Source organism: Embleya sp. AB8, from assembly GCF_049739465.1.
Classification (GTDB): Bacteria; Actinomycetota; Actinomycetes; order Streptomycetales; family Streptomycetaceae; genus Embleya.
Map to the genome: position 1 here is coordinate 226,508 of NZ_JBMHHY010000004.1, position 57,671 is coordinate 284,178.

General features: G+C 72.4%; 48 protein-coding genes and 1 pseudogene (1 of these 49 cut by a window edge). 31 read left to right on the plus strand and 18 right to left on the minus strand.

What is annotated here, in order from left to right; all coding sequences use genetic code 11:
- Window positions 1-81: 81 nt before the first annotated feature.
- The 3 genes from ABIA38_RS07710 (at window position 82) to lanL (ending at window position 3,225) form a co-directional block, all read left to right on the plus strand.
- Entirely contained in the window at window positions 82-246 is a 165-nt protein-coding gene (locus tag ABIA38_RS07710; RefSeq protein WP_424637694.1) for an SflA family class IV lanthipeptide, read from the plus strand.
- A 43-nt stretch (window positions 247-289) separates the two neighbouring features.
- Window positions 290-460 (plus strand): SflA family class IV lanthipeptide, encoded by a 171-nt coding sequence (locus tag ABIA38_RS07715; RefSeq protein WP_424637695.1) that lies wholly within the window; start codon window positions 290-292, stop codon window positions 458-460.
- 122 nt (window positions 461-582) lie between these two features.
- The gene (gene lanL / locus ABIA38_RS07720) at window positions 583-3,225 is read left to right on the plus strand and encodes a class IV lanthionine synthetase LanL (protein ID WP_424637696.1); all 2,643 of its coding nucleotides are present in this window, start codon (window positions 583-585) and stop codon (window positions 3,223-3,225) included.
- A gap of 4 nt (window positions 3,226-3,229) precedes the next feature.
- On the opposite strand, the gene ABIA38_RS07725 is transcribed toward lanL, so the two are convergent.
- Entirely contained in the window at window positions 3,230-4,384 is a 1,155-nt protein-coding gene (locus ABIA38_RS07725) for a carboxylate-amine ligase (protein WP_424637697.1), read from the minus strand.
- Window positions 4,385-4,632: 248 nt separating this feature from the next.
- Between ABIA38_RS07725 and argF the strand changes: the two genes are divergently transcribed.
- Window positions 4,633-5,634, plus strand: a complete 1,002-nt coding sequence (argF, locus tag ABIA38_RS07730; protein ID WP_424637698.1) for an ornithine carbamoyltransferase — start codon at window positions 4,633-4,635, stop codon at window positions 5,632-5,634.
- On the opposite strand, the gene ABIA38_RS07735 is transcribed toward argF, so the two are convergent.
- A complete protein-coding gene (locus ABIA38_RS07735; RefSeq protein WP_424637699.1) occupies window positions 5,615-6,100 on the minus strand; it encodes a hypothetical protein in 486 nt (161 codons plus the stop codon). The genes argF and ABIA38_RS07735 overlap by 20 nt on opposite strands.
- Window positions 6,101-6,352: 252 nt before the next feature.
- Here ABIA38_RS07735 and ABIA38_RS07740 point away from each other — a divergent pair, with 252 nt between their 5' ends.
- On the plus strand, window positions 6,353-7,969 hold the full coding sequence (locus tag ABIA38_RS07740; RefSeq protein ID WP_424637700.1) for a translation initiation factor 2: 1,617 nt from the start codon (window positions 6,353-6,355) through the stop codon (window positions 7,967-7,969).
- Here the strand turns inward: ABIA38_RS07740 and zapE are convergent.
- Window positions 7,966-9,018 (minus strand): cell division protein ZapE, encoded by a 1,053-nt coding sequence (gene zapE / locus ABIA38_RS07745; protein ID WP_424637701.1) that lies wholly within the window; start codon window positions 9,016-9,018, stop codon window positions 7,966-7,968. The two genes, ABIA38_RS07740 and zapE, sit on opposite strands and share 4 nt — an antisense overlap.
- A 118-nt stretch (window positions 9,019-9,136) precedes the next feature.
- Window positions 9,137-11,095 carry a tetratricopeptide repeat protein gene (locus tag ABIA38_RS07750; RefSeq protein ID WP_424637702.1) on the minus strand — a complete coding sequence of 653 codons (1,959 nt, stop codon included), beginning with the start codon at window positions 11,093-11,095 and terminating at the stop codon, window positions 9,137-9,139.
- 337 nt (window positions 11,096-11,432) lie between these two features.
- On the opposite strand from ABIA38_RS07750, the gene ABIA38_RS07755 reads away from it, so the two are divergent.
- The 6 genes from ABIA38_RS07755 to ABIA38_RS07780 all read left to right on the plus strand — a co-directional run bounded on the left by ABIA38_RS07755 (window position 11,433) and on the right by ABIA38_RS07780 (window position 18,597).
- Window positions 11,433-11,540, plus strand: coding sequence for a putative leader peptide (locus tag ABIA38_RS07755; RefSeq protein WP_424637703.1), 108 nt, complete (start codon window positions 11,433-11,435; stop codon window positions 11,538-11,540).
- 394 nt (window positions 11,541-11,934) lie between these two features.
- Window positions 11,935-13,191 (plus strand): LLM class flavin-dependent oxidoreductase, encoded by a 1,257-nt coding sequence (locus tag ABIA38_RS07760; protein ID WP_424637704.1) that lies wholly within the window; start codon window positions 11,935-11,937, stop codon window positions 13,189-13,191.
- Between the two features lie 61 nt (window positions 13,192-13,252).
- Window positions 13,253-14,836 (plus strand): ABC transporter substrate-binding protein, encoded by a 1,584-nt coding sequence (locus ABIA38_RS07765; protein ID WP_424637705.1) that lies wholly within the window; start codon window positions 13,253-13,255, stop codon window positions 14,834-14,836.
- Window positions 14,833-15,882 (plus strand): ABC transporter permease, encoded by a 1,050-nt coding sequence (locus ABIA38_RS07770; RefSeq protein ID WP_424637706.1) that lies wholly within the window; start codon window positions 14,833-14,835, stop codon window positions 15,880-15,882. Before ABIA38_RS07765 ends, ABIA38_RS07770 begins: the two co-directional genes overlap by 4 nt.
- Complete coding sequence (locus tag ABIA38_RS07775) at window positions 15,879-16,742, plus strand: ABC transporter permease (RefSeq protein WP_424637707.1); 864 nt, start codon at window positions 15,879-15,881, stop codon at window positions 16,740-16,742. The genes ABIA38_RS07770 and ABIA38_RS07775 overlap by 4 nt, the downstream gene beginning before the upstream one ends.
- Window positions 16,743-16,782: 40 nt before the next feature.
- Window positions 16,783-18,597, plus strand: coding sequence for a dipeptide ABC transporter ATP-binding protein (locus ABIA38_RS07780; protein ID WP_424637708.1), 1,815 nt, complete (start codon window positions 16,783-16,785; stop codon window positions 18,595-18,597).
- A gap of 45 nt (window positions 18,598-18,642) precedes the next feature.
- Here the strand turns inward: ABIA38_RS07780 and ABIA38_RS07785 are convergent, their stop codons facing one another.
- Together ABIA38_RS07785 and ABIA38_RS07790 are read right to left on the minus strand one after the other, a co-directional pair.
- Entirely contained in the window at window positions 18,643-19,860 is a 1,218-nt protein-coding gene (locus ABIA38_RS07785; protein WP_424637709.1) for an MFS transporter, read from the minus strand.
- Window positions 19,861-19,945: 85 nt separating this feature from the next.
- Window positions 19,946-20,425, minus strand: a complete 480-nt coding sequence (locus ABIA38_RS07790) for an RrF2 family transcriptional regulator (RefSeq protein ID WP_424637710.1) — start codon at window positions 20,423-20,425, stop codon at window positions 19,946-19,948.
- A 128-nt stretch (window positions 20,426-20,553) separates the two neighbouring features.
- On the opposite strand from ABIA38_RS07790, the gene ABIA38_RS07795 reads away from it, so the two are divergent.
- Window positions 20,554-21,876 carry an FUSC family protein gene (locus ABIA38_RS07795; protein ID WP_424637711.1) on the plus strand — a complete coding sequence of 441 codons (1,323 nt, stop codon included), beginning with the start codon at window positions 20,554-20,556 and terminating at the stop codon, window positions 21,874-21,876.
- A 33-nt stretch (window positions 21,877-21,909) separates the two neighbouring features.
- Here the strand turns inward: ABIA38_RS07795 and ABIA38_RS07800 are convergent, their stop codons facing one another.
- Window positions 21,910-22,593: a response regulator gene (locus tag ABIA38_RS07800; protein WP_424637712.1), complete on the minus strand. Its 684-nt coding sequence runs from the start codon at window positions 22,591-22,593 to the stop codon at window positions 21,910-21,912.
- Window positions 22,590-23,843, minus strand: a complete 1,254-nt coding sequence (locus ABIA38_RS07805; RefSeq protein ID WP_424637713.1) for a histidine kinase — start codon at window positions 23,841-23,843, stop codon at window positions 22,590-22,592. Before ABIA38_RS07805 ends, ABIA38_RS07800 begins: the two co-directional genes overlap by 4 nt.
- A 205-nt stretch (window positions 23,844-24,048) precedes the next feature.
- Here ABIA38_RS07805 and ABIA38_RS07810 point away from each other — a divergent pair, with 205 nt between their 5' ends.
- Complete coding sequence (locus ABIA38_RS07810; protein WP_424637714.1) at window positions 24,049-24,756, plus strand: rhomboid-like protein; 708 nt, start codon at window positions 24,049-24,051, stop codon at window positions 24,754-24,756.
- Here ABIA38_RS07810 and ABIA38_RS07815 read toward each other — a convergent pair.
- Together ABIA38_RS07815 and ABIA38_RS07820 are read right to left on the minus strand one after the other, a co-directional pair.
- Complete coding sequence (locus tag ABIA38_RS07815) at window positions 24,717-25,388, minus strand: response regulator (RefSeq protein ID WP_424637715.1); 672 nt, start codon at window positions 25,386-25,388, stop codon at window positions 24,717-24,719. The two genes, ABIA38_RS07810 and ABIA38_RS07815, sit on opposite strands and share 40 nt — an antisense overlap.
- A 53-nt stretch (window positions 25,389-25,441) precedes the next feature.
- The gene (locus ABIA38_RS07820) at window positions 25,442-26,710 is read right to left on the minus strand and encodes a sensor histidine kinase (RefSeq protein ID WP_424637716.1); all 1,269 of its coding nucleotides are present in this window, start codon (window positions 26,708-26,710) and stop codon (window positions 25,442-25,444) included.
- A 285-nt stretch (window positions 26,711-26,995) separates the two neighbouring features.
- Here ABIA38_RS07820 and ABIA38_RS07825 point away from each other — a divergent pair, with 285 nt between their 5' ends.
- The 3 genes from ABIA38_RS07825 (at window position 26,996) to ABIA38_RS07835 (ending at window position 30,636) form a co-directional block, all read left to right on the plus strand.
- Window positions 26,996-27,898 carry an AAA family ATPase gene (locus tag ABIA38_RS07825; RefSeq protein WP_424637717.1) on the plus strand — a complete coding sequence of 301 codons (903 nt, stop codon included), beginning with the start codon at window positions 26,996-26,998 and terminating at the stop codon, window positions 27,896-27,898.
- A gap of 488 nt (window positions 27,899-28,386) precedes the next feature.
- Complete coding sequence (locus ABIA38_RS07830; protein ID WP_424637718.1) at window positions 28,387-29,520, plus strand: vWA domain-containing protein; 1,134 nt, start codon at window positions 28,387-28,389, stop codon at window positions 29,518-29,520.
- A gap of 6 nt (window positions 29,521-29,526) precedes the next feature.
- Window positions 29,527-30,636, plus strand: a complete 1,110-nt coding sequence (locus tag ABIA38_RS07835) for an XdhC family protein (protein ID WP_424637719.1) — start codon at window positions 29,527-29,529, stop codon at window positions 30,634-30,636.
- A 96-nt stretch (window positions 30,637-30,732) separates the two neighbouring features.
- Here the strand turns inward: ABIA38_RS07835 and ABIA38_RS07840 are convergent, their stop codons facing one another.
- Genes ABIA38_RS07840 through ABIA38_RS07850 form a run of 3 tightly spaced genes read right to left on the minus strand, consistent with a single transcriptional unit; the run spans window position 30,733 to window position 34,623 of the window.
- Window positions 30,733-32,142: a DUF1116 domain-containing protein gene (locus ABIA38_RS07840; protein WP_424637720.1), complete on the minus strand. Its 1,410-nt coding sequence runs from the start codon at window positions 32,140-32,142 to the stop codon at window positions 30,733-30,735.
- Window positions 32,139-33,620, minus strand: coding sequence for an FdrA family protein (locus ABIA38_RS07845; protein ID WP_424637721.1), 1,482 nt, complete (start codon window positions 33,618-33,620; stop codon window positions 32,139-32,141). Before ABIA38_RS07845 ends, ABIA38_RS07840 begins: the two co-directional genes overlap by 4 nt.
- Complete coding sequence (locus ABIA38_RS07850) at window positions 33,604-34,623, minus strand: DUF2877 domain-containing protein (protein WP_424637722.1); 1,020 nt, start codon at window positions 34,621-34,623, stop codon at window positions 33,604-33,606. The genes ABIA38_RS07845 and ABIA38_RS07850 overlap by 17 nt, the downstream gene beginning before the upstream one ends.
- Before the next feature lie 257 nt (window positions 34,624-34,880).
- On the opposite strand from ABIA38_RS07850, the gene ABIA38_RS07855 reads away from it, so the two are divergent.
- From ABIA38_RS07855 to ABIA38_RS07890, 8 genes are all read left to right on the plus strand, one after another.
- The gene (locus ABIA38_RS07855) at window positions 34,881-36,539 is read left to right on the plus strand and encodes a PucR family transcriptional regulator (RefSeq protein WP_424637723.1); all 1,659 of its coding nucleotides are present in this window, start codon (window positions 34,881-34,883) and stop codon (window positions 36,537-36,539) included.
- Window positions 36,540-36,798: 259 nt separating this feature from the next.
- Window positions 36,799-38,265, plus strand: coding sequence for a uracil-xanthine permease family protein (locus ABIA38_RS07860; RefSeq protein WP_424637724.1), 1,467 nt, complete (start codon window positions 36,799-36,801; stop codon window positions 38,263-38,265).
- 54 nt (window positions 38,266-38,319) lie between these two features.
- A complete protein-coding gene (locus tag ABIA38_RS07865; RefSeq protein WP_424637725.1) occupies window positions 38,320-39,246 on the plus strand; it encodes an FAD binding domain-containing protein in 927 nt (308 codons plus the stop codon).
- The gene (locus ABIA38_RS07870) at window positions 39,243-39,833 is read left to right on the plus strand and encodes a (2Fe-2S)-binding protein (RefSeq protein WP_424637726.1); all 591 of its coding nucleotides are present in this window, start codon (window positions 39,243-39,245) and stop codon (window positions 39,831-39,833) included. The genes ABIA38_RS07865 and ABIA38_RS07870 overlap by 4 nt, the downstream gene beginning before the upstream one ends.
- Window positions 39,830-42,268 carry an aerobic carbon-monoxide dehydrogenase large subunit gene (gene cutA / locus ABIA38_RS07875; protein WP_424637727.1) on the plus strand — a complete coding sequence of 813 codons (2,439 nt, stop codon included), beginning with the start codon at window positions 39,830-39,832 and terminating at the stop codon, window positions 42,266-42,268. Before ABIA38_RS07870 ends, cutA begins: the two co-directional genes overlap by 4 nt.
- A 15-nt stretch (window positions 42,269-42,283) precedes the next feature.
- Window positions 42,284-42,967: an SRPBCC family protein gene (locus ABIA38_RS07880; protein ID WP_424637728.1), complete on the plus strand. Its 684-nt coding sequence runs from the start codon at window positions 42,284-42,286 to the stop codon at window positions 42,965-42,967.
- 25 nt (window positions 42,968-42,992) lie between these two features.
- Window positions 42,993-43,892, plus strand: coding sequence for a carbon-nitrogen hydrolase family protein (locus tag ABIA38_RS07885; protein ID WP_424637729.1), 900 nt, complete (start codon window positions 42,993-42,995; stop codon window positions 43,890-43,892).
- 320 nt (window positions 43,893-44,212) lie between these two features.
- A complete protein-coding gene (locus ABIA38_RS07890) occupies window positions 44,213-44,842 on the plus strand; it encodes a CPBP family intramembrane glutamic endopeptidase (protein WP_424637730.1) in 630 nt (209 codons plus the stop codon).
- 838 nt (window positions 44,843-45,680) lie between these two features.
- Here the strand turns inward: ABIA38_RS07890 and ABIA38_RS07895 are convergent.
- Complete coding sequence (locus tag ABIA38_RS07895) at window positions 45,681-46,721, minus strand: sensor histidine kinase (protein WP_424637731.1); 1,041 nt, start codon at window positions 46,719-46,721, stop codon at window positions 45,681-45,683.
- A gap of 132 nt (window positions 46,722-46,853) precedes the next feature.
- On the opposite strand from ABIA38_RS07895, the gene ABIA38_RS07900 reads away from it, so the two are divergent.
- The 4 genes and pseudogenes from ABIA38_RS07900 to ABIA38_RS07915 all read left to right on the plus strand — a co-directional run bounded on the left by ABIA38_RS07900 (window position 46,854) and on the right by ABIA38_RS07915 (window position 50,622).
- Complete coding sequence (locus ABIA38_RS07900) at window positions 46,854-48,026, plus strand: epoxide hydrolase family protein (RefSeq protein ID WP_424637732.1); 1,173 nt, start codon at window positions 46,854-46,856, stop codon at window positions 48,024-48,026.
- 214 nt (window positions 48,027-48,240) lie between these two features.
- Window positions 48,241-49,190, plus strand: a pseudogene (locus ABIA38_RS07905) (transposase domain-containing protein).
- A 506-nt stretch (window positions 49,191-49,696) separates the two neighbouring features.
- Entirely contained in the window at window positions 49,697-49,873 is a 177-nt protein-coding gene (locus ABIA38_RS07910) for a hypothetical protein (protein WP_424637733.1), read from the plus strand.
- A 389-nt stretch (window positions 49,874-50,262) separates the two neighbouring features.
- On the plus strand, window positions 50,263-50,622 hold the full coding sequence (locus ABIA38_RS07915; RefSeq protein ID WP_424637734.1) for a 5-carboxymethyl-2-hydroxymuconate Delta-isomerase: 360 nt from the start codon (window positions 50,263-50,265) through the stop codon (window positions 50,620-50,622).
- A gap of 59 nt (window positions 50,623-50,681) precedes the next feature.
- On the opposite strand, the gene ABIA38_RS07920 is transcribed toward ABIA38_RS07915, so the two are convergent.
- Window positions 50,682-51,305, minus strand: a complete 624-nt coding sequence (locus tag ABIA38_RS07920) for a class I SAM-dependent methyltransferase (RefSeq protein WP_424637735.1) — start codon at window positions 51,303-51,305, stop codon at window positions 50,682-50,684.
- Between the two features lie 123 nt (window positions 51,306-51,428).
- Window positions 51,429-52,862: an amidase gene (locus ABIA38_RS07925; protein WP_424637736.1), complete on the minus strand. Its 1,434-nt coding sequence runs from the start codon at window positions 52,860-52,862 to the stop codon at window positions 51,429-51,431.
- A gap of 231 nt (window positions 52,863-53,093) precedes the next feature.
- Here ABIA38_RS07925 and ABIA38_RS07930 point away from each other — a divergent pair, with 231 nt between their 5' ends.
- Window positions 53,094-53,876, plus strand: coding sequence for an isoprenyl transferase (locus ABIA38_RS07930; RefSeq protein WP_424637737.1), 783 nt, complete (start codon window positions 53,094-53,096; stop codon window positions 53,874-53,876).
- A gap of 189 nt (window positions 53,877-54,065) precedes the next feature.
- Here the strand turns inward: ABIA38_RS07930 and ABIA38_RS07935 are convergent, their stop codons facing one another.
- Together ABIA38_RS07935 and ABIA38_RS07940 are read right to left on the minus strand one after the other, a co-directional pair.
- Entirely contained in the window at window positions 54,066-55,112 is a 1,047-nt protein-coding gene (locus tag ABIA38_RS07935) for a 5-methyltetrahydropteroyltriglutamate--homocysteine methyltransferase (protein ID WP_424637738.1), read from the minus strand.
- A 135-nt stretch (window positions 55,113-55,247) separates the two neighbouring features.
- Complete coding sequence (locus tag ABIA38_RS07940) at window positions 55,248-56,129, minus strand: helix-turn-helix domain-containing protein (RefSeq protein ID WP_424637739.1); 882 nt, start codon at window positions 56,127-56,129, stop codon at window positions 55,248-55,250.
- A gap of 392 nt (window positions 56,130-56,521) precedes the next feature.
- Between ABIA38_RS07940 and ABIA38_RS07945 the strand changes: the two genes are divergently transcribed.
- Together ABIA38_RS07945 and ABIA38_RS07950 are read left to right on the plus strand one after the other, a co-directional pair.
- Window positions 56,522-57,373, plus strand: a complete 852-nt coding sequence (locus ABIA38_RS07945; protein WP_424637740.1) for a helix-turn-helix domain-containing protein — start codon at window positions 56,522-56,524, stop codon at window positions 57,371-57,373.
- Between the two features lie 245 nt (window positions 57,374-57,618).
- A protein-coding gene (locus ABIA38_RS07950; RefSeq protein ID WP_424637741.1) for a DUF397 domain-containing protein crosses the window boundary here: on the plus strand, window positions 57,619-57,671 show its start. Its footprint extends 145 nt past the window's final position; only the first 53 of its 198 coding nucleotides appear in the window; its start codon is at window positions 57,619-57,621; its stop codon lies beyond the right edge, outside the window.

The window sequence follows — 57,671 nt, forward strand, 5'->3', positions numbered from 1 at the left end:
GAACAACCGGCCGGCTCTACGGCTGTGTGACGAGGCAAGGTTCGTGTACTGATCTGCCCGCCCTTTGCAGGAAGGATCGATATGAGCCCCGTACAGGTGGAAATCCGCGACGCCGGTCCGCTGGACGTCGAGGTCGAAGAGGAATTCGTGATCTTCGAGGACGAGACGGACCCGGAACGCCGCATCGAGGCGTGTCTGCCCGAGCCGTGGCCCACCGCCACCACCCGCGTCGGGTGTGACCGGTAGGCGTTTGCCGCTTCGCCCGCCCATTTCACCAGGAAGGATCGATATGAGCCCCGTGACGACCGAGATCCGCGACGCCGGTCCGCTCGACGTCGAGGTCGAAGAGGAAATCGTGATCTTCGAGGACGAGACGGACCCGGAACGCCGCATCGAGGCGTGTCTGCCCCGGCCGTGGCCCACCGCCACCACCCGCGTCGGGTGTCACTGGCAGGTCTGATCCGGATCGTCCCGGCGATCCGGCCGGGCCCGATCCACCGTTCCGCCCCCGAGCAAGACCACCCGCCCGGGGGCGGCGGCGGTGCGCGGCGCCCCCGGATCCAGAACGGCAGGAGAACGCGAGTGGACAAGCTGCGGTCGATCCCGCCGGGATCCGCGCAGGACCTGCGCCGACGACTGGACACACTGGTGGCCGGCCACGACCGCCGGCACAGTGCGGACGCCGTCTGGCTGCACCTGTTCGACCCGCGCATGCCGATGCTCGACCACGGCTGGAAGTTGCACATCTCGGCCCGCCCCGAGGACTTCCCCGAAACCCTCGAACTCGTGGTCCCGGTACTGCTGCGCTACCCGTGTCTGGCCAAGTTCGCGGTCAGCACCGCCGTACTGGAGGAACTCAACGCCGGGATCCACGATCCCGCCCTGGTCGGCAAGGCGGCCACCGTCTATCCGCGCGAGCAGGACGTGGCCGCGCTCGGCCGCGAACTCGCCGAGGTATTGGCCGGGCGCGGCGGACCGCGCGTGCTCAGCGACCGCCGGGTGCGCCCCGACGCGCCGGTCTACTACCGCTACGGCCCGTTCCGGGTCACCGGGCCGAACGACTCCGGGTTCGTGCTGACCGGGCCCGACGGGCAACGCTTCGCCGGCCGGGCGGGCCTGCGCTACCGCCAACCCCCGTGGGCCACCGACCCGTTCGGCGCGCCGGCCCCCGTGGCGGGCCGCACCGCGCGGTTGATCGGCGGCCGCTACCGGCTCACCTCCGGCATCGCCCGCTCGCCGCACGGGGACGTCTACCGCGCACTCGACGCCGCCACCGGGGACCGCGTGGTGGTCAAACAGGCCCGGGCGTACGCCGGCGAGGACGGCCTCGGGGTGGACGCGCGCGGCCGACTGCGACACGAACGCGCGGTGCTGGCCGCGCTGGCCGGCCTCGACGGGGTGCCCCGGGTGGTCGACCATCTGCGGCACGGCGAGGACGAGTTCCTGGTCACCACGGACTGCGGCCCCAGGGATCTGCGCCGCGACGTACTGGCCCACGGCCCCTACCCCGGCGACGCGCGCGCCGGCCGGCGAATCTCCACGCTGGCCCGACAGTTGCTCGCGGTGCTCGACGCGGTACACGCACGCGGCGTCGTGGTGTGCGACCTGAAACCGGGCAACGTGGTCCTGGACGCCGACGGCACCTGCCGGCTGGTCGACTTCGGGATCAGCGCACTCGACACCCACCGCCCGGCGGGCGGGACCCCCGGCTACACCCTCGCCCCCGATCGCAGCGGCGGCCCGGCCCGGCCCGCCGACGACCTGTACGCGCTCGGCGCCACCCTGCACTACGCGCTCACCGGCCTGGACCCGGTGCTGGTCGACTCCGACCCGGCGGTCAACCGGGACCGCACCCTCGCCTGCCTGGCCGCCGCGCTGCCCGGGGTCGCCCACCGCCCGGTCCGCGCCCTGGTCGCCGGGCTGCTCAACCTCGACCCCGCCGAACGCACCGCCTACGCCCGCCGGTTGCGCGCCGGCCTGCCCGCCCCATCGCCCGGTCGCCGGCTGCCCGCACCACCTCGGATCACCAGCACCGTGCTGGACGACGTGATCGCACACACCGTCACCTCCTGCGTCCGCGGCGCCGGCGCACTACCCGCCGAGTCGACCGCCCGCCCCGGGGCCGGCCTCACCCTCTACGCCGGCGCCGCCGGCATCGGCCTGGAACTGCTGCGGCACACCGACCGCCCCGGCGTCGCACCGGCGGTCGCCGAACTGGCCAGGCGCACCGCCGCCCATCCCGAACTCGCCGAACTCTCCGCCGCGTTGTACACCGGTCGGACCGGCGTCGAACTGTTCCTGGGCCCGGCCGCCGCACTGCCCGGCGGCCTCCCGGAGCCGGCCGCCGCACCCGCCCCGATCCCCTACGACGACACCGGCGACCAGATCGGCGGCGCCGCCGGCACCGGCACCGGCCGGCTGCTGCTGGCCCGCCGGGCACACACGGCCGGGCACCCGGAGCAGGCCGCCGCACACCTGGCCGCCGCCGCGGACTGCGCGAAGACCCTCCTGGCCGCCGACCCGGCCGCGGTGCCCGAGGAGAGCGACCTGCCGCCGGTGTCCTCCCGCGCCGCCTACGTACACGGCTACGCGCACGGCCGGGCCGGCATCGTGCACTTCCTGCACGCCTACCACCGGGCCGACCCCGACGCGGATCCGGCCGTCGGCGCCGCCGCCCGCGCCGGACTCGCCGAACTCGCCGCCGTCACCCCGGACCTGCTGGCCTCGGCCGCACTGCCCGGCGCCGCCCGGCACTTCGGGTCCTGGTGTCGCGGGATGGCCGGGATCGGCACCGTGCTGATCGCGGCCGGCGCCGCCGAGCAGGACCGCGAACTGCTCGAACTCGGGCTGCGCTGCGCCCGGTTGTGCCATTCGCTGGCCCCCCGGATGAGCCTGGTCTCGCAGTGTTGCGGGCTGTCCGGCGTCGGCGAACTGCTCGTCGACGCCGCCCTCGCGACCGGCGACGACGAACTGTGGCGGGCCGCCGAGGACGTGGTGGCGCTGATCCTGGCCCGCAGCGGCGGCACCACGCGCCGCCCGTTGTTCCCCGACAACACGCTCACCGGCGCCGACCTGGCGTGGGCGACCGGCGGCGCGGGTGTCCTGTCCTTCCTCCGCCGACTGCGCGACCGAGCCGGCGCCCGCCTGCTCGCCCCACCGCTCGAACCGGCGCCGTCGAGTGGCACACCGGCCGGGGGCGGGCCGGGGCCCGGGCATGCTCGCTGACGGGTCAGCGGCTGCGGGCCGCTGCCGGTGTGGCGTGCGTCGGCGGCTTGCTGCCGGTGGTGTGGTCGGCCAGGTGGTCGACCACGTCACGCAGGTCGGCCCGGCGGGCGAACGCGGCGCGCTGCCGCTCGGCGCCGCCGCCACGGCCGGCACGGTCGCGCAACACCCGGATCACCAGGGATAGTTCGCCGTACTCGACCAGCACCGGCCGGACGTACGCGACCAGTTGCCGAACCAGGTCGGTCATCGGCACGAGTCGATGGTCGCGAACGTCGAGGCCGCGACCGGACCAGCCGTCCCGGGCGGCCCGCCAGTAGGCCGCGCGCAACAGCGCATCGCTCAGCAGCGGCCCCGGATCGCCGCGCCGCACCCGCTCCAGGGCCCGCACCACCAGGGCCCGGACCAGGATCGCGAACACCGCCGTCTCCTCGACATCCGCGCCGACGTCCATCGCCCTGATCTCCACGGTGGGCAGATGCGCGCACGGTCGCACGTCCCAGAACAACGTGCGCGCCCCGAGCGTGGCGCCGGCCTCCCCCAGCACCTCGGCCAGGCGGTCGTAGTGGTCCTCCGACGAGAAATACGGCGGCGGCCCGGCGACCGGCCACCGACTGCCGGCGAGGGTACGCCAACTGGCGTAGCCACTGTCCCGTTCGGCCCAGTACGGCGAGTTCGCGGCCATCGCCACCAAAATCGGCAACCAGGGCCGCAGATGATTGCTGACCAACACCGCCTCGGCCCGCACCGGCACGTGCACGTGGGTGTGCATCGCGCACACCGCGTACGAGTCGTTCAGTGCTCGGAACTCCTCCAGCCCGTCCAGGTAACGCGGATCGTCCCGGATCGGCACCGGCTCGCGCGCGCCCACGATCGGCGTCCCCGAGGCCACGATCCGCAGCCCCTCGGCGCCGGCCGCCGCGGCGGTGACCGCGCGCATCCGGGTCAGCTGCCCGATCAGCTCGGCCGCGGTGGTGCACGGTCGGGTCTTGGCCTCGATCTGATACTCGGTCAGCTCGCCGGAGATCAGTTCCCCCGACACCGCTCGGGCCCGAGCCAGCACTCGGGTGCCGCCCTCGGCGACCGCTCCGGTGTCCGCGTGGACCAGGAAGTACTCCTCTTCCACGCCCAGCGTCGGCATCCGGTCGTCGGTGCTCACCATCGTGTCCCATCCTCGGTGTCCCGCCGACAACGCCGCCGGTCTCGGGTTCCCCCGCGCCACCCCACCCGCCCCGAACCAGCATCGAGGGGCCACGACCGGGTCGCCACAAGGGTTCACCCATCCGCGTTGTCCCACATGCCCCGATCCGCGCCGCCCGGCAGGCTGGGCCCACCGCCCCGACACCGTTCCCGGTGTCGGCACGCGTGGCCGCCGGCAGCCGGCCGCCGCCGGACCACCGAAGGATCCCGATGACGGACACGACCACGACCGCCGACCCGACGCGGGCGACGGCCGGCGCCGCTCCCGCCGCCCACGGCCGAATGCCCGACAACCTGCTGCGGGTCGCCGACCTCGACCCGACCGCACTGGCCCTGATGCTGGAGTTGTCCGCCGCGATGAAGGCCGAGCCACTGGGCTGGCGGGCCGGCCTGGCAGGCGGCGCGATCGGCTGCATCTTCGAAAAGCCGTCCACCCGCACTCGGGTCTCGCTCGCCGTTGCCGCACACCGGCTCGGCATGACCGCCGTATCGCTGACCCGCGAGGACATGCAGCTCGGCCACGGGGAGACCTGGGCCGACACCGCCCGGGTGCTCTCCTCCTACCTGGACGCGATCACGGTGCGCACGTTCGAGCACCGCACGGTCGAGCAACTGGCCGAGGTGGCCGCCGTACCGGTGATCAACGCACTGTCCAACGACCACCACCCGTGCCAGTCGCTGGCCGATCTGCTCACCCTCACCGAGCACTTCGGCGCGCTGCCGGGGCTGACCGCGGCGTTCATCGGCGACGCGCGCGGCAACACCTGCAACTCGTTCCTGGAGGCGTGCGCGGCCACCGGGATGCACCTGGTGGTGGCCAGTCCGGCCAGCTACGACCCGGACCCGGAGTTGCTCGCCTCGGCCCGGCGCACGGTGGCGACCACGGGCGGCTCGGTCACCACTACCACGGAGCCCGCCGACGCGGTGCGCGACGCGCAGGTGGTGTACGCCGAGGTATGGGTCCCCATGGACAAGCCGCACGAGGCCCACGAACGCGCCGAACGTTTCGCCCGCCATCGGGTCGACCACGAACTGCTCGCACACGCGCGCCCGGACACCGTCGTCCTGCACTGCCTGCCGGCGATGCGCGGCCAGGAGATCACCTCGGACGTGCTGGACGGCCCGAACTCGCTGGTCTGGCAACAGGCGGCCAACCGACTGCCCACCGCCCAGGCGGTGTTGCACACGCTGATCACGGAGCGGCGCGGCTAGCCAACGCGATCCGGGCGGCGGCGATCAGGTCCTGGCGGGCCCGTTCCAGATCGTCGGGCGAGGCGCTGCGGCGCACCGTGTCGACGAGTGTGCCCGCCGCCCGGGTCACCTCGGCCGGGCCCTCCAACTGCACTGCGGTGAGCGCCCGTTGCAGGGCGGGGAGGTCCTGTGGGCTGCCCGCGCCGGTGCGCTGCCCGACGCTGACGCTGTCCGCCGCCTCCAGAAGGCGCAGATAGGTCTGCCGACGCAGGTCCAGCAGTCGTTCGACCCGCTGCTCGTCCAGCGCGGTCCGTTGTTCGGCCAGCGTGCTGCGCACGGTGTCCAGGAGCGCGTCCGCCTGTCGGTCGCCCGCGTGTCGTGCCGCGTCCGCCTGGCGAAGTCCGGCGGCGCGCGTGAACCAGCCGGTGATCAGGCCGCCGGCCAGCGCCGAACCGGCGGCGATCAGCGCGATTCCCAGCTCACCCATGGGCCACATTCTGCTCGGCCGTCCCGGTGGGCGCAGCCGGTTGCGAAGAATGATCCCGGGCCGGCAGCCGCGCGGGTACGATCGGCGTTCGACGCCGCCGGCGCCGAACCGGCCGCCCGAACCTTCCGGCGATACCCCACGGAGACCGCCCTGCACTGGTATGAAGAATCCGCCGACGGGCGACGGGCGACGGGCGACGGGCGACGGGCGACGGGCGACGGGCGACGGGCGACGGGCGACGGGCGACGGGCGGTGTTGCTGGCGGCTCGGTCGGCGACCGCGTTGCATCGGCTGCTGGATGTGCTGCCGGTCTTCGAGGGCGACGACCGGATCACTCGGCTGTGCACCCTGGTACCGGGTTCGGAATTCGACCTCGAGGCCCTCGTCGCGATCGAGCGTCGGCAGGCCAGGACCATCCCGTGGGCCCGTGCCGTCGAGCGTTCGTACGACCTGATCCTGGCCGCCAGCCCCAAGGGTGAGCTGGACGAACTGCGCGGCCCCCGCGTTTTGCTGCCGCACGGTGCCGGATTCGGCAAGACCATCCCCGAGGAACGCGGCGCCGCCGACTCGGCGTCCGGCCTCGATCCGACCCATCTGCTGCGCGCCGGACGGCCGTTGGCCACGGTGCACGCCCTGGCCCATCCCAGCCAGGTGGCCCGGCTGGCCGCGCTCAGCCGGGTCGCCGCCGAACGCGCCGCGGTGGTCGGCGATCCCACCCTCGAACGTATTCTCGCCTCGGTCGGCCTCCGCGACCTCTACCGCGCGCACCTGCGCACCGGCGCCCGCACGCTGCTCGTGCTCACCTCCACGTGGGGTCCCGAATCGCTGTTCCACCGCCACCCCCACCTGCCCGCCGAGCTGACCGCCCGACTCCCGCTCGACGCCTACCAGTTGGCCCTGGTCCTGCACCCCAACGAGCGCAGCCAGATCGGCGAATTCGACCTCGCCGAGCAACTCGCGCCCGCGCTCGACGCCGGGCTGATCCTGGCCGCGCCATACGAGGAGTGGGCCGCGCTGCTGGTCGCCGCCGACGTGGTGCTCACCGATCACGGCTCGACCGCGCTGTACGCGGCGGCCCTGGACCGGCCGGTACTCGCCGGCTACGACGGCGGTGCCGAGCTGATCCCGGGCAGCCCGATCGCCGAACTGCTCGCCGACAGCCCGCGCCTGGCCGACCCCGACCGCCTGGCCGAGCTGCTCGACGCGCATCGCCCGGGATCCGGCCGGGCACACGCGGCGGAGGCGTTCGCCGAGCAGGGACACGCACTGGAACGGCTGCGCGAGCAGGTATACGCGGTACTCGGCCTCGATCCCAGGCCCTACCCGGCCGCCGCGCGGGTGCTGCCGCCGCCCACCGCGTCGACCCGCACACCGGCCGCCTTCGCGGTGCGGGTCCGGGTCGACGGCGACGAGGTACGGGTCGAACGGCGACCCACCCGCAGCTCCCTACCCGCACATCACATCGCGGCCGAACACGGCGCGGCGAGCCGATCCCACCTGCAGAGCGCCGCGGTCCACTACGTCCGGACGACCCCGCCCGCACCGGCTCGGCTGGGCTGGACGCCCGCCGGCTGGACCGCCGAGGTACTGGCCGACTACCCGGGTTGCCGCACGGCCGCGGTAATCCTGTCCGACACACTGTGCGTGGCCCGCACGAAGTCCGGCGCGCTGGTCACGGTACGCATCGAGCCGGACCGAACCGGCGGCCGAATCGACCACCCGGACCCAGCTGCGATGCTCAGCGCCGTCCACGTCCGGTTGGCCGAACACCCGGCCCTACCAGCCGACTTCATCTGCGTACTCAACAACCGCCGGTTCCCCGTCCACCTGTCCGCCGCCGAACCGGCGGAACTGGAAAAGGAGTTCTAACCGCCCACCCGCTCCCGCAACAGTCCGAGGCGGCTGGCGGTGCGGACGAAGTCCGGCGGAACCTCCGCCCCCGGCGCCGGTTGGGCGGGACGGCCCGGGCCGATCAGGTACAGCACGATGTCGCGGTCGTAGGCCACGTCCACCACGTTGGCCAACCGTTGCCGTCCGTCGCGCGAGCAGTCGTCCCAGTCCGGGACACCGTCCAGCACCCACGTATCGAACCGGTCGGCCAGTGCCAGGTAGTCGGGTGTGGCCGTGGTCGCCTCGCACAGCCGCCGGTAGTCGAACCAGACCAGCGGCCCACGCACGGCCCGCGCGGTGAGCGTCCGCCGGTTGAGCACCAGCGCCGTCTCCTCGGCCGCCCCGGGCCGAACCAACCCGTGTGCGTGGAGCTGCGCGGCGTCGCCCGGAGACAGCAGCGCACCACCGGTGAAGCCGCCCGCCGAGCCGGTGTCCGGGTCCGCCCCCGTGCGGTAGTCGCGCGGCCCGGCGACGCCGACCACGTCCATCTTCTGCTCGATCAATCGGATCGCCGGCTCGAAGAGGTGGTGATGCAGCGGCGACGGAAGCAGCCCCGCGGGCGCATAGTTGGACGTCGCGACCAGCGTGATCCGTCGCCCGAACAACTCCCGCAACAGCCTGGTGACCAACATCGCGTCACCCGGATCGTGCACATGGAACTCGTCGAAGCACAACACCGCCGCGTCGCCCACCAGTTCGGCCATCGCCGGGTCGATCGTGTGCGCGTCCTCGCGATGCCGGAAGACCGCCTCCTGAAGATCCCGGAAGAACTCGTGGAAGTGCACCCGCCGCTTCGCCTCGGTGGGCAGCGCCGCGTAGAACGTGTCCATCAGCCAGCTCTTCCCACGCCCGACCGGCCCCCACAGGTACACACCGCGTGGGGCGTGACGCAACAGCCGCCGACGCCCGACGCCCACCTCGCCGGCCAGCACGCTCAGCCGATCGGCCGCCGAAGTCTGATCCGCGTCGAGCCGAAACCCGAGACCCTCCGCCACGGCATCGAACCGCCTGCGCACCCCATGATCCATTGCCCCGACGTTAGTACGCCCGACCTCCGCCGGAACACCCAAATCATGTGGAATCGACCACATCGGTCCGCAGCGGCCCGTCTCGGGTCGGGCGCCGGGCCGTAGCGCTCCCTCCCCCCTACTCCACCGCCCCACCCGCCGCGCGGATCGTGTGCGCCGCCTCCCGGTGTGCCCGGGCGCCTGCCTCGTCGCCCTCGGCCGTCGCCACCTCGGCGAGCGCGTCCAGGATGCGGGCCTCGTCGGCGTGGGCGCCGCGCTTTCGGGCGGCGGTCAGGGAGAAGTCGTAGAGCGGGCGGGCCTCGGTGTTGCGGCCCAGGGCGTGCAGGGCCTTGCCGAGGGCGAAGCCGGTGCGGGCGGTCATCCGGGCTCGGTTCTGGTCGATGGCCATGTCGCGGGCCTCTTCCAACAGCTCGGCCGCCTGTGCCGGGTCGCCGAGGGCGGCTACTGCCTCGCCGAGGCGGTAGGTGGTCAGCAGCACGCCGTACCGGTTGTCGATCGCCCGGTGCACCTCGCGCGATGCCTCGAAGTCGGCCGCCGCGCCCGCCCAGTCGCCGCGCGCCGAGTGCAGCATGCCGCGGAACTCGACGGCGGACGCGCCGAGTTTGCGGTCGTCGTCCGTCATGCTGCCGAGCGCCGCATGTGCGGTCAGCGCCTGCCCCAACTCCCGCTCCGCCGCCGCGAAGTCACCCTGCTCCCACAGCGGTCGGGCCAGCTGGCAGCGCATCCGGATCAGTGCACGGGGATGCCCGGCCCGCTGGGCCGCCGCCACTCCCTTACCGAACGCGTCGAGGACGTCCGCGTAGTGCCGGTGGTCGAGGAAGTGTGTCCACAGCGGCTCGCACAGCGCCCATGCCTCGGCGTCCAGGCCGGCCGCGTAGGCGATCCGCACGCAGGCGTAGAGCGCGTGTCGCTCCGCCTCCAGCCAACGTGCCGCTGCCGCCTTGTCCGCGAACTCCAGGTCCGGCGCGCCGGGTACGGGTGGGACCGGCTCGGCCAAGGTCAGTCGCGGGCCCGCCGCGACGGCGTCCGCCGACTGCGCCTGGCGCAGGTACCAGCGCACGATCCGCCGCCGCCCGTCGACACGTTCCGGTCCGCCGCCGTCCTGCCGGGCCCGGCGCCGCGCGTGCGCCCGCAACAGCTCGGACAGGCGCCGGTGTTCGCCTCTGACCTCGACCAGCCCGGCGGCATCCAGTTCCTCCAACGCCGCATAGCCCGCGTCCTCGCCCCGACCGAGCAGCGCGATCGCCGCCTGTGGCGTGAAGTCCCAGCCCGGGTCGTCGCCGAGCAGCCGGTAGAGCAGCGCGCCATCGGGGCCCAGTCCCCGGTAGGCCGCGTCCCACACCGCCTCCACCTCGGGCAGTCCCTTCTCGTGCAGTTCGGTGGTGAGGTCGGCCAACAGCCGGGACAGCGGGCGCAGTCGGTGTCGGCGCAACCAGCGGCCGGTCACGTGCAGCGCGGCGGGCAGGCCCGAGCACAGCCGGACCAGGCCTTCGGCGGCCTCGGGTTCGGCGGCGAGTCGGGGGTCGGCGACGAGCCGCTGCAGCAGGTCCCGCGCATGCCCGTCGTCCAGGGGACTCACCGTCAACTCGACCGCCGCGCCGGGTTCGAGGTCGTGCAGTGGCCCGTGGCTGACCACGATCACCACACTCGCCGCGGAAACCGGGAGCAGCGGCACGATCTCGGCGCCGTAGCGCGCGTTGTCGAGCACGACGACCAGGCGTCTGCCGTCCGTATGCGTCCAATATTGCCGGCAGCGGGCCTTGAACGAGTGTTCCAGGAACTCCGGCCGCACCCCGAGCGAGCGCAACAAGTCGCCGAGTGCGTCGGCGACTTCCACCACACCGTCCCGGCGCAGGTCGTCCAGGTCGAGATGGAGCACGTCGTCGTTCGGGTCCTGGCGCAGGGCGCGGGCGAGCCGAAAGGCCAGTTCCGTACGCCCGATCCCGGCCGGCCCGCTGAGTGCGACACACAGCGGTCGGGACTGCCCGGCCCACTCCGCGGCGGCTCGGAACACCCGGGCCTGCTCGGGTTCGCGATCCACGAAGTGTGCCGTCTCCGGCGGGATTTCGTATGCCATGGGAACCGACTCCGATGCGTCGTACCGGTCCGACCAGCCTGCCGACCCACCGACGGAGCCCTGGCCGCATCGACACCGTCCCCCGCACCCTCGCACACCCGACGACCCCGCGCGGGCAGATCGCGGTTGCTCCGCCGACCCCGCGTCGCGCCCGCGAAGCCGGTCCCTCTTACATTGTGGCAACCCATGATCGGCACACGGTGAGCGGATCGGCCTCGATATACCCACCCCTTCCCACATCGTGAGAATCTTTGAAGACTCGGGGTCCGGCATGCCATGCTCCTCCCCGACGCCTCCGGGAGCCGCCCGGCGCGTCGCCGACCGGAAGGAGAACGCCGTGATCGCCGTCGTGCGCCGCGTCTCCGTCCCGGTTCCCGAATTGGCCGCGCTCACCAGGCGCCGCTACATCGATCTGGCCCGCGTCGCCGGCTGCCGCTGTCGCTGATCGCCGGCCGTCCCGGCCCCGACGGTCCGTAGGACATGTCGTCAAGCCCTACGTCCGCCCGGCCGACCGCGTGAGGTCCCCCCGCGCCTGACCCGCGCGGCGCGCCACGCACCGTTCGACCGCCGCTCGAACGCGCCGCCCACCCCGCCCGCGCACCGATTCGCCGCCACGCGACCGGTGTTCGCGCCCGCCGAGCCGGCCGCCGGCACCCCCACCACCCCCTGCGCACGGCTCGCCCCGACCCGCACCGCGCGCTCCGCCGACAGGTCCGCATCCGCCCGCCACCGCCCGACCCGGGCAACGGGCCGATCCCGCCCGCCCGCGCACCCCACGCGCTCCGCGCATCACCGCGCATCACCACGCCCCACCGCGACGCTCCCGAGAGGTGACCCCCATGTCCGACCCGTCCGAGGCCCGTGAGCGGGTCCGTCTGCTGTGGTACCTGACCGCCCCCGACGGGCCGTATCCGTGGGAGGAAAGCGGTCGGTGGCGCACCGACTTCGACCACCTGCGGCAGTTGGCGGTGACCATCGACCGGCTCGGCTTCTACGGCGCGCTGCTCGGCACCGGGCGCGACGACGGCATGACGGTCGCCGCCGCGATGGCCGCGGAGACCCGGCGGATGCACTTCCTCACCGCCGTCTATCCGGGCCTGGTCTCCCCCGCCAAGCTGGCCCAGATGGCCCAGACCATCGACCGATACACCGCCGGCCGGCTGCTGTTCAATGTGGTCAACGGCAACGACCACACGCTCGCCCAGTACGGACTGCACCTCGAACACGACCGCCGCTACGACTTCAGCGCGGAGTACTGGGACGCCTTCCAGCGGGTCTACCTCGGCGACCCCAGCCCGTACGAGGGCCACGAGATCCGGTTGACCGAGCGCGAACTCGACGGCGAACCGCTGTCCCCCTGGCGGGAATCGCCGCGCGCCGGGGCCACCCCGCTGTGGGGCGCCGGGACGTCCCCGGCCGGGGTCCGCCACTCGGTGCAACTCCTGGACGTCTACCTGTCGTTCGCCGACACCCCGGCGCGTCTGGGGGAGAAGTTCGCCCGGGTCGGCGCCCAGGCCGCCGCCCTCGGCCGCACCCTGCGCTACGGCACCCGGCTCCAGGTGATCGTGCGCGAGACCGAGGAGGAGGCGTGGGCCTACGCGGACGAGCTGCTGCGCCGCACCACGCACCGCACGGCGGTCGCGCTGACCGAACGTCAGTTCCCGCCGGGCACCGACCACACCACGTTCGAGAGCGACGACCCGGCGATCCGCCGTCGGGTCGAGGCACTGCGCGCGGGCCGCCTGCCGCACGTCCGCGACCTGGAGATCCACCCCAATGTCTGGGCCGGGCCCTCGCTGTTCGGGTTCGACGTCGTACAACCGGCGGCCGGGATCCACCTGGTGGGCAGCGCGGCCAATGTCGCGGACCGGATCCGCGAGTACCGGGCGCACGGCGTCGAGTCGTTCATCCTGTCCGGCTATCCGCTGATCGGCGAGGCGCATCGGGTCGCCGACCTGCTGTTCCCGTTGCTCGACCTGGACCACGGGTTCGACGTACCCGACCTGGGCACCGGCCACCCCGCACCCGCATCCCGGCCGGCAGCAGCAGCAAAGGCAGCGTCGGAAACGACCGCGCCCGTCCCGGTGTCCGCGTGAGCGTCACCGCCCCGCCCCCGCCGTCGCCGCCTCGACCGGCCGCCCCAACCCTGGAGACACAGTGAGCCTTCCCACCCTGTCCCGTCGCCGCTTCCTGGGCGGCGCCGCCGTCGGCGCCGGCGTGCTCCTCGGCGGCGGACTGCTCGGCGCCTGCGCCGACGGCGGGACCGACCCGGCGCCCGCCGCCGGCCCGAACGACGGCCGGCCGGTACGCGGTGGGCGGTTGCGCCTGGGCATCATCGACGGCAGCCAGTCCGGCGACCTGGACGCACACAAGCCGGTCGGCATGGGCTCGATCATCCGGGGCTTCGCGCTCTACGCGAAGCCGTGGGAGTGGAACGCCGACATGCAGGCGACGTTGGCCCTGGCCGAGTCGGCCGAGTCCAACGCCGATGCCACCGCGTGGACCGTACGGCTGCGCCAGGGCCTGGAGTTCCACCACGGCAAGACCATCACCGCCGACGACCTGGTGTTCTCCGCCCGGCGGCTGACCGACCCCAAGCTCGCCTCGCCATTCGCCGGGCTGCTGCACGCGATCGACCCGGACCGGATCGAGAAGCTGGACGAGCGCACCGTGCGCTTCCGCTTCCGCGACGGTCAGGGCTTCGTGGCCTTCCCCGACACCTTCACCAACTTCGGCGGCCTGGTGCCCACCGACTACGACCCGCGCAACCCGGTGGGCGCCGGGCCGTACCGGCTCAAGCAGTTCGCCCCCGGGCAGCGCTCCCTGTTCACCCGGTTCGAGAACTACTTCAAGCCCGGTCGGCCGTACACCGACGAGTTGGAGATCATCGACTTCAAGGACGAGACCGCGCGGATCGCCGCGCTGCGGGCCGGGCAGCTCGATCTGGTCAACGACATCGGCGCGGACCAGTTCCGGCTGCTCCAGCACGATCCCAAGCTCAGGGTGCTGGTGTCGCAGACCAACGACTGGCAGTCCTTCGATCTGAACCTGGCCAAGGAGCCGTTTCGCGACGAGCGGGTCCGCCAGGCGTTCCGACTCCTGGTCAACCGACAGGAGTTGGTCGACCGGGCGCTGTCCGGTCAGGGCCGGATCGCCAACGACCTGTACGCGCCGCACGATCCGACCTTCGACACCTCGATCGCGCAGCGCCCGTACGACATCGAGCAGGCCCGCGCACTGCTGCGCCAAGCGGGCGTGGATCGGCTCACCGTGGACCTGGTCGCCGAGCCCGGGGGCAGCGCCGCGTCCGCCGCGCTGGTGTTCGCCAACCAGGCCAAGCAGGTCGGCGTCACGGTCAACGTCAAGAAGGTCGACTCGGCCACCTTCAACGGCCCCCAGCGGCTCGACTGGACGATGAGCACCGGCGGCCTGCTCACCGAGTCCTTCCTCTCCAGCGCGCTGCACCTGGACGCGCCCGCGTCGGCGGGCAACAAGACACACTTCGCCGACGACCGGTTCGCCGCACTGTTCGCCCAGGCCCAGTCCGAGCCCGACGTGGCCAAGCGCAGCCCGCTGGTGCACGAGATGCAGCAGATCCAGCACGCCAGGGGCGGGTTGATCATCTGGGGCTTCAACAACGCCCTGGACGCGGTCGCGCACACCGTGGGCGGTGCGGTCGCGGAGCGCACCCAATTCCCGACCTGGCGCTTCGACAGCCTGTTCGTCAAGGGGCGATCGTGAGCGCGCTCGCCCGGCCGCCGGGCTGGGTCGGCTGGTTGGCCCGACGGCTCGCCGGTGCCGTGGCGGCGATCCTGACGCTGTCCGCGATCGTCTTCGCCGCCACCCAGGCGCTCCCCTCCGACCCGGCCCGCACCGTGCTCGGCCCGGATGCCACCGAGGCGTCGATCGCCGAGCTGCGCCGGCAACTCGGGCTCGACCGGCCGCTGTTCGAGCAATACCTGAGCTGGCTGGGCGATCTGCTCGGCGGCGATCCGGGCACCTCGGTGGACTCCCGACTGCCGGTGGGCAAGCTGCTCGGCGAACGACTGGCCAACTCCCTCGCGCTGTTGACCTGCGTACTGGTCACCGCGTTGGCCGCGACCCTGCTGTTCGGGATCCTCGCGGCCGTACACCGCGATCGCCGACTCGACCGGGTGATCACCTCGGTCGCGGTCACCGTCCAGGCGGTGCCCGCGTTCGTGCTGGCCATCGCACTGGTGATGGTCTTCGCCACGTCCGTCTTCCACGTGCTGCCGGCGGCCTCCCTGATCGAGCCGGGACACTCGCCGTGGGCCCGGCCCGAATACCTGGTGCTGCCCACGATCGCCCTGGCCCTGTCCGTGACGCCGTATCTGCTGCGCCAGTTGCGCGGCGCGCTGATCGAGGCCCTGGACGCGGACCACGTGGTCGCCGCCCGGCTGCGCGGCGTCCCGGAGCACCGGCTGCTGCTGCGCCACGCGCTGCCCGGCGCACTGGTCCCGCTCGTCCAGGGCGTGGCCTTGACGCTGAGCGTGTTGTTCGGCGGCTCGCTGGTGGTCGAGGCGGCCTTCACCTATCCCGGCATCGGCAGCGCGCTGGATGCCGCCGTGGGTGTCCGGGACCTGCCGGTGGTGCAGGCGTGCGTGCTGCTGATCGCCACCGGCGTGGTCACCGTGAATCTGCTCGCGGACCTGCTCACCGTGCTGCTCACCCCCCGATTGCGCACCGCCTCCGGCTTCGGCGGCCGGGTCGCGGCGGCCGAGCCCGAGCCCGCGCCGGTCGTGCACCCCTCGGAGGTGGCGGCATGAGTACGACGCTGACCGAGTCGTCGCGGGCGACCCCGTGGCGGGCCGTGCTGCGCGACACCCAGGTGCGGGTCGGCCTGGTGGTCACGGGTGCGGTACTGCTGCTGGCCGTGGTCGGCCCGTGGACGGCGCCGCACGCCCCGGACGCGCTGACCGGACCCGCCTACGGCGATCCCGGCCCGGGGGCGCCGCTGGGCTACGACTACCTGGGCCACGACGTATGGTCCCGGGTGCTCGCGGGCGGGCGTTCGGTACTGACCATGACCATCGCCGCCGCCGGCCTGGCCCTGCTGTGCGGTACCGCGCTCGGCCTGCTCGCGGGCTACGCCCAGGGGGTGATCGATCGGGCCGTGCAGTGGTGCTGCGATGTGCTGTTGGCGTTCCCCAACGTGGTGTTGGTACTGCTGACCGTGTCGATGCTGGGCCGCGACCGTTGGTTGATCGTGCTCACCGTCGCGCTGACCCTGCTGCCCGGCACGGTCCGACTGGCCCGCGCGGTCACCGTGGGTGTCCTGCACCAGGAGTTCATCGAGGCGGCCCGGATGATGGGCTATCCGCGCCGGGTGGTGCTGGTCCGCGAGATCCTGCCGAACGCGACCGCGCCGCTCCTGGTGCACTTCGGCTCGATGCTCACGTGGGCGGTCGAACTCCTGGCCGGATTGGCCTTCCTGGGCTACGGCGTCACCGCGCCCACCGCCGACTGGGGCCTGATGATCAACGAGAACCGCAGCGGCCTGCAACTCCAGCCCTGGGGCGTACTGGTGCCGGTGCTGCTGATCGCGGTCTTCGCACTCGGGACGAACGCACTGGCCCAGGGCGCCGCTCGGGCCGGCGCGCGGGTGGAACGTGAGCAATCCGGATGAGCGGCCGCGACGACGGGCCGAACCGAGAAAGGCGGACGGCATGACGACCGTCGACACCACCGTGGGAACCGAACGCGAGCCGGAACAGGCGGCCCGGGCCGCGGTGTTGCGGGTCGACGGCCTGCGCGTGGAGCTGGCCGGGACCGGCGCCGATGTGGTCGCCGAGGTGGACTTCGCGGTGGCGCCCGGCGAAATCGTCGCGGTCGTCGGGGAGTCCGGCTCGGGCAAGACCACCGTGGCCACCGCGCTGCTCGGCCACGCCCGCCGGGGCGCGACGATCACCGGCGGCCGGGTCCGCCTGGCCGACACCGATCTGCTCGCCGCCGGACCCGACGAGCTGCGCCGGCTGCGCGGGACGCGGATCTCCTACGTGCCGCAGGACCCGGCCACCGCACTCGACCCGGGCCGGCGGATCCGGTCCCACCTGGCCGAGGTGCTCGCCGTACACCGACCCGAACTCGACCGTCGGGCCCGGCGGTCGGCGGTCGCCGCCGCGCTGGCCGAGGTCGGTCTGCCCGCCGACGATGCGTTCGCCCGGCGTTTCCCGCACCAGTTGTCCGGCGGGCAGCAGCAGCGTGTCCTGCTGGCCCTGGCCTTCGTGCTGCGCCCTCGGGTGATCGTGCTCGACGAGCCGACCACGGCGCTCGATGTCAGCACCCAGGCCCGGGTGTTGGCCACCGTGCGCGAACTGTGCCGGGCACACGACGTGGCGGCGGTGTACGTCTCGCACGACCTGGCGGTGGTACGGCACCTGGCCGATCGGGTCGTGGTGTTGTACGCGGGTCGGGTGGTCGAGGAGGCACCCACCGCCGAGCTGTTCGCAAAGCCTCGACACCCGTACACCCGGGGCCTGTTGGCGGCGGCCCCGGACGCGGGCGAGCGCCGTACGCCGACCGCGATCCCGGGCCGCGCGCCGCAGCCGGGCCGACGCCCGTCGGGCTGCGCGTTCGCCCCCCGCTGCGCCTCGGCGACGCCGACCTGCGCGACGGCACCGACCCTGAGCGGCGACGCCCGTCGGGTGTCCTGCCACCACCCGGTCGGCCCGGCAGCCCCGGTGGACGTCGAACCGCCCATCGCCATCCCGCCGTTCGCGGGCCCGGTCGTCCTGGAGGCCTCGGGCGTACACGCCGGCTACGCCGGTCGATCCGTGCTGCACGACGTCTCGGTGCGGCTGACCGCCGGGGCCTGCGTCGCGGTGGTCGGCGAGTCCGGCTCGGGCAAGACCACGTTCGCCCGTGCCCTGGCCGGACTGGGCGAGCCGACCGCCGGCACCCTGCACGGGCACGGCGAGCCGCTCGCGTGGCCGGCCGCCGCGCGGCCGGCGCAGGCGCGGCGCCGGATCCAGTACGTGTTCCAGAACCCGTATCGGGCGCTCAACCCGCGCCTGACGGTCCGTCGGACGCTGGCCGCGCCGATCCGGCACTTCTTCGCCCCGGGCCGTGAGGAGACCGAGCGGCTGGTCGTGGAGGCGCTGGCCCGGGTGTCCCTGCCCGCCGGCACGGCCGACGCCCACCCGCGCGAGTTGTCCGGCGGCGAGCGGCAACGGGTGGCCATCGCCCGGGCGTTGGTCTGCCGGCCCGAGGTGCTGATCTGCGACGAGATCACCTCCGCGCTGGACGTGTCGGTCCAGGCGGCGATCCTCGACCTGCTCGCCGGGCTGCGCGCGGACGGCCTGGCCGTCCTGTTCGTCACCCACGACCTGGGCGTGGTCCGCACGGTGGCCGACGAGGTGACCGTGCTGGCGGCCGGCCGGGTGGTCGAGCACGGCCCGACGGCCGAGGTCCTGGACCACCCGACCCACCCCTACACCCGGGCCCTGATCGCCGACTCGCCGCACCACGGCATCGCCGGCTGAATCCGCCCCGCGACCGCCGAGGCCGGCGGCGGTCGCGGACCGCCCTCAGCCGCGCCGCCGAGCGCGCCCGCGCCGGGTCGTGCCGAGCAGGAACAGCCAGGCCACCAGCGCGATTCCGGCGCCCATCAGGTACATCGTGGCCGCACTGCGCGCCAGCGCCAACCCGCCGAGCGCGCTGCCGAGTGCGATGCCCAGGTAGATCCCGGACGAGTTGAGCGAGACCACCAGCGGCACCTCGTGCGGCGCCGCCGCGATCAGGCGATGTTGCTGCGCGGGTGTCTGCGCCCAGGACGCCGCGCCCCACCCGAACCACAGCGCGCCCACCACGACGATCGGCGGATCACCGGCCGCCGGCCCGCCGAGCACGGCCAGCGCGGCGGCCATCACCGGATAGGTCACCGCCAGTACCCACACCGGCCCCCGCCGGTCGGTGGCCTGCCCCGAACCGAAGTTGCCAAGCACCGCGCCCGCGCCGTACAGCACCAACATCCACACGACCGAGGACCCGGTCACCCCCACCGCCGCCAACGCGGGCGAGCTGTACGCGTACGCCGTATACGCGGCGGTCATCCCGAGCACGGTCAGCGGCAGCACGGTCAGCACGCCGGGGCGGCCGAGGACCGCGAGTCGGGCCCGCAGCGGCACCCGCTCGGCGCCGGGCAGCGCGGGCATGATCAGCCGCACCGCGACCGCGATCAGCAGACACAGCCCGGCCACCCCGGCCAACGCGATCCGCCAGCCGGTCAGCTGCCCGACCAGGGTGCCGAGCGGCACGCCGAGTGCGGTCGCCGCGGTAAGCCCGCCGATCACCGTGGCCAGCGCCCGGCCACGCAGTTCGGGCCGAACCAGCGCCGCGCCGACCGCACCGGCGTTGGGGGTGAAGGCCGCCGCACCGGCCGCGGCGCACACCCGCGTACCGATCAGCACCGGCAGGTTCGGCGCCAGGGCCGAGCCGAGGTTGGCCACCGCCAGGACCAGCAACGCGCCGACCAGCAGTCCGCGCCGGGGCAACCGCGCGGTGGCGGTGGCCAGGAGCGGCGCGGCCAGTGCGTACGCGATCGCGAACACCGTCACCGACTGCCCGGCCGCGTTCTCCGACACGTCCAGCGACGCGGCCATGGCCGGCAGGAAGCCCGCGACGACGAAGGCGTCCGTACCGACGGCGAAGGTGCCCAGGGCCAGTACCAGGATCGCGATCGACCCGCGGGACGCCGCCGGCTCCGGTGGGGCATCGGGCGGATGGGTGGTCGAGGTGTGGGACATGTGGCCTCCCCGTGGAGTCGATTGGTCGGGACATTCGATATCCCGATTGAGGTCGAAAAAAAGTCGCGCACCGCGGCCGGCCCGCTCAGCCCGCCATCCGGGCATACCTGCGTCGGGCCCGGGCCGCCGCCGCCGGCGGGGCCGCCGCGAGGGCGTCGGCGAGGGTACGGGCGGCCAGTTCGCGGCGATAGACCAGTTCGGCCCGACGCATCAGCGTGGTCACGCCGCACGCGGCGCGGAACTCGGCCGCCGCCGGGTCCACCCCGTCGCCGCGCTGCCGGATCTCGGTGCAGCGGAACAGGTCGTCCGGCCCCTCGACCGCCACCACGACGTCGAGCAGGGTGATCGCCTCCGGCCGCCGGGCCAGGCCGAACCCGCCGCGCGCGCCGGCGCTGGAGGTCAGGAGGCCCGCCCGGACCAGCGCCTGGAGCCGCTTCTTCAGGTAGGCCGGCGGCAGCTCGAACCACGCGGCCAGCGTCGCGGTCGACACCGGCCCCTCCTCCTCCAGCCAGGCCAGCACCAGACAGCAGTGCAGCCCCCACTCGACACCCTCACCCATGCGCATGATCGGGATATTACACATCCCGATTGGCGCCGTCCTGGTGCGCCTCCTCCGGTGCATCGCTCCGAGATCGGGCATACCAGGGAAATCCGCCCGCATCGCAACGGCCGAGAAACCCGGAAGGGAGTCGCATGCCGTCGGAAGTCGACCTCACGGCCGCACTGAGTCGGGTCAAGGAGACCGAGACCTCGCTCGTCGGTCAGGTGCTGCGCACCACGGTCGCCGCGGTGACCTCCTATGTCGCCGCGCTGCTCCTGGTGGGCGCCGACCCGCAGCCGATCCTGGCACCGCTCACCGCGCTCCTGGTCGTCCAGGTCACCTCGTACGCCACGTTCACCACCGGTGTGCAGCGGGTGGCCAGTGTCGTGTCCGGCGTCCTGATCGCGGTGTTGTTCAGCGCCGCCGTCGGGCTCAACTGGTGGAGCCTGGCCCTGCTCCTGCTCGCCGCGCTCGGCCTGGGACACCTGATCCGGCTCGGCGACTCGATCAACGAGGTGGCGATCAGCGCGATGATCGTGCTCGGGGTCAGCCAGGTCGCGGACACCGCGTGGGACCGGGTCGCCGAGACGCTGATCGGCGCGGCCGTCGGGATGGTCTTCTCGCTCGTGCTCGCCCCGCCGGTGCACGTGCGGCCCGCGAACGAGGCGGTGATGTCCGCGTTCGACGCGCTGACCAGGCTGCTGGACACGATGGCCCGCGAGATCGACGACGACATCGCGCACGAGCGGGCGTACGGCTGGCTGGAGGAGGCCCGGCGGATCGACCGGGACATCGTCCGGGTCGACGCGACGTTGTCCACCGCCGAGGAGGGCACCCGGCTCAACCCGCGCGGACGCCGGGCCACCGTTCGGGTACTGGCCCTGCGCAGCGGCCTGGACACCGCCGAGATCAGCGCGGTCGCGCTGCGTCTGGTGTGCCGGGCACTGAGCGGACTGTACGCACGCGGGGAGCACGACGAACCGGCGCACACCGAACTGCCGCCGGCCACCGCCCAGTCGCTGCGCAGCCTGTTCCACTCGCTGGCCGCGCTGTTCGCGGCGTACGGCCACCTGGTCGTGCTGCACGGCCAGGATCGGCCCGAGGACTCCGCGCGGGCCGAGGACCGGTTGCGCGCGCGGCTGGCCGAGGCGGACGCGGACCGCTCGCGCACCGAGGCGATCCTGCTCGCCGACTCGATCGCCAATCCGGACCGCTGGGAGCTGTACGGCACGCTCCTCGCCGCCGTCGACAAGCTGGTCGACGAGACCCGCCCCGCCGGCACCCCCGGGGATCTGGGCCGGCGCGTCGAGGAACGCCGCCGCCATCTGGCCGAGGAGCGCCGCCTGCGCGCCGCCGTGGCCCGCCCCGGCTCGGCGATGCGCGAGCGCATCCGCCGCGTGATCGCCCCCACCGACCGCCTGCTGCGGGTCCCGCGCCGGCTGCACCGCCATACGCTGCGCCGGCGGCGGAGGTAGCCGAGGCAAGCCGAGGTAGGCGACGCCGGACGGTCAGGCCGGCTCCCGCCTCGGTCCGCCGGCCAGGCCGGTTTCGTAGGCCGCGATCACCAGTTGGGCCCGGTCGCGGGCGCCGAGTTTGGTCAGCAGGCGGCTGACGTGGGTCTTGACCGTGCCGACCGTGACATACAGTTCGGCGGCGATCTCGGCGTTGGAGTAGCCGATGGCGATCAGGTACAACACCTCACGTTCGCGTTCGGTGACCCCCGTCAGGTCGCCGTCGCCGGCCGGGTGCCAACCCTCCGGGCGGCTGACGAACTCCTCGATCAGCCGCCGGGTCACCTGCGGCGCGAGGAGCGCCTCGCCGCCCGCGATCACCTTGATCGCCGCGAGCAGTTCGGCCGGTCGGGTGTCCTTGAGCAGGAATCCGCTCGCCCCCGCGCGAAGTGCGCCGAACGCGTACTCGTCCAGGCCGAACGTGGTCAGGATCAGCACCCGCAACGACCCCGCGCCGGCCGCGCCGCCCAGCACCGCGCGGGTCGCCTCGATCCCGTCGAGGAGCGGCATCCGGATGTCCATCAACACCACGTCGGGCCGACTCTCCCCGATCAGCCGCACCGCGTCGCGCCCGTTCCCGGCCTCGCCGACCACGCTCAGGTCGGGATCGGAGTCGATCAGCGCCCGAAAACCCGCCCGGACCAGCCCCTCGTCGTCCGCGATGAACACCCGGATCGTCATGTCGCCCCCGTCTCGCTCCCGACGAACGCACCCGCGTGTGTCGGCAGATCCCGGTGCACCGGCAGGCGCACCGCGACCCGAAAGCCGCCCTCGGCCCGCGGCCCGGCGCTGACCACGCCACCGTACAGCGCGGCCCGCTCCCGGATGCCGACCAGGCCATGCCCACCCGGTGCGTCCAACTCCCCCGGGTCCCGCCCGGTTTTCACTCGCCCCACCCCGTCGTCCGTGACCTCGATGTCGATCCGCTCGGCGGTCACCGACAGCTCCAGCCGGGCCCGGGGCGTCTGCGCGTGCTTCGACACGTTGGTCAGCGCCTCCTGCACGATCCGGTACGCGGCCCGATCCACGCCGTGCGGCAGCTCGTCCACGGCACCCTCCGCCGTGACGTCGACCCGCACCCCGGCCTGCGCACTGCGGGCGATCAACCCCTCCAGATCGGCCAGCCCGCCCGGCGAGAACTCCGCCGCCTCGCGATCGCGCAACAGGCCCACCAGGGACCGCAGTTCCATCAGCGCCGAGCGGCTGGTCTCCTCGATCGCCGCCAACGCGTCGGCGGCCTGCGCCGGTCGGGTGTGGATCAGATGGTTGGCCACCCCGGACTGCACCGCGATGATGCTCAGGCTGTGCGCCACGATGTCGTGCAACTCCCGGGCGATGTCCAAGCGTTCCTCGGAGACCGCCCGCCGGGCCCGGTCCACCTGTACGGCGGCGCGCTGTTCGGCCTGGAGGCGTAGTCCCTCGCTGTGTGCCCGGCCCCGAGCGACCGACCAACCGGTGACCCAGGCGGCGAGTTGCACGGCCATCATCTGCACCGGCCAGTCGGAACTGAGCAGTGGCTTCCCCGCTTGCAGATCGACCAGCGCGGCTTCCAGTGTCTCCACCGTGACGGCCATGCCCAGCGCCCACAACGCCCGCCTCGGCACCGTCGACTGTGCCCCATAGGCGATCGCGGCCATCGCAACCCACACCAGTGCCGCCCACGGCGTCATGGTCGCCAGTGGCAGCGTCACGGAGGAGGCCACCAGCGCGGCGACCGGCGCGTAGCGGCGCAGCACCAGTGTCGCCGCGAAAGCCCAGTGCAGCCCGTACACCAGTGCCAACGGCAGGTCCAGACGCCGGGCGATCCAGTCGGCGTTCGTCGACAGGACTACGCAGAGCGCGAACGCGAACGCGACTTCCGCGGCCAGGGGCAGGCAGCGCCGCAACCGGCCCTCACGCGATGGATACGCCCGTGGCGTCGTCGGGTTCACATACCGACGCTACGCGCGCGGGCGCCTCGCGTCCTCTGCCCCCGGGCCCACTTCGCTGCTCCGCCGCACGCCGTAGCCCCGGCCCGGAGTCCCTCCTGCGACAGACGTGTTCCGGTCCGTCGTCCGCCGGACGCGCCCGCGCCCGGCCCGCTGCCAGATTCGAGGTACGCAGACCGGCCGACCCCGAGGAGTGGTCCCGATCGTCATGACCGAACCGCGCCGCCATCCCGACGAGTCGGCGAAGGCCGCCGCCATCCGGCCCGAACTCGCCCGCTGGGCCCGGTACTTGCGGGCCCACTGGTTGCCGATCGGCTTCCTGCTGTTGGCCGGGATCGTCTCGGCCGTCCAGGAATGGGGACTCGGGCCCGGGGCGCGCGCGGTGCTGGTCGACTGGTCCTCGACGAATCTGAACAACCTGCGCGGTCGGCCGATCGAGGCGCTCGTCGCGTCGGCCTTCGTGTTCGAGCCCGAGCTGTGGTCCCGCCTCGCCATCGCCGTACTGGCCCTGCTCGCCCTGGTCGACCGGTTCGGCAACCTGCGGGCCGGCCTCCTGGTAGGCGCCGGACATGTGCTGGCCACCGGGGTCAGCCAGGCGTTCCTGGCCACCCGGATCGCCGCCGGCCGGGCCCCGCACACATTGGCCGCGATGGCCGACGTCGGGCCGTCGTACCTGGTGTACACGGCCCTGTCGGCAGTGGTCCTCTACGGCCCGGGCCGCGGGCCGCGCGCGCTCGCCCTCCTGTATCTGCTCGTCAACGCGCCGGACCTGGTCGACGGGTTCACCGACGAGGACGTCACGGCGGTGGGCCACCTGACCGCGCTCCTCGTCGGCGCCCTGCTCGGCGCCTACGCCCGCCCCCGCCCACCGGCAGCTCAGGACCGCCGGCCCGGCGTCACCAATCCGGTCTCGTAGGCCAACACCACGGCCTGCGCCCGGCTGGACAGGTGCAACTTGGCGAGCGCGCGGTTGAAGTGGGTCTTGACCGTCGACTCGGTGACCACGAGCGTCTCGGCGATCTCGTGGTTCGCCAGTCCCTTGCCGACCAGCCGCAATACCTGCAACTCCCGCCCCGTGAGCGCCTCCAGGTCGGGCGGCACTTCGCCGCACGGAGCGTTCGAGGCGGCCACGTAGGTCTCGATCAACCGCCGAGTGACGCTGGGCGCGAAGAGCATGTCCCCGGCCATCACCCCGTCGATCGCGGCCAACAGCCGCTGCGGGCCGATCTCCTTGAGCAGGAAGCCGGAGGCGCCGGCGCGCAGCGCGGCATAGACGTATTCGTCCAGGTCGAACGTGGTCAGCACGACGATCCGCGGCGGGGTGCCGTCGGCCGCGGCCAGGATGCGCTCGGTGGCGACGACCCCGCTCACCCCGGGCATCCGGATGTCCATCAGGATCAGCTCGGGCCGCAACTTGGCGGCCAGGTCGATGGCTTCGGCCCCGTCGGACGCCTCGCCGACCACCTCGATCCCGGGGGCCGCGCGTAACAATGCGGCGAGCCCGGCCCGGATCAGCACCTGATCGTCGACCACCAATACCTTGGTCACCCCGTCGTTCCCTTCGTCACGTCGGTACGAGGCGACTAGTGCCGCGCCCGGCACTAGGTGTCCCCTTCGTTCCCGGTCCGCACGGCGGGCTCGGCCGGGATCGGCAGCACCAGGCCGACCTCGAATCCACCGTCGGGCCGCGGCCCGGCGGAGAGTGTCCCGCCGTAGAGCTTGGTGCGCTCGGACATGCCGATCAACCCGTGTGCGGCCACCGATCCGATTCTGCCCGAATCCGGCCGCTGTGGTGCCGGGATCGGCACACCGCCGCCGCCGTCGTCGGTCACCGTGATCCGCAACTGCCGGGGCCCGTAGTCCACCACGAGGTCCACGCGGGCCGAGCGGGCGTGCTTGAGCACGTTGGTCAGCGCCTCCTGGACGATCCGGTACGCGCACAGTTCGACGCCCGGGGACAGCGGGCGGGCCAGGCCCACCCGCCGGGTGCGCACCTCGATCCCGGCCGCCCGGATCCGCCGCACCACCTCGTCGAGGCGGGCCAGGCTCGGCGCCGGGGCCATCCGGTCCTCGGGAACCCGCTCGTGCTCCGGGTCCCACACCTCCTCGGTGTCCGCGCGCAGCAGCGAGAGCATTCGGCGCATCTCGTCCAACGCCTCGCGCGTGGTCTCCCCGATCGTGCGCAACGCGGCCTGGGCGGTGGGTGGATCGGAGTCGAGCACATACTCGGCCAGCCCCGCCTGGACCGAGATCACCGACACGTGATGCGCCACCACGTCGTGCAACTCGCGGGCGATACGCACCCGTTCGTCGGTGACCGCGCGACGTGCCCGGGCCGCCTGCTCGCGGGCCAGGCGCGCGGTCAACTGGGCGAACTGCGCGTTGCGTTCGCTCAGCCGGCGGGCCGAGACGCCGAACCAGCAGATCCCCGACGGGATGACCAGCGCCTGGGCGACGACGGTGAGCATCGAGCCCCCGTCCGCGTCCAGTCCGGCGTACAACCAGGTGGCCGACACCGCCGGAGCACATCCCGCGAGCACCCGAATCGACCGATGCGCGGCCACCGTATAGACCGCGAGCAGCACGCCGGAGGAGTTCACCACCGGCCAATAGCCGAGGCTGATGTACCAGATCTGCATCACGAGCATCATCAGCAACACCGTGACCGGCGCCCGCCGACGCACGATCAGCGGCAGATTGATCAGCACGATCAGGGTGAAGCCGAACGCGTCGGTATGCCGCCAGTTGCCCTGCGGATCCTCGCGCGCGAGCAGCACGCTGACCACGATGTCGGACAGCGCCAGGACCGCGTCCACCACGATCGAGGGGATGCTGATGGGCAGTCTGATCCACACCGGTCGGGACCGCATCGGCGCAGCGTAGCCCGCGCGGCGGGCTCGGTCATCAAACCGACGGTCCAGGCGCCATACCGCGCCGGGTGGAGATCGCCGGTGTCGCCGGACCGTCCGCGCGCCGGCGCGAGTGCGCGTCCGCGCCGGCGCGGATCGTCAGGGATCGGGCCGGGCTTTGGCAGATGTTGCCGTCGAGGTCCGGGCCGGTTCGGCGTGTACTGAACACCGATCGTTCGGCCGGAACCGGGCCGGGCGGGTGCGGATGCGGGTGCTGGTGCTGGTGTGGGTGGAGAGGTGTGCGGCGTGGCGCAGGCGTGGTGGGCGGGCGAGGATCTCGGTGGGCCCGAGGGGGTGGTCGCACGCCTCGACGGCGTGGACTACCTGGCCGGGGACGGGATCGGGACCGCCGCCTATCTCGCGCTGCGGATGGGCCGGCCGCTGCTGGTCGAGGGGGAGCCGGGGGTGGGCAAGACCGCGCTGGCCCGAGCGCTCGCCGACGCGTTCGCCGTACCGCTGTTCCGGCTCCAGTGCTACGAGGGCCTGGACGCCTCGCAGGCGCTCTACGACTGGGACTTCCCGCGCCAGATGTTGCGCCTGCGGGCGGCCGGCGCGGCGGGCGAGACCGATGCGGACACCCTGGAGGCGGGGCTGTACGACCGGCGTTATCTGCTCGCCCGGCCGGTGCTCCAGGCGATCGAGGCGGCGCCGGCGGTGTTGCTCGTGGACGAAGTGGACCGGGCCGACGACGAGTTCGACGCGTTCTTGCTGGAGGTGCTCTCCGACTTCGCGGTGACGGTGCCCGAACTGGGTCGGATCAGCGCCGAGGTGCCACCTCTGGTGGTGCTGACCTCCAATCGCACCCGCGAGCTGCACGACGCGCTCAAGCGGCGCTGCCTCTACCACTGGCTCGACCACCCCGATCACGCGCACGAGGTGGCGATCGTCCGCCGCCGGTTGCCCGAGGTGGGCGAGCAACTCGCCGAGGACGTGGTCCGCGCGATCGGCCGGCTGCGCGCGGCCGACCTGGTCAAGCCGCCGGGCGTCGCGGAGACCCTGGACTGGGCCGGCGCCCTGCTGGTACTGGGCGTCCGGGACCTGGATCCGGACGGCGCGGCCCGCACACTCGGCGCGGTACTCAAACACCGGGAGGACCTGGAGAGCGTCCGCGCGGCGGGCCTGGACCGACTGCTCACGGCGGGCGGCTGAGATGCGCGGACGTGGACCGTCGGACGCGGCCACGGGGCAGGCTGCGTCGAGGACGTCGGGCGGCTTCGGGCGCTCGGGCGGCGCGGTCGAGGTCGCGGCGGAGCCTGCGCGGACCGGAAGCCGCCCGCTGTGGACACGGCGGGCGGCTGAGATGCGCGGACGCGGTCCGTCGGACGCCGGCACGGGGCACGCTGCGCCGAGGACTTCGGGCGGCTTCGGGCGCTCGGGCGGCGCGGTCGAGGTCGCGGCGGAGCCTGCGCGGACCGGACCGGGCCTGTCGGGCTCACGACAGGTGGCCGGGATGGCCACCCGTGATCCGTCGGACGCGGCCACGGGGCAGGCTGCGTCGGGGACGTCGGGCGGCTTCGGGTGCTCCGGACGCGTGGTCGAGGTCGCGGGGGATCCCGCGCGGGTGCGGACCGGGCCGGGGTCGCTGCTTACGGTGGGTGGCTGAGGTGGCGGCGCGCAGTCCTCTCGATGCCGCTACGGTGCGGGCCGCTCTCGGGGTGCCGGTGCGCCGGGACGCGGTGGAGACCCTGGTCGGGTTCGCTCGCACGGTCCGGGCCGCCGGGGTCGCGGCCGATCCGCAACGGGTGCGGACCTTCCTGACCGCCGCCGCCGAACTGGGCGCCGACCAGCGGTACGGCGTCTACTGGGCGGGCCGCCTCGCGCTGTGCTCGGCGCCGGACGAACTGCCGCGCTACGAAGCCGCGTTCACCGCCTACTTCGGGTGCGAACAGGCACCCCCGGGCCGCCGTCGGCCGAGCGTCGACGTCGAACGCGCGGTCGGCCTGCCGGGCCCCGACGAGCCCCGCGAGCAGGACGCGCCCGACGGTGAACCCCGGGTCGCCGCCGCCGACCGGACCGAGATCCTGCGCCGCCGCGACATCGCCGGCCTCGACCCCGCCGCGCGCGCCGAACTGCGCCGGCTGCTCGCCCTGCTGCGCCCGGCCGCGCCGACGCGCCGCACCCGCCGGCGCCGCCCGGCCCGGCACGGTCGGCTCGACCGCACCCGCACCGTGCGGGCCGCACTGCGCACCGGCGAGTTCGCCCGGCTGCGCCACACCGAGCGCACCGTTCGGCCACGCCGCCTGGTGTTGCTCCTGGACGTGAGCGGCTCGATGGCACCGTACGCCGACGCACTGTTGCGCTTCGGCCACGCCGCCGCCCGCCGGCGGCGCGGCGCCGAGGTGTTCACCGTCGGTACCCGGCTGACCCGGATCAGCCGGGAGTTGGGCCACTTTGACCCGGACCGCGCGCTGGCCGCCGCGTCCGCCGTCGTGCCCGACTTCAGCGGCGGCACCCGGCTCGGCGACCAGCTGCACGCCTTCCTGACCCACTGGGGTCGGCGCGGCGTGGCTCGGGGTGCGGTCGTGGTGATCGCCTCCGACGGTTGGGAACGCGGCGACCCCGAGCCCCTCGCCGTGGCGATGGCCCGGCTGCATCGACTCGCCCACCGGGTGATCTGGGTCAATCCGCATGTGGCCCGGGACGGGTATCAACCCCTTGCGGCGGGTATGGCCGCGGCTCTCCCGTATGTTGACCACTTTGTCGCCGGGCACAGCCTGGCCGCGCTGGAGGAACTGTGTGCACTGCTGGTCGACGAGCGACGGACCGGGTGATCGGCCATGCGTGAACTGCTCGACCGGCTGGAGGAGTGGTACCGGGAAGGGCGCCCGTTCGCCCTGGCCACGGTGGTGTCCACGCTGCGCAGCGCGCCGCGCGACGCGGGTGCGGTGATGGCGGTGACCGCCGACGGTGTGGCGCTCGGCAGCGTCTCCGGCGGGTGTGTCGAGGGGGCGGTGTACGAGCTGGCCCTGGAGGTGCTCGAGGCCGGTCGCCCGCGTACCGCCGCCTACGGGATCAGCGACGACGACGCGCTGATGGTGGGGCTGACCTGCGGCGGGACCCTGGAGGTCTACGTCGAGCCGGTGGACGCGGCGCACTATCCGGAGTTCCCCGAGCTGATCGCCGCGCTGCGCGAGGGCCGGCCGATCGTGGTGGCCACCGTGGTGACCACGCCCGATCCGGCCCGGCTCGGCGCCCGGCTGCTGGTCGGCGCGGACGAGGAGGGCGCCGGGGACGACGAGTGCGGACCGCTGCCGGCCGCGCTGCGCGAGGTACTGGCGGCCGACCGAACGACGCTGGTCCGCCGGGTGGGCGACGCGCTGATCCCGGTCGAGGCGCTCGGGGTGGCGCGGGACGAGATCGTCTTCGTGCGCTCGTATGTGCCGCGCCCGCGGCTGTTGGTCTTCGGCTCGAACGACTACGCGGTGGCCGTCGCGCGCGCCGGTGCGCTCGCCGGGTATCGGGTGACGGTATGCGACGCCCGCCCCGTGTTCGCCACGGCGCAACGTTTTCCCGGGGTGGACGAGCTGGTGGTCGACTGGCCGGACCGCTATCTGGCCGGCACGCGCGTGGACGCGCGTACCGCGATCTGCGTACTGACCCACGACCCCAAGTTCGATGTACCGGTCCTGGTCCGGGCGTTGCGGTTGCCGGTCGGCTACGTCGGCGCGATGGGCAGTCGGCGCGCACACGCGGATCGGCTGGTCCGGTTGCGCGAGGCGGGGGTGACCGAGGCCGAACTGGAGCTGCTGCACTCGCCGATAGGTCTGGACCTGGGTGCGCGTACCCCGCAGGAGACCGCAATTGCCGTGCTCGCCGAGATCGTCCAGGCCCGGCACGGCGGCACGGCCCGGCCGCTGTCCCTGACCGACGGGCGGATTCACCGGTGAGCGGTCCGCGCGGAGCCGAATAGTCCACGCAGAAAGGGGACCCGCCGCGTTCGCGCGGCGGGTCCCCTTTCGCGTTGCGCACAGGCGTCACAGGCGTCAGCCGAGCGGAGGCGCCGCCTCCGCGAGCGCGTCGATCGCCGCCACGAAGCACTGCGCCGGCGGCGTGACCAGGCCCGCGCCGACCTGCCCGGTGCCCGCGACCCGGCCCGCGATGCCGGTGTTGATCTGCGGCAGGATGCCGGTCCGCACCACCTTGGTGACGTCGATCCCGGTCGGCGTGCCCCGGAAGTCGAGGACCGGGATCTGGTAGGCCGGGTTCTCCGCGAGGGTGATCTCGTACATCCGCCGGGTCGCGGCCAGCGCGTCGTCCACCTCGCCGCCGATGAAGCGCACGATCGCCGGTGCCGCCGCCATCGCGAAGCCACCGATCCCGGCGGTCTCGGTGATCGCCGAGTCGCCGATGTCGGGGTTGGCGTCGTCCGGGCCGTACGCGCCCAGGTACAGGCCGTCCGGCACCTCGGCCGGGCCGGTGTACCAGCGGTCCCCGGTGCCGGAGACCTGGATGCCGAAGTCGGTGCCGTTCCGGGCCATCGCCACCACCAGCGAGGAGCCCGGCACATCGCGGCCCGCGTCCATCGCCAGCTTGCACGCGGGCATGTCCAGGTTGAGGAAGAAGTGGTCGTTGCCGCCGACGAACCGGGCCGCCTCGGCGATGTCCTTGGTCGGCGCGCCGCTGTCGACCATGTTCGGCAGCAGTTCGCGCAGCAACATCAGAGTGCCGGCGCGGTTGCGGTTGTGGCCCTCGTCGCCCATCTGCAACATCTGCGCGATGATCGCCCGGATGTCGATCGGCTCCCCCGCTTGCACCGCGGTGCGCAGCAGCGGGCCGAGCACCGCCGACATCCACTGGAGTCGCTCGATCACCTCGGGCCCGTACGCGCCGTAGCGCAGCACCTTGCCCAGGCCCTCGTTGAGCGAGCACCACGCCCGGGTGCCGTGTGTGGTGTCCTCCAGTTCGAACATCCACATCGACGGGCTGACCACGCCGGCCATCGGCCCGACCGCGTGGTGGTGGTGGCACGAGTCCAACTCGGCGTGCCCGGCGGCCAGATACTTCTCCGCCGCCTCGGGGGTGTCGGCCAATCCCTCGAAGAGCACCGCGCCGATCAGCGCGCCGCGCATCGGCCCGGACGCCCGCGCCCAGTCGATCGGCGGCCCGGCGTGCCGGAACTGACCCGCCGTCAGGCCAAGCGCCTCACTCGCCGGCTTGACGTCCACGAGGTGCGGCGTCGAGGCCAACACCCGCTCGATCGCGACCTTGTTGGCCGCCTCGCGGCGCGCGTCGGCGAGCACCGCGGCCAGTGCGTCGGCGGTGCCGGGCAGCGGCGGGCGCCAGTCGACGGCGGTGACCGGCACGGCCTGCGCGGTCAGCGCGTCGGCGAGCAGTTCGGCGCCGACGGCGACCACCGACGGGTCCTGGGTCAGGAGACGGTTGGGAACACTCACGCGTCGAGCCCTTCTACGATCGCCACGGCGCGCCGGGCGGCCTCGGCATTGGACAGATGGACCTCGGCACCGGCGCCGGCCAGCGTGCGGGCCTGGCCGGCCAGGTCCTGCGGGTCCTGGTCGGTGCCGCACAGCGAGATCACCACGGCGGGCCGGTTCGGCCCGGCCGCGCGCAGCACCTCGGCCAACTCGGCGGCGGGGTCGGCGTGCGCGCCGTGCCCGAGTACGACGTCCAGGAGCAGCACCGCGGCGGCCGGGTCGGCCAGTTCGGCGGCGAACCGCTCCAGGCGCAGGCTCGGGTCGATCATCGGGTGCGGGCGGCCCGCGGTCAGGCCGTCGTCGCCGAAGTCGATCATCAGGTGTCCGGTGCTGCGCAGGTCGGCGGGCAGCGCCCAGTCCGCGCGCAGCGGGATGTTGGAGGCGATCGGGCCGAGCCGGTCGGCGGCGATGATCATCGCCTCGTCGCACAGCGTGCCGCCGCAGAACAGCCCGCGCAGCGCACCGCCGGTCCGGGCGGCGGGCGGGGTCTCCGGCGCCCAGACCCGGTCCTGCACGCCGGGCCGGCCGATCGCGGCGAGTGCCTTGGTCGCGGCGGCGGTCAGGTCGTCCCGGCCCGCGCCGAGGAAGGCCAGTTGTACCGGGGTGGCCAGGGTCGCGGCGTAGCGCTCGACCTCGGCGGCGACCGCTTCGGCGGGCGGCTTGGAGACCACCACGATCAACTCGGTGGCCGGGTCGGCGTCCAGCATCGCCAGCGCCTGCAGGGTCGAGCGCGCGCCGACCGCCTCGCTCAGATCGCGCCCGCCCACGCCCAGGCAGTGGCTGACCCCGCTGCCGGCCGCGTGCAGCAGGCACATCAGCTCCTGCGAACCGGTGCCGGAGGCGGCCACGATGCCGATCGGGCCGGGGCGCACGGTGTTGGCGAAGCCGAGGCCGACGCCGCCGACCAGCGCGGTGCCGCAGTCCGGGCCCATCACCAGGAGGCCGCGTTCGCGGCCCACGTCCTTGAGCCGGATCTCCTGCTCGACGGGCACGTTGTCGCTGAAGATCAGTACGTCGAGGCCGACTTCGAGGGCATCCATCGCCTCGGCGAACGCGTTCGGTCCGGGTACCGAGATCAGCGCCAGGGTGGCGCCGGGGGTGGCATTGGCCGCGGTACGGATCGTGCGCGGCGCGGCGCCGGCGGCGGAGCCGATCCCGGTGCCGCCGCCCGTGGACAACACGAGGGCCGCTTCGAGCACCTCGCGGGCGCGCCCGAGGGCGTCCTCGTCCGCGGCCCGGATGGCCACGATCAGGTCGTTGGGTCCGGCGCCGTCGGGGGTCTCGAAGCCCATGCCCGCCAACAGGCCGACGTTGAGTTCGGTCGCCATGGCGACGAGCGCCTTGGTCACCCCGTCCACCGCGGATACCGATCGGCTCACCTGCATCAGGCTGACCGAGTCTCGGTATGTTCCGCGGCGCAGCTCAAGCGCGCTGCTCACGGGCGCTCCTTCCTTCGGGGTATGGAGGTATCGGGTAAAGCTGGTTCGGGTGCGGGCAGTTCGCGGATGCGGATGCCGGGTACGGGTGTTCCGCCGCATCGGCCCCCGCCAGGACGCCGATCGCCAGGTCCGCGCCGGAGGTGTGACCCACCGTCAGCAGGCGGCGCAGGCATGGGAGTACGTCGGTGTTCCGGCCCACCGCGCCGATCAGGTCGACCAGTTGCGGGCAGCCGTGGCCGCGCCCCGCGTGGCCCAGCAGCGCGGCGGACAGGTCGGTGGTGCGGCCCGGCGCGTACGCGGCGATCCGCTCGCCGAGGGCCGCCGCACGGCGCGCACCGTTCGGGCCGGGGTCCAGGTGGCGCAACGCGAGCAGGAAGCCGCACAGCGCGTCGTCGCCGCTGGGGGTCAGCCCGGGCCCAAGCCCGATCAACCGCAGCGCGGTGGCCCCGGCCCGGTCGAGGCCGTCCGCCCCGGACCGAGCCGGGTCCGCGCGGACGCTCGGACGCAACCCGGCGGCGCCGGCCCGGTCGAAGTCGGCCGCGTGTCGCGCCAGTTCCGCCAGCTCGACGCGCGCCGACGAGGAAAGGCCGCCGGCCACCCCCCTGAGCGCGGCCCGCAGTGCATCGCGGCCGGCCCGACGCACGTCCGCGTCGTCGGACACGGCCGGTGGGTGCGGCGGCGTCCACCAGCGGACCGGGTCCACCCGCAGCCCGCCGACGGTCAGCCCGCCCGCGCCGATCCGGGCCTCTCCGCCCCCCGCAAACGCCGGGAACGGCGAGCGGTCGGTCCGGGCCGCCACCACCACGGCGTTCGGCAATCGGATCGCGTCGTGTGTACACACCGCCACCACCGCACCGTCCGCCGAGTCGGCCAGGTAGATCGCCGCCGGAAACACGCCGAGCACCCGCGCCGCCCGATCCGGCCCGGCGAAAGCATCCCGCAGCAACACCGACGCCGACCCCGGCAATGTCGCCACTCCGCCGCCCGATCCCGGGTCTGCCACGTGGTGCCTCCCGGGAACGGTACGAAGTCGAAGAGCAGCGGCGAGCCACGACACCGGCACCGCGAAAACGATCCGCAGTCGGTGGGGCACACGGTGTGCCCGCCGCCCGAGCCGACTTGCATCCGACTTGAATCGGATCGGCTCTATGTCTGTTGTGAACGTAATCCAATGGCTATGGTCCTCGAATGGAGCAAGTTGCCAACCTTGGCGCACTTAATTCGCGTAATTTGCCAAGCCCTGGGGGAAGCCCGGGCGGCGTGCGAACCGCGAGTACCGGCACGCTCGTTCGCGGTGTGGCGGTCCGCGACGTGCTCAGCCTCTCCAGCCTGTCCGGCGCCCGGCTGATGGCCGGCGCGAGCGGACTGGACCGCGTCGTACAACGCCTCAACGTGATGGAGGTCCCGGACATCCTGCCCTGGACCAAGCCGCACGAGCTGCTGCTGACCACCGGCTATCCGCTGCGCGAGACCCCGCAGTCCCTGTGCGACCTGGTCACCGGCCTGGAGTCGCGCCGGCTGGCCGCGGTGGGCATCAAGCTGGGCCGCTATCTCGACGAGTTGCCCGCCGACATGCTGGCCGCCGCCGACCGGGTCGGCCTGCCGATCATCCGGCTGCCCGACGACGTCGCGTTCGACGACATCCTCAACCAGGTGCTCACCGACATCCTCAACCGGCAGGCCGCCGTGCTGGCCCGCTCCGAGGAGGCACACCGCGCGCTGGTCAGCGTGGTGCTTGCGGGCGGCGGCCTGGAGGCGATCACCGACGAGCTCAGCCGACTGCTCGGCGGCACGGTCATGGTCACCACCCCCGACGGCCGGCTGCTGGCATCGTCCGAGATCGCCGCACCCGAGGGCAGCAAACCGGCGCTGCGCGGCCTGTTCGATGCCACCGGCCGCTTCCGGGTCGAGCGCTTCAAGCACGGCGCCCGTGCCCTGGAGGATCCGGGCACCGGCGTGGCCCTGGTGCCGATCCTGGCCGGCGCCCTCGACCACGGCCGGGTCGTGCTGATCTCCGCCGGCCGTACGCTCGACGAGAGCGACATCCAGGTGCTGGAACGGGCCGCCGCCACGGCCGCGTTGGTGATCACCAAGGAGCTCGCCGTCGCGGCGGTGGAGAGCAAGTACCAGGGCGACTTCATGCGCGACCTGCTGGCCGGTCGGGCCGGCGACCCCGCGCATACCGTGCGGCACTGCGCGTCCCTTGGCTGGGCCATCGACCGGCCGCTGATCGTGGTGGTCGCCCAGCTCGAGCCGGGCGAGAACCCCGATCTGGACGGCGACGATCTGCGGCCCGCGCACGAGCGGTTCGCCACCGCGTGGGGCATGGTCGTGCGCGAGCGCGACCCGCACGCGGCGGTGGTCGGCTACAGCCAGGAGGTCGTGGTACTGATGGGCGCCTCGGGCCGGACCGCGCCCGGCGACACGGTCCGCCAGATGGTCGCCCAGGTCTCCGGGGACGGCGGCGGCGGACGGCGGTCGTTCTCCACCGGGGTCAGCCGGGTGGTCACCGATCCGGCGCTGCTCCCCGAGGCGTACGAACAGGCCCGGCGCGCGGCCAAGGTGGGCCGGCAGATGCACGGGCCCGGCGGCATCGCCGACTTCGACAGCCTGGGGGTGTACCGCCTGCTCAGCCTGGTCCCCGACTCCGCCGAGCTGACCAGCTTCATGCGCGAGACCCTCGGCGAACTCGCGAGCCGCGAGGACGAGGAGACCACCGATCTGCGCACCACCCTGGAGGTGCTGCTCGACACCAACCTCAACGTCGCCGAGACCGCTCGGATCCTGCATTTCCACTACAACACGCTGCGCTACCGGATCGGCAAACTGGAGCGGTTGCTCGGCGCCTTCACCACCGACTCGCATCTGCGGCTCAACATCATGCTGGCGCTTCAGGTGCGCCGCATGCGCGGGCTGTAGCGCGACGCGCACGTACGGACAGTGCATTGGTCCTTCATCCATACGCAAACACGCGACGGCAACAAACCTTGGGTGAATTCCACAACACCACCAGGCCGCTTCTGTCAGCTATCACCCAAGCCGCAGTGTCCGACTCGTCCATAGCCTTCCCCCAACCTCGTGGCGAGAACGGCGGACATCACCGGATCGCGCTCACCGTGCCGGGTCGTGCGACAGCGAATCGCCCTCGCACCCCCCTACGCCTGGAAGGCGGCTGAACATGGCACTCGGCTTGGGATGGAAGCTCTACGGGGACGGCAGCACCCCACCTCCGGGTCAGGTGGTACGCCCCGACGAACGGCTCTCGTGGGGCCGCACCATCGGCCTGGGAGCACAGCACATCGTCGCGATGTTCGGCGCGACGTTCGTCTTCCCGGTGATCATGGGGCTCGACCCCAACCTGGCGATCATGATGTCGGGTCTGGCCACCGTGGTCTTCCTGCTCATCGTGCAGGGGAAGATCCCCAGCTACCTCGGCACCAGCGCGGCCTTCGTCGGCGCGGTCACCACCATCCGCGCCTCCGGCGGCTCCAGCGCCACCGTCACCGGCGCGATCCTGATCGCCGGCGCGGTACTCGCCCTCGCCGGCGTACTGATCCACCTGCTCGGCGCCGCCGCCGTGAACAAGGCCCTGCCGCCGGTGGTCACCGGCGCGGTGGTGTTGCTGATCGGCTTCAACCTGGCCCCCGTGGTGGCCAAGACCTACTGGCCGCAGGACCAGTGGATCGCCATCCTGACGATGACCGCCGTGATCGCGATGACCGTGCTGCTGCGCGGCTTCTGGTCGCGGATCGCGATCTTCCTCGGCCTGGTCTTCGGCTACACGATGTCGTGGCTGTTCGACAAGGGCTTCGGCCAAATCACCTCGGTGTTGCCCGGTCAGCACGACGGCAAGGAGTTCGCGCACAACCGGGTCGACTTCTCCGGCGTCACCTCCGCCGACTGGTTCGGCCTGCCCTCGACCCACGCGCCGGACTTCAAGACCTCGGCGATCCTGGTCGCGCTGCCCGCCGTGATCGCGCTGATCGCGGAGAACGCCGGCCACGTCAAGGCGGTCTCCGAGATGACCGGCGCCGACCTGGACGGCAGCCTGGGCAAGGCGATCACCGCCGACGGCCTGGGCACCATGATGGCCAGCGCGGTCGGCGGCTCGCCGACCACCACCTACGCCGAGAACATCGGCGTGATGGCGGCCACCCGGGTCTACTCCACCGCCGCCTACTACGTGGCCGCCGTGGTCGCCGTGTTGTTCGGCCTGTGTCCCAAGTTCGGCGCGCTGGTCGCGGCCACCCCCGGCGGCGTGCTCGGCGGGATCACCGTGGTCCTCTACGGCATGATCGGCCTGCTCGGCGCCAAGATCTGGATCGAGAACCGGGTCGACTTCGCCAACCCGATCAACCTCGTCCCGGTCGCGGCCGGCGTGGTCATCGGCATCGGCGGCGTCGCGATCAAGTTCAGCGACGACTTCTCCATCGAGGGCATCGCCCTCGGCACGATCGTCACGCTGGTCATCTACCACACGCTGCACGCCCTGGCCCCGGCGCACATGCGCGACCCCAAGGCCCCCGACGACGTCGAACTCGAAGGCGGCACCGCACTGTCCCTCGGCACGGTGGAGGAACACCCGCCCGCCGGCCGGCCGTTGGCCGAAAGCAGCAGCACCGCCACGCCGCCGGCACCGAGCTGACGCCCACTCACCCTTGTTGCACCACCGCACGCGAACACCAGGAGGGGACGACACGTGAAGCCGCCGGCATTCCGATATCACGCACCGACCGATCTCGCCGAGGCGCTCGACACCCTCGACGGAATCGGGCACGACGGAAAGGTCCTCGCCGGCGGCCAAAGTCTGATCCCGATGCTCAACATGAGACTCGCCGCGCCCGCCCACCTGGTCGACATCAACGGGCTCGGCGAACTCTCCTACATCCGCGCCGACCCCGACGGCGTCGCGATCGGCGCCCTCGCCCGACACGCCGAGGTCGAGGCACACCAGGCCGCACACGCGGTCGTGCCGCTGCTCCGCCAGGGCCTGCGCCTGGTCGCCCACCCGGTGATCCGCAACCGCGGCACCACCGTCGGCAGCCTCGCGCACGCCGACCCCTCCGGCGAGATGACCGCCGTACTGGCCCTGCTCGGCGGCTCGATGACGCTGGCCCGCAAGGGCTCCACCCGCACCGTGGCCGCCGAGGACTTCTTCCTCGGCCCGCTGGAGGCGTGCATCGAGGCCGGCGAACTGGCCGTCGCCGCCCACTTCCCCCGCCTGCCCGGCCGCACCGGCACCGAGTTCACGGAAATCGCCCGCCGACACGGCGACTACGCGATGTGCGGCGTCGCGGCGGCCGTCACCGTCGACGACGACCTGCGGATCGTCTCGGCCCGCGCCGCGTACCTGTCGTTGTCCCCGGTCCCGCTCGTCCTCGACCTCACCGACGCGCTGATCGGCCGGACCGCCGACACCGCGGTGTGGACCGACGCGGCCAAGCTCGCCGCCGACGACTGGGAACCCGAGGGCGACATCCACGCCACCGCCGAATACCGCACCCAACTGGCCGGCGTACTCACCGCCCGCGCACTGCGCACCGCCACCGAGCGGGCCGCCCTGGTCGACCCCGACCCCACCGCACCGAACAGCACTTCCGGTACCACCGAGCGGAGCGCCCGATGACCGAGACGCAGATACCCACCGAGCAGCGGCTCGACATCCGGCTGAGCGTGAACGGCGTGCTGCGCACCACCACCGTCACCCCGCGCCGCCTGCTCTCCGACTGCCTGCGCCACGACCTGGGCCTGACCGGCACCCATGTCGGCTGCGAACACGGCGTCTGCGGCGCATGCACCGTGCGGATCGACGGCAAGCCGATGCGCGCGTGTCTGATGTTCGCGGTCAGCGCCCAGGGCCACGAGATCACCACCGTCGAGGGGCTTGCCGACGCCGACGGCACCATGCACCCCGTACAGCAGGCCTTCCGCGAGTGTCACGGCCTGCAGTGCGGGTTCTGCACACCCGGCTTCCTGACCGTCGTCTCCGCCTTCCTGGAGGAGAACCCGGCGCCCACCGAGGAGGAGGCCCGCGAGGCGGTCTCCGGCAATCTGTGCCGCTGCACCGGCTACCAGAACATCGTCAAGTCCGTGCTGCGCGCCGCCGCCATCACCAGGGAACGCAAGGGCACCGAGGAACGCAAGGGCACCGAAGAAGGCAAGGGCACCGACGAGCGCAAGGCCGCCGCGCCGGCCGAGGGGGACGCGCGATGACCACCAAGATGTTCGGCGCCCCGGTCCAACGCACCGAGGACCTGCGGCTGTTGGTCGGCAACGGCCGCTACCTGGACGACCTGGGCGCGGGCGCCTACGAGGCCGCGTTCGTACGCAGCCCGCACGCCCGGGCGCGGATCACCGGGATCGACATCACCGACGCGCTCGACGTCGACGGCCTGATCGCGATCTACACCTACGAGGACCTGAGCGGCCGGGTCGCCGAACCGCTGCCCCTGCTCATCCCGCACCCGGCACTCACCCACGGCCGCACCGCCTACCCGCTGGCCAAGGAGTTCGTCAACCACGTCGGCGAGGCCGTGGTGATGGTCGTCGCCCGGGACCGCTACCTCGCCGAGGACGCGTGCGAGCGGATCACCGTCGAGTACGAGTCGCTCCCGCCCGTGGTCGGCATCGAGAACGCCTTCCGGGCCGACCGCCTCGTACACGACGACGTCCCCGGCAACTGCGCCGCACATCTGGTCCAGGAAGTCGGCGACGCGCCGGCCGCGATCGCCGCCGCGCCCAACCGCCTCGAACTGAAGCTGGACATCGAGCGCAGCGCGTGCATGCCGATGGAGGGCCGCGGCGTCTACGCCCGCTGGGACGCCGCCGACGCCAGCCTGCGCGTGTACACCTCCACCCAGACGTCCACGGGCGTCCGGGCCGCCGTGGCCGCCAAGTTGGATCTGCCGCTGGACCGCGTCGAGTGTGTCACGCCCGACGTCGGCGGCGGCTTCGGCGTCAAGATCGTGCACCCGTGGCCCGAGGAGATCCTGATCCCGTGGGCGGCCCGACTGCTCGACCACGAGGTCAAGTGGACCGAGGACCGCCGCGAACACTTCATCTCCGCGGCCCACGAGCGCGGGCAACTCCAGACCGTACGCGTCGGGTTCGACGACGACGGCCGACTCCTCGGGCTCGACGTGGAGATCCTGCACGACAACGGCGCGTACACGCCGTACGGGATCATCGTCCCGATCATCACCTCGACCCAGCTGCTCGGACCGTACAAGCCGGGCGCCTACCGCGTCGACTTCCGCAGCCTCTACACCAACACGGTGATCGTCACGCCCTATCGCGGCGCGGGCCGGCCGCAGGGCGTGTTCGCGATGGAACGGGCGATGGACGCGATCGCCGACCATCTGGGCAAGGACCGCACCGAGGTACGCGCCGTCAACTTCATCCGGCCCGACGAAATGCCCTACGACCACGGGCTGTTGTTCCAGGACGGGCGCCCGCTGATCTACGACTCGGGCGACTTCCCGGCGTCGTTGGCGGCGCTCAAGAAGCTGGTCGGCTGGGACGAGTTCGAGGCCTATCGGGACCGGGCCCGGGCCGAGGGGCGCCGGGTCGGCATCGGCGTGGCGTGCTACGTCGAGGGCACCGGCGTCGGGCCGTACGAGGGCGGGCACGTCCAGGTCGAGACCACCGGCAAGGTCAACGTGGCCACCGGGCTCACCAGCCAGGGCCAGGGACACCAGACCGTCTTCGCGCAGATCGTCGCGGACGAGTTGGGCGTGCCGCTCGAGGACGTCACGGTGACGACCGGCGACACCCGCCGATTCCCCTACGCGGTCGGCACGTTCGCCTCCCGCGCGGCGGTGATGAGCGGCAACGCCATCGCGCTGGCCGCACGCAACGTCAAGGCCAAGGCACTGCGGATCGCCGGTGAGGCGTTGGAGGCGGACCCGCGCGACCTGGAGATCGTCGACGGACACGTACGGGTCAAGGGCAGCCCGGGCTCCTCGGTCGCACTCGGCACGGTCGCGGTGTTGTCCAACCCGCTGCGCTACGCGTTCGACGAGGCGTCGAAGGCGGCCACCCAGCTCACCGGCACCGCCGACTTCTCCAAGCCGCCGATCGCCGAGGGCGAGGAACCGGGGTTGGAGGGACGCGACTACTACTCGCCGCCGACCGCGACCTTCGCCAACGGGATGCACGCGGTGATCGTGGAGACCGACCCGGACACCGCCGAGATCCGCATCCTGCGCTACTGCGTCGTGCACGACTGCGGACACCTGATCAACCCGATGATCGTCGAGGGCCAGGTACACGGCGGGGTTGCCCAGGGCGTCGGCGGCGCGCTGTACGAGCGGATGGAATACGACGAGCACGGGCAGTTGGTCAACGCCTCGTTCATGGACTTTCTGATGCCGTACGCGAGCGAGGTCCCCAAGATCGAGATCGACCACCTGGAGACGCCCTCCCCGCTGAACCCGCTGGGCATCAAGGGCGCGGGCGAGGCGGGCGTGATCCCTGCGGCGGCCGTGTTCGCCTCCGCGATCGAGGACGCCGAGGGTTTCCCGATCGTGCGGATGCCCATCCAGCCCTCCGAACTCTTCCACCTGCGCAAGCGGTTCGCCGCCGGCGAGATCCCGGCCCTGCGCCGGGGCGCCGACCATGCCGCCGGCACCCACCGCCCCGCCGTCTAAGGAGCACGTCGCACCATGAAGGTCCAAGGAAACGCCATCCTGAACGCGCCGGCCGACAAGGTCTGGGCCGCGCTGAACGACCCGGCGGTACTGACCCGCACGATCCCCGGCTGCGAAAAGCTGGAGGAGACCGGCCCCGACGCGTACCGGATGACCGTGACGATGGGCGTCGCCTCGATCAAGGGCACCTACCTGGGCAACGTGCAACTCACCGACCAGGTACCGCCGGGCTCCTTCATGCTCAAGGCATCCGGCTCGGGCGGCCCGGGCACGGTCAGCGCCGAGGTCAAGGTGACCCTGGCGGACATCGACGGCGGCCGGACCCGGCTGGAATACGACGCCGAGGCCGTGGTGGGCGGGGTGATCGGCGGGGTCGGGCAACGGATGTTGACCGGTGTCGCCAAGAAGACGGCGGGCGAGTTCTTCAAGTCGGTCGACAAGATCCTGACCGGGCAGACGCCGTTGACGCCGTTGACGCCGGCGGCGCCTGCCATGGCTGCCGTGCCTGCCGCGGTCAACGGAACTCCGGTGGGGGCAACGGCGGATGGCGGCGCGGTCGCGGTCGCCCCGATCGCCGCGTACGCGGCCCCGGCGGGGCCGTCCTCCCTCGGCGACGACTTCGCGAAGGGCGCCCTGTTCGGCGCGGCGGTCGCGCTGCTCGGCGCGATCGTCGGCGGCGTGATCGCCCGTCGGCGCTGAACCTCCCTCCCGGAACGGAGTTTCCATGCGTGCATTCACGGCAGCGGCCGTACAACTCGTCCCCCGCCCCGGACCGCTCACCGCGTCCGTGGTCGAGGCCAACATCACCCACGCGCTCGACTGGATCACCCGCTGCGTGGAGTCCACCGGCGCCGAACTGGTCGTGCTCCCCGAAAGCGTCACCACCGGCTTCACCCCGGCCCTGCCCGCCGAGGAACTGTGGGACCTGGTCGACGAGATCCCCGGCGCACTCACCCACCCCTTCCAGGACCGCGCCCGCGAGCTGGGCGTACACCTGGTCTGGGGCACCTACGAACGCGGCGCCGACCGGGGCGTGGTGTACAACTCCTCGGTCCTGGCCGGCCCCGACGGCGAAATCCTCGGCGTCTACCGCAAGACCCACCCCTTCGGCCCCGAACTCCGCGCGCGCGGCGGGTGGGTGACCCCGGGCGAGCACGTCAGCGTGGTGGAGACCGACCTCGGCCGCATCGGCATGATCATCTGCTTCGACGGCGACTACCCGGAGTTGAGCCGCATCCAGGCCGTCCAGGGCGCCGAACTCATCTGCCGCCCCTCGGCCCTGCTCCGCTCCGCCGACCTGTGGGAACTCACCAACCGGGCAAGGGCGTACGACAACCACGTCTACATCGTGGGCTCCAACGCAACGGGCAGCGACCCGGCGGGCGTCCTGTACTTCGGCAACTCGATGATCGTCACCCCCGGCGCGGAGGTGATCGCCCGCGGCTCCTCCCACGAGGGCTGGGTCTCCGCCCACCTCGACCCTGAGCGCGCCCTGGCCTCCCTGACCCCCGGCTCCAGCGTCCCCCAGGTCTTCGACCACCTGGCCGACCGCAACCTCACCCTGATCACCAACTACGCCGACGACTTGGCCCGCCCGGCGAAAACGACCTTCCCGCACGGATAGCCGATCGACCAACCGCAGACCACCACGCCCCGACCCACCAAAGTGGGCCGGGGCGTGGCGCGTTGCGGCGCACCGTACGCGGCACTCGGGATCGGGTCATTGCCGTGGATCTCGTTGTCGACGATCCATGCGTCAGGTACTCCCCATGTCCGGGCCTGACCCATGCTCGCGGCATGGTGACGCGGTGGGGAGAGCACGTGCGCCGGAGACCGGCGCTCGGGGTGGTGGAACTCGCGTTGGGGTGGCAGGCCATCGTGGTCGTGGTGGCGAAGGCACTGCCTCCGCTGACGCCTCACTGATTCCCGCAGTTGGGTCCGACCGTGGTCAACCTGGTGGCCGCCGCAGCGGCGTTGGCGCTGCTGTGGGCCTGGGGGCTGCTGCGGATCGCGGGGGTGGCGACCTGGGGCAGGCTCGCCCGCCGGCCGGTGCTGCTGCCGCTCGTGGCGGTGGCATGCCTCGCGGCGCTGCCCGGTCTCGCGGGTGGCGCGCCGACGCTGATCGGCGGGGTGGTGCTCACACTCGGCATCGGCCTCAGCGAGGAGCTCGGCTATCGCGCGCTGATCCTGGAGATCGCCCAACCGCTGGGCGAGGTGCGCGCGGTAGTGCTGAGCGCGGCCCTGTTCGGGGTGGGCCACCTGGACAACTACCTCTTCTTCGGGGCGTCCTGGAACGACACGCAGTGGCAGGTGTTGTCGGCGGGTCTGTTCGGGTTCAGCCTCGGCGCGGCGCGCCTCGTCATCGGGAGCGTATGGCCGCTGGTCCTGGTGCACGCCCAGGCGGACTACCTGGAGATCTACTCACCCGGGCGAACTCCGGACTGGCTACAGGCACTCGACATGACCGTCAGCCTCGCCGTGGGCCTCGCGCTGCTGTTCCGCCTTCGACGACCGAGACTGGGACAACCACCGGACACCGAGGGCAACTTGCCGAAGCGTTCGCGCCCGGCGTAGGAACGAAGGGCGCGCGAGAAGTCCACGTACCGGAAGCCCGGCCGGTAGCAGTCCGGTGCGTGGTCGACCCCGGGTCGGTTCGGCGGGGCCGGATCGTGGCGGCTGCCCGCGTCTCGTCGCTGCACGTCCGCTCCGCGGCCGGGGTCTGTGCTTGGTGCTCCGCATCCGTGCCGCCCGTCCACTACGTGGCCGTTGCCGACCGAGACGGCTTCCCCGACTCGCGACGGAGGCCGTTGTCCGTTGGGCATCGCGTGGTTCGGCCGCTGCGCAGGCGTTTCGGCCTCGATGGGGTTGGGTGGCGCGTCATGCGGTGTGCGTGTGGACCGGCGACTCGTCTCCTTCGGTCGAGTGTCCGTCCGATGCTCCGTATTCCCTCGGGGCGCGGCCTTTTCTGCCTTGTCGCGCCTCGCTTTCGACCCCGGAGGCACCAAACCCGCACTCGCCGGTCTCCGCATGACCGAGCGCCGGGTGAAACCGCAGGTCACGCATCCTCCCAAGCAGTGGGAACCTCGCCGCGATCCGGTTTCGGACCCGAGGAGAGGGCGGGAGCCGAGACAGGCCGCGAGACGCGGCACGGCAACCGACCACCGGGGCCGCCGACCGGACAACGGCCCCTGGAAACCGCCGAGTCGGGGAGGCCGACCGGGGCAGTGACGGCCACGTAGTGGACGGGCAGCACGGATGCGGAGCACCGGGCAGAAACCCCGGGCCCCGGAGGGGACGTGCAGCGACGAAAAACGCGGGCACCCGCCACGACCCCGCCCCGCCGAACCGGCCCAGGCCCACCCCGCACCATCATGCGCGACGCGGCCTAGGACACCTGGTCCGGCGCTCCGCTTCACGGTTGGGCCGGGAGTGTCGCGCGGACTCGGAAGCCGTCGTGGACCGGGCCGGCCTCCACCTCGCCGCCGACCCGGCGGGCCCGCTCGTGCATGTTGGCCAGGCCGCGGCCGGGTCGCTCGACCCGGAGGTGCCCGCCCTCGTTGCGTACCTCGACCACCACCGTGTCGCCCACCTGCGCCACGTCCAGATCGATCCGGCCGGTGTCGGTGTGCCGCAACGCATTGGTCAGCGCCTCCTGGACGATCCGGTGCAGCGCCTGAGCCACACCCTCGCTCATCCGGACCTCCCCCGTGTTCAGCCGCAACTCGCGCCCGGCGGCCCGGACCCGATCGACCAGCGCGGACAGGTCGGCGGTCGGCCGATCGGTGTGCATCACCCGGACCAGGCGATCCAGTTCACCCAGCGCGTCCCGGCCCACGCTCTCGATATTGCCCAGCGCCTCACGCGCGAAGGTCGGGTCCGCCGCGAACACCCGGCGCCCCACCCCCGCCTGCATCACCATCACATTGACCGAGTGCCCGATCGAATCGTGCAGTTCGCGGGCCAACTCCGAGCGCTCCTCGGCCCGGAGCCGGGCATACTCCGCATCCGCCGCCACCCGCCGACTCCGCGCCGCCTCCCCCGCCACCGTGGCCAGCAGGAAACACACCAGCACACCGAACACATCCGCCGCACCGACCGGCCCCCGATCCAACAACACATATCCCCCCACCGCCGCCAACTCGACCAACGCACCCACCACCCGGGCCACCCGGCCGCGCAGCGAGAAGAGGGTGAACAGGGAGATCCACGCCGGCCACTGGGTCACCATGGTGGAGTAGCCCGCCGCCGCGTTGACCACCACCAGCGCCGACGTGGCACACACCACCGAAACCGGCGCCACCCGACGCCAGAGCAGACACAGCGCGGACGCCAGCGCCAGGCCCAGGCCGAGCGCGTCCACCTCGCGATACGGCGGCCCGGCCGGGGCAAGCGCGGTCACCGAGTGCGCACCGGCCAGGAAGCCCAGGGTCAACCAGATGTCGGAAACGCGCATGGCTCATTGTCGCCATCGCCGGTCGGCCCCGTCACCTCCCCCGGACGGAGAGCCCGCTCCCTCGCAGGAGGGAGGCGATGCACCGGTCCCGAGGGACGAACGCGACACCCCCTGCTGCCTAGCCTTCTTCGCATGGAGAACAGCAGCAGCACCGAGACCATCACCGACACCGCAATACGCCCCTTCCGGATCGAGATCCCGCAGGCCGATCTCGACGACCTGCGCGAGCGGCTGGCCCGCACCCGCTGGGCCGCCGACGTTCCGGGCGTGCCGGCCTGGACGCGCGGGGTGCCGACGGACTACCTCCGGCACCTGGCCGCCTACTGGGCGGACGGGTTCGACTGGCGCGAGGCCGAGGCGCGGCTCAACAAGTTCCCGCAGTTCGTCACCCAAATCGACGGCCAGGACGTGCACTTCGCGCACGTGCGCTCGGATCGGGCCGACGCCCCGGCACTGCTGCTGATCCACGACTGGCCCGGTTCGTTCGTGCAGTTCGTCGACGTGATCGAGCCGCTGTCGCGCGACTTCCACGTCGTGGTCACCGACACCCCGGGCGTCGGCTTCTCCGGTCCGCTGTCGGGTCCCGGCTGGACCACCGGCCGGATCGCGGGCGCGTTCACCGAGTTGATGGCCCGCCTGGGATATGCGCGCTACGGGGTCCAGGGCAACGGCGGTGGCGCGTGGATCGCGGGCGAGATGGGCCGGATCGATGCCGAGCACATCATCGGGATCCACGTCAACGGCCTGGTCACCTTCCCCTCGGAGGACCCGGCCGACTTCGCCGGACTGAGCGAGGGCGAGCAGGCCAGGCTCGCCCGGTTGCAGGAGTTCCGGGACGACAAGATGGGTTTCAACGCGATCCAGTCGACCCGACCGCAGACGCTCGCCTTCGGGTTGCACGACTCGCCCGTCGGCCAACTGGCGTGGATCGTGGAGAAGTTCAAGGAGTGGACGGACACCGCGAGCGCGCTGCCCGAGGACGCGGTGGACCGGGACACCCTGCTGACCAACATCGGCCTGTACTGGTTCACCGGCACCGCCGGATCCTCGGCCAACCTCTACTACGAGATGGCGCACGACCAGAGCGCGTGGGCGCCGAAGGAACGCGGCACGGTGCCGACGGCGGTGGCCGTCGCGCTGCCGCAGGACGTGGCGATCCGCCGCTTCGCCGAGCGCGTCCACAACGTGGTGCGCTGGACCGAGTTCGAGCGCGGCGGCAACTTCCTGTCGCTGGAGCAGCCGGAGTTGCTGATCGGCGACATCCGGGAGTTCTTCGCGAGCCTGGACCACCGGCGCGGGTCCTAGTACCAACGCCGTTCAGTTGGGCGTGGGTCTCGTTTGTCAAAGCCGGTAAGCAGAGCAGCGGAGCTGCCGTAGAAGAGGTCCGTCACTCCAAGACATCCTCACCACGGGAGCTCCGCTGCTGAATCAGACTGACACAACGCGAACGGTCAAGGTGGCGGCTGGGGCATTCGCGCCCGGTCACATCGGCGAGTCGACTCGGATCGTGCCGTTCGAGATGGTCGACGAAGTACTCGCGGCGACCGGGAGGGCCGAGCGGCGGATCCGGCTGGTGCCAGCACGGTCGCCGTGTACCTGCTGCCGGCCGGGACGTTGTTCGCCGATCTGGGCTACCGGCAGGTCTTCGAGCACTTGTGCGCCGGACTGGCGGTTCCCGCGCCCGCCGGACCGAGCGGCAGCACGTTGCGGCAGGCCCGCCGGCGTCTGGGGGCGACGCCGTCGAAGGCGTTGTTCGACCTGTTGCGCGGCCCGGTGGCCACCACCGCGACGCGGTGGCGCGGGATGCCGGTGGTTGCGGTCGACGGCACATTGCCGCCGGTGCCGGACACCGCGGCGAACCTCGCCGTGTTCGTCAAGCAGCGGTGCAACAGCGGGACCGGAGGCCATCCACGGCTCCGATTGGCGACGCTGGTGGCCTGCGGGACCCGGTCGGTGGTCGGGGCGGTGTTCGGCCCTGCCACGACGGGCGAGCTGGAGTATGCGGGTCGGCTGACGGGTGATCTGCGCATGGGGATGCTCTTGCTGGGCGACCGAAACTTCGCCGCCTCGGTCCTGCTGAACGGCTTTGCCGCCATCGGCGCGCATCTGCCGGTGCGCTGCAAGTCCGGACGCAGACTGGTGCCGGTGGCCCGCTGCGGCGGCGGCTCGTTCCTTGCCCGGATGGGCGCACTCACCGTGCGGGTCATCGACGCCGAGATCAGCATCACCACATCGCGAGGGGCCCACACCGGCCATTACCGGCTGCTGACCACGCTCACGGATCCGTCGGCGCACCCGGCCGGTGAACTCGTCCGCCTCCACCACGAACGCCGGGAGGTTCGACTTCCTGTAGGAAGTGCGCTGCCGGGTGCGCGGAGCGGCTTGGCAGCGCAGCCGGCCGGGGCCCGCCGGGGCCGATGCGGCAATCGACCGGCCGGCGGCGTCGGCGGTGGGCGGCCGGTTCGGTGAATGCCGCCTCCATCCGCTCGAGGTCCGTGCTGCCGTGCGGTGCGGCGTGGATCCCGAGCCGTGCTCGTCGTGCGTGGGGCCGTCAGTCGAGGAACGCGTCGCGTAGCGCCGTGCGGGTGGTGATCAGCAGTAGCGCCTCGGGTGCGCCCTCGCCGGTGTTCGTCCGACCGGCCGGGAACGCAGCGGTCGCCGGGAACACAACGGTCGCCGGGAGTTTCGGCGCCGGAGGACTTGTAGTGCCCACCGGCTCACTGCCCGACCGGCTCCGCGCGGCACTGGCCCCGCTCGCACCCGCACTCGACGCCGCCGAGCGACCCACCGAGCCGTGAAGTCGACCCGCCGGCGGCATCCGCCGATAGGGCTTCAAGCCTTGCGCGGCCGGCCGAGTTGGTCGGGTGACCGGGCGCGGGAGTCGGGCCCCCGGGGCGCGTTGCGAAGATCCTCGGGCCTGGGCCCGCCGGGACAAGGCCGTCGCGGAGTGCCTGCGCCGCGTCGACAACCGCCGCATGGGCTACATGCGTTCGCTCTTCGGCACCTTCTGCGCCGACGAGGACGACGTCGAGGCCCGCTGCCTGATCGCCTTCTCCCTCCGCATCGGCAACCACTTCATCGCCGCCGACGACGGCCCCCGCAGCCGCGCCGACGTGGCCGCACGCATCCGGGCGCAACTCCTGAGCAACTGAGGCATCGGCCCGCGAGCGCTGCGGCAGGGTACGGGCCGGAATGCCGGCCGGCCACGCCGGCGTCGACAAGTTCACCGAGGCAGCCGAGGCAGCCGAGGCACAGGTACGGCTGCGGCTCGGACGGGCTCCGGAGAACCGGTTGGATGCCACCTCCAGCCGGTGCGGCGATGATGGATGAATGGGACGAAGCAGGATCAATCCGGCGTACGGTGGGGCTGACGTGGCGATCCGGAACCGTCACCGGGCGAACCGGTACCGCGAACACACCCCCACCGACCTGCGGATCCCGACTTGAGATCATCGAAGCCGGAGCCGGCCGCCACGACGTCGGGCGCCCGACGCCACGGCGAGTCGGAAGTACTTGAGTACTTGATGGGAAAGGCCTGCACATGCCGCACATCACCGTCGACTACTCCGCGGCCCTCGATCGGGTACTCGACCGCAAGGCCTTCGCGCGCGACCTGCATCCGGTCGTGGTGTCCGGCGCCGGGTCGGCCGGGACCTGCAAGACGTTCTTCCGGGCCGCCGAGGAGACCTACCTCGGCGACTCGGACGCACCCGCGGCATTCGTCCACGTCGACATAGGCCTGCTGCCCGGCCGCTCGAACCAGCTCAAGGAACGGCTGGCGGACGAGGTGCTCGAACTCCTGGCCAAGCACCTGCACCCGCAACCGGACGACCGGGTGATTCGCTCCGTGGAGGTACGCGACCTCCCGTCCTCCTACCGTCTGCACCCGTTGCAGCACTGAGCGTGTCGTCCGACCGCCGGGCCGGCCCGGTGCGCGGCAATCGTGGCAACGCCGGGCGATCAGGCGGGGGTTCGGCCCCGGATCAGGACGACGCGGCGCGAACCGACGTCCAGGAGGCGGGCGGCCGTGTCGGTGAAGCCCGCGTGGTCGGCCAACTGCCGTCCGTTCTCGGCGGTTTCGGGCAGCGGCAGGTCGCTCGCGACCAACTCGGCGTACACCCCGCGCGGTTGGAACGTCGAGGCCACCGGCAGGGTGCAGCCGACCCGGCCGCCCGGGCGCAGGGCGCGCCGCCAATCGGCCAGGGCCGGCGTGCCGAGGAAGTGCAGCGAGGACGCGCACAGGATCACGTCGAGGCTGCCGTCGGCCACGGGCAGCGGTACGGCCGGAGCCACCCGCCAGTCGATCGCCCCGCCGACCCCGGCCCGCTCCGCGCGGGCCCGCCCCGCCGCCACCATCCCGGCCGACAGGTCCACCGCGAGTACCGGTACGCCCCCGCCACCGCCCGCCGCGACCACGGCCAGCGCCACCGCCCCGGTCCCGCACGCGACGTCGGCCACCGCCTCCGTCCCGGTCGGGGCCGACCAGCCGACCAGGGCCCGCGCGACCTCGTCGTGATACGCGTCGTCGTACTCGTCCGCGAGGTCGTCGAACGCCCGCGCCATCCGCTCCGTACCCGGTGCCATGGCCCGCAGCCTAAAGCACGCCGCCCCACCACCGACGGGGCCGCCCGGCTCGCGGCTTCACCCACACAGCCGGGGTCGCCGGGCGGGCACGGCGTCGCCGGCGGCGGCCGGCCGGCTACCCCCTCACCACACCGGCGGCCGATGCTTCGCCGTCCACGGCGCCGCGGTCTCCAACTGCGCCGCGAGCGAGAACAGCGGGCCGTCCTCGCCGTGCCGCGCCGCCGCCATCACGCCGACCGGCACACCCGCCGGGGCCTCGGCGGTCGGCGCGGTCCAGTGCAGGGGCAGGCTCACCGCCGGGCGGCCGGTGATGTTCCACAGCGGGGTCACCGGATGTACCGCGATCATCCGCTCGAACGTGACCGCCGGGTCGGCGTCGTCGCGCATCGCCCCCACGCGCGGCGCGGGCACCGCCGTGGTGGGCGAGAGCACGACGTCGTACGCCGCGTACCGCTCCTCGATCCGCCGTGCCAGCACCTGGAGTTGCCCGAGCGCGGCGAGGAACTCGAGCGCGCCGTGACCACGCCCGCGCGCCCGCAACCAGCGGGTCAACGGGAGCAACTCGGCCTCACGATCGGCCGGTACCGGCACACCGGTCGCCAACATCGCCCACACCACCCGGAACGCGTCCCGGTACTCGTCCGGCCCGGTCGCCGGCGCCTCCTCCACGTGGTGTCCCAGGTCGGCCGGCAGCCGGGCGGCGTCGACGACCGCCGTGCGGCACTCGGCGTCCTCGCCGGGCCCGTCCGGCAGCACGCCCACCCGCAGCCGCCCCGGGTCGCGCTCGGCGTGCCGCAGGAACGTACCGGGAGCCGAGGGCACCGGGTGCGGGTCGCCCGGGACGACGCAGGCCATCGCGTCCAGGAGCGCCGCGGTGTCCCGTACCGTGCGCGCGATCGGCCCCGCACCGATCAGCCCGCTGGGGTCGCCGCCCGGCGCCGGGCTCACCCGCCCACGCGTGGTCTTGAAGCCGACCACGCCGCAGCACGCCGCCGGGATGCGGAGCGACCCGCCCCCGTCGCTGCCCAGCGCCGCCGCCGACAACCCGGCCCCGACCGCCGAGGCCGCCCCGCCACTGGAGCCGCCCGCGCCACGCGTGGGGTCGTACGGCGACACGGCCGGGCCGGCGTGGGTCTCGGTGAACGACGAACAGCCGAACTCGGCCGCCGTGGTCGTACCCAGGAACACCGCGCCGCTCGCCCGCAGCGCGGCCACCGCGGCAGCGTCTGTCGTGGCGACGCGGTCTGCGAAGACCGCCGAACCCGCGGTGTGGCGCAACCCCGCGACCGGCCACGTGTCCTTCACGGAGAGTGGTACGCCGTGCAGCGCCGGCAGCGGCCCGTCCGTAGCGGCGCCACCGTGCGCGGCGACCCGGCGCTCCGCCTCACGTGCCGCCGTCGTCGCACCGTCGGGGTCGAGCTGCGCGTACGCCCCGAGCAAGCCATTGAGGCGTTCGGCGCGCTCCAGATAGTGCGCGGTCAACTCCACCGGCGACACCGTCCGCCGGCGGATGGCGGACGCCTGCTCCAGCATCGTCAGGTCGTGCAACTCGGTCATGGGGGCGGCACCTCTCCCTGTTGATTACCTGTCTCGTGATTACCTGTCTCGGCACTCCTCAGACAACCTGAGGAGTCGAGTTAGGTTTACCTTAGTTGCGCGGGCGATGGCAACCCTCCCGACCAAGTACCGTGTGTAGTACCGGCATTGGGGGCGCTCATCGAGTCGGGGCCGATGGGGAAGACCCTGGTAGGGTCCGCCGAGGGTTTCGCGACGTGATGGAGAAGGTTCATGAAGCTGCTCCCGCTGTTCCTGCGCCGGCCGATCGAGGCGGTGTACGAGCGTCGGCTGGCTACCACGCTGGTGGGGCTGCCACGCCCGCAGCACGTCGGGATCATGCTCGACGGCAATCGGCGCTGGGCCCGACAGGCGGGACACTCGGACGTCCGCGAGGGCTACCGGGCGGGCGGCGCCAAGGTGACCGAGTTCCTGGGCTGGTGTACGGCCGCAGGAATCGAGCGGGTGACCCTGTTCATGCTCTCCGACGACAACCTCGGACGACCGGCGGAGCAGCTCGGCCCGCTGATCGAGATCATCGAGGAGACCATCCGGGACATCACCGCCGAGGGCCGTCCCTGGGAGGTCCAGGTGATCGGCTCGATCGACATGCTGCCCGGCGCGAGCACGCGCGTGCTCAAGGAGGCCACCGCCGCGACGGCCGGGCGCGGCGGGCTCAAGGTGGACGTCGCGGTCGGCTACGGCGGCCGACGCGAGATCGTCGACGCGGTGAAGAGCGCCTTCGAGACGCACATGGCGGCGGGCGGCGACCCGGCCGAGCTGGTCGATCGGTTCGACATCGAGGACATCTCCCGACACCTGTACTCGCCGACCGCCGCGCACACCGACTTCATCATCCGCACCTCGGGCGAGCAGCGGCTGTCCGGCTTCCTGCTCTGGCAGTCGGCGTATGCCGAGATGCACTGGGTGGACTGCTACTGGCCGGCCTTCCGCCACGTCGACTTCCTGCGCGCCCTCCGCTCCTACGCCAACCGCGAACGCCGCTTCGGGAAGTAGCCCCTGCGGGTACCGGGTCGAAACCGTGGCGCGGCCGGTGCGCGGGCGCTGTCGGGTTCGGGCTCTCGGCGCGGGACGCCGACGTCGGTGTCGGTGTCGGTGTCGGCGAGCAGGGGCCCGGGTGCAGCAGCACCGAGACCCCTGCCGTGAACTTGTTCCGTCCTATCCGCCAGGGGTGACCGTCTCGCGTCAGGTGAGCAACTGCGCAGCCTGCGCGGTGCCTTCGACGCGGGCACGGATCTTGGCGAACGCGAGCGCGCGGCTGGTCGACGGGTCGTCCGCGTAGGGGGAGAAGCCCGCGTCGTCGCAGGTGCCCAGTTGGTCGAGCGGGATGTGGCGGGCCGCGCTCAGCACGCGGTCGCGGACCTGCTCCACAGTCTCCACCTGCGGGTCGATCGGGTCGGTGACGCCGACGAACACACGGATGCCCGGCCGTAGTTGTTCGGCGATGAGCCCCAGGACGCGGTCCGGGTCCGGCTCGCAGGCCAGCGGCAGGTAGTAGTTGCCGACCTGGAGGCGGAACAGCTGCGGCAGCAGCTCGGCGCAGTCGACGTCGAGGCTGTGCGTGGAGTCCTGGTCGGCGCCCACGCCGCAGTGGACGCCGATCCGGTCCCGCTCGTTCTCGGCGAAGCGTTGCAGGAGTTGGTCGTTGAGGTCGATGAAATCTTTCAGTAGCCCACCGCTGGGGTCGAGCTTGAGTGAGAGCCTGGCCTCTTCGAAGTCGAGCTGGACTTTCTGCGCGCCGGCCTCCAGACAGCCGCGAACCTCCTTCTCCGCCTCGTTCAGCACGTCTTTGACGAACGCGTCGCGCGAGTAGCCGTCGACCCCCTGCGGCGGGTACAGCAGACTCAGCGTGGACGGGGCCACCACGGCCTGCTTCACCGGGACCTTCGCGTACTTCACCGCGGTCCGCACGTACTGGTCGGCGTACGTGCGGTACCGGATCGGTCCGGCGGTCAAGCGGGGAAGTCCACGCTGGTGCCCATCCGCGTACGGGATGACCACACTGTCCGGGGCCAGGTTGTCCGCGCCGTAGACCGGATACGTCCAGGCGTCGATCTTGGCCTGCTCGCCGTCGGTGACGACCTGCTCGCCCGCCGCCTCCAGCGTGGCGATGGTATCGCGGACGGCCCGGTCCAAGACCTCGGTCCACGTCCGGCTGTCGGCGTTGGCCAAGGCGGCGAGGAGCTCCGGGGAACGGGGAATGCTGCCGATCGGCTCAGAGGGAATACTCATGCCGGGACCCTAGAAGCTCGGGCATCACACCCATCCCGGACACGCGCACAACCCACGCCGAATCGCCCTCCCGAGTGACCTGCCGCGTGACCTGCCGCCGACGCCGGCCGACACGCTCCGAGCTGCTGGACCCGGTCAGAGCTCCTTGATCGCGCGGTGGATCAGGTCTCGGGTCTCCTCGGGGCTCGGCGCGAGGGCCTGAAGGTCCTGGAAGGCGCGTTCGTAGGCGTCGACGGCGGATTCCCGGCCGACGACCCAGGCACTGGCCATGGTTTCGAGATGGACGATCGGCCTCGACGCGGCAGCCTTGGCGAAGCGGAGGATGTCGAACGAACAGATCATGCCGACGTGGAACCGTACGGTGAACGGGACCACCTGTACGCGTACGTTGTGCAGCGTCGAGATGTCGGCGATGTGTTCCAGCTGTTCGCGGGCCACGGCCGGATCGCCCACGCGGCGGCGCAGTACGGACTCGTTCAGGATGAAGAGGAGTTGCGGGGGTTCGTCCGCCCGATGCAGGGCTTCCTGACGGGCCATGCGCGTGGCGACGTGCAGGTCGATCTCGTCGCTGCCGAGCCGGATCGGGGACACCCGATGGATTTCGCGGGTGTACGCCTGCGTTTGCAGCAGGCCCGGGACACACTCCGAGGCGTAGGCGCGTCGGGTGGTCGCGGCGGCTTCCAGGCCGATGAAGGCGTGCAGGGTCGGTCCGATGGCGGGCTGCGCCCGGGGCGAACGCCACTCGTCCTGCTTGGACTTGGTGACGGTGGCGTAGTCGTTGAGGAGGGACCGGGTCTCGGGGTCGGCGCCGTAGAGGTCGCACAGGGACGTGGTGTCGTCCGGCTCGACCACCACGTTGTCCCCCTGTTCGAGTCGGGTCAGCTTCGAGGGGCTCCACAGCAGCCGCTTGGCCACCTGACTGGATTTGAGCTCGGCGCGGCGTCGCAACCGGCGTAGCTCCGCTCCGAGTTGCAGGCGGCACAGCGCGGGCGTGGCCGGCTCGATGTCGTCGGTCATCGTTCGTTCCTTGGCGCTGGTGATTGGGCGTCGGGTCGCATGTGGCGTGATGGCTACGGGTGTTCGTCTCAGGGCCGGATCGAACCCGGACCGCACCGGGGGCATTCGCAGGGGAGGAATTTGCCCTGGTCGGGGGTCCGGGCGGAACAGATCCACTCTTCGAGCGCCTTGACGACGTGGGTGCCACGGGCGTCGACGCGGTAGACGCGCAGCCACATCCGGCTGCCGGGAGGCTGATTCGGGTCCCAGTCAGGGGAGTTCGGGTGATTCATGGACGAGCCCTTTTCGGCCGCTATCGGGTACTACCGTGTGTACACGAGAGTTCCTGATGTGACGGGCCGCGTGAAGGTGGGGGCTTCCGCAGGTCCATTTGCGGAATGAGAGGGGTCAACGTGTCCGAACACAACAACGAGCCCGACACGTCCACGGGGCGGGGACTTTACGGGGCCTATCTGCGTCGTGAGCGCCTCAAGACTGGGAAGACTCTCGTGAAGGTCGCCGACGAGCTGAATATGAGCAAGACCCACCTGTCGGACATCGAACGCGCGCGACGTGTCCCGCCGCCGGGGTTCTCGGAGCGGGTGGACGCCTACTACGAGACGGGCGATTTCTTCGTACAGCATTGGCCCGCAGCACGCCGCGAGCCGCACTCACAGAAGTATCGCGCGTTCATGGAGAAGTCCGAGAAGGCCAAGGTGCTTGCCCACTACGTCGGGGACACGGTACCGGGGCTCCTCCAGACGGAGGCATATGCCCGCGCGCTCACCCGAGCGGCCAAACCCTGGCGAACCAAAGAAGAGGTCGACGAACTCGTTGGTGCTCGAATGAGCCGACAGGAACGACTTTCGGGTGACGCTCCCCAGCGCATTTGGAGCATCCTCGATGAGGCGGTCCTCATGCGCCCTATCGGCGGCAGCGTGGTATCGCTGGAGCAACTCACCAGCCTGCTGGCGCTGATGGATACCCCTACGTCGACCATTCAGGTACTTCCCTTCGAGCACGGCGGTCATCCGGGGCTGGGTGGGTCGCTCACAATGCTGGCCCTCCCGAGGAAGCAGCAGTACGCCTACGTCGAAGGTTGCGATTTCGGATGGTTGATCGAGGACGAGCACGACGTGGAGGAGCGCCAGCGCCTGTACGATCTGCTGCGGGCGAGCGCCTTGTCCCCGAAGAAATCCATGGTGCTTATCGAGCGAGCCATCAAGCGGTTCGAGGCGGCAGCCAATGACGAGAACGGGGGATGACGGGCATTCCCCGTACGTTGTGATCCGATTGACGCCGTGACGCACATGGGCCCCGACCTGGGCGATGGGACGGGGCCCTGGTGGTGGCCCAGCCACCGAGCACCTGGCGATCTCCTCGGCTTCGTGGTCGGAGCTCGTGGGCACGTTACGGTGTGCCTGATTCTGGGTCTTGCATGACGTCGGTGGTACATATCGAACGGGCCGTGAAGCGGTTCGACGAGGCGGCCGGTAAGGAGAGCTGATTCATGATCCGTGTGCCACAGGTCGAGTTCACGGGCTGGCGCAAGTCGTCGTACAG

Excerpts from the sequence above, each read along its gene's own strand:
- ABIA38_RS07785 (WP_424637709.1), bottom strand. The coding sequence starts at position 19,860 with ATGTCCCACACCTCGACCACCCATCCGCCCGATGCCCCACCGGAGCCG.
- ABIA38_RS07735 (WP_424637699.1), bottom strand. The coding sequence starts at position 6,100 with ATGGGTGAGCTGGGAATCGCGCTGATCGCCGCCGGTTCGGCGCTGGCC.
- ABIA38_RS07810 (WP_424637714.1), top strand. The coding sequence starts at position 24,049 with ATGACCGAACCGCGCCGCCATCCCGACGAGTCGGCGAAGGCCGCCGCC.
- ABIA38_RS07820 (WP_424637716.1), bottom strand. The coding sequence starts at position 26,710 with ATGCGGTCCCGACCGGTGTGGATCAGACTGCCCATCAGCATCCCCTCG.
- ABIA38_RS07930 (WP_424637737.1), top strand. The coding sequence starts at position 53,094 with ATGAAGCTGCTCCCGCTGTTCCTGCGCCGGCCGATCGAGGCGGTGTAC.
- ABIA38_RS07915 (WP_424637734.1), top strand. The coding sequence starts at position 50,263 with ATGCCGCACATCACCGTCGACTACTCCGCGGCCCTCGATCGGGTACTC.
- ABIA38_RS07790 (WP_424637710.1), bottom strand. The coding sequence starts at position 20,425 with ATGCGCATGGGTGAGGGTGTCGAGTGGGGGCTGCACTGCTGTCTGGTG.
- ABIA38_RS07775 (WP_424637707.1), top strand. The coding sequence starts at position 15,879 with ATGAGTACGACGCTGACCGAGTCGTCGCGGGCGACCCCGTGGCGGGCC.
- ABIA38_RS07760 (WP_424637704.1), top strand. The coding sequence starts at position 11,935 with ATGTCCGACCCGTCCGAGGCCCGTGAGCGGGTCCGTCTGCTGTGGTAC.
- ABIA38_RS07900 (WP_424637732.1), top strand. The coding sequence starts at position 46,854 with ATGGAGAACAGCAGCAGCACCGAGACCATCACCGACACCGCAATACGC.
- ABIA38_RS07920 (WP_424637735.1), bottom strand. The coding sequence starts at position 51,305 with ATGGCACCGGGTACGGAGCGGATGGCGCGGGCGTTCGACGACCTCGCG.
- ABIA38_RS07870 (WP_424637726.1), top strand. The coding sequence starts at position 39,243 with ATGACCGAGACGCAGATACCCACCGAGCAGCGGCTCGACATCCGGCTG.
- ABIA38_RS07725 (WP_424637697.1), bottom strand. The coding sequence starts at position 4,384 with ATGGTGAGCACCGACGACCGGATGCCGACGCTGGGCGTGGAAGAGGAG.
- ABIA38_RS07940 (WP_424637739.1), bottom strand. The coding sequence starts at position 56,129 with ATGACCGACGACATCGAGCCGGCCACGCCCGCGCTGTGCCGCCTGCAA.
- ABIA38_RS07715 (WP_424637695.1), top strand. The coding sequence starts at position 290 with ATGAGCCCCGTGACGACCGAGATCCGCGACGCCGGTCCGCTCGACGTC.
- ABIA38_RS07860 (WP_424637724.1), top strand. The coding sequence starts at position 36,799 with ATGGCACTCGGCTTGGGATGGAAGCTCTACGGGGACGGCAGCACCCCA.
- ABIA38_RS07925 (WP_424637736.1), bottom strand. The coding sequence starts at position 52,862 with ATGACCGAGTTGCACGACCTGACGATGCTGGAGCAGGCGTCCGCCATC.
- ABIA38_RS07895 (WP_424637731.1), bottom strand. The coding sequence starts at position 46,721 with ATGCGCGTTTCCGACATCTGGTTGACCCTGGGCTTCCTGGCCGGTGCG.
- ABIA38_RS07795 (WP_424637711.1), top strand. The coding sequence starts at position 20,554 with ATGCCGTCGGAAGTCGACCTCACGGCCGCACTGAGTCGGGTCAAGGAG.
- ABIA38_RS07750 (WP_424637702.1), bottom strand. The coding sequence starts at position 11,095 with ATGGCATACGAAATCCCGCCGGAGACGGCACACTTCGTGGATCGCGAA.
- ABIA38_RS07835 (WP_424637719.1), top strand. The coding sequence starts at position 29,527 with ATGCGTGAACTGCTCGACCGGCTGGAGGAGTGGTACCGGGAAGGGCGC.
- ABIA38_RS07935 (WP_424637738.1), bottom strand. The coding sequence starts at position 55,112 with ATGAGTATTCCCTCTGAGCCGATCGGCAGCATTCCCCGTTCCCCGGAG.
- ABIA38_RS07880 (WP_424637728.1), top strand. The coding sequence starts at position 42,284 with ATGAAGGTCCAAGGAAACGCCATCCTGAACGCGCCGGCCGACAAGGTC.
- ABIA38_RS07800 (WP_424637712.1), bottom strand. The coding sequence starts at position 22,593 with ATGACGATCCGGGTGTTCATCGCGGACGACGAGGGGCTGGTCCGGGCG.
- zapE (WP_424637701.1), bottom strand. The coding sequence starts at position 9,018 with ATGGATCATGGGGTGCGCAGGCGGTTCGATGCCGTGGCGGAGGGTCTC.
- argF (WP_424637698.1), top strand. The coding sequence starts at position 4,633 with ATGACGGACACGACCACGACCGCCGACCCGACGCGGGCGACGGCCGGC.
- ABIA38_RS07710 (WP_424637694.1), top strand. The coding sequence starts at position 82 with ATGAGCCCCGTACAGGTGGAAATCCGCGACGCCGGTCCGCTGGACGTC.
- ABIA38_RS07885 (WP_424637729.1), top strand. The coding sequence starts at position 42,993 with ATGCGTGCATTCACGGCAGCGGCCGTACAACTCGTCCCCCGCCCCGGA.
- ABIA38_RS07780 (WP_424637708.1), top strand. The coding sequence starts at position 16,783 with ATGACGACCGTCGACACCACCGTGGGAACCGAACGCGAGCCGGAACAG.
- cutA (WP_424637727.1), top strand. The coding sequence starts at position 39,830 with ATGACCACCAAGATGTTCGGCGCCCCGGTCCAACGCACCGAGGACCTG.
- ABIA38_RS07910 (WP_424637733.1), top strand. The coding sequence starts at position 49,697 with ATGGGCTACATGCGTTCGCTCTTCGGCACCTTCTGCGCCGACGAGGAC.